Origin of the sequence: Treponema rectale (genome assembly GCF_014202035.1) — a bacterium.
Lineage (GTDB): Bacteria > Spirochaetota > Spirochaetia > Treponematales > Treponemataceae > Treponema_D > Treponema_D rectale.
Map to the genome: position 1 here is coordinate 346,030 of NZ_JACHFR010000001.1, position 57,671 is coordinate 403,700.

60 protein-coding genes (2 of these 60 only partly in view) are annotated in these 57,671 nt (G+C 39.1%); 45 read left to right on the forward strand and 15 right to left on the reverse strand.

Annotated elements, in window-relative coordinates:
- The 12 genes from mutS to HNP77_RS01465 form a co-directional block, all read left to right on the forward strand.
- Positions 1–1,809, forward strand: partial view of a DNA mismatch repair protein MutS gene (mutS, locus tag HNP77_RS01410; protein WP_184651375.1) — the 3' portion only. 795 nt of this gene lie to the left of the window's left edge; only the last 1,809 of its 2,604 coding nucleotides appear in the window; the start codon falls outside the window, past its left edge; the stop codon is at positions 1,807–1,809.
- An 18-nt stretch (positions 1,810–1,827) separates the two neighbouring features.
- Positions 1,828–2,340: a nitroreductase family protein gene (locus HNP77_RS01415; protein ID WP_184651376.1), complete on the forward strand. Its 513-nt coding sequence runs from the start codon at positions 1,828–1,830 to the stop codon at positions 2,338–2,340.
- 73 nt (positions 2,341–2,413) lie between these two features.
- Positions 2,414–3,148 carry a ComFC family protein gene (locus tag HNP77_RS01420; RefSeq protein ID WP_184651377.1) on the forward strand — a complete coding sequence of 245 codons (735 nt, stop codon included), beginning with the start codon at positions 2,414–2,416 and terminating at the stop codon, positions 3,146–3,148.
- Positions 3,149–3,235: 87 nt separating this feature from the next.
- Positions 3,236–3,742 carry a chemotaxis protein CheW gene (locus HNP77_RS01425; RefSeq protein WP_184651378.1) on the forward strand — a complete coding sequence of 169 codons (507 nt, stop codon included), beginning with the start codon at positions 3,236–3,238 and terminating at the stop codon, positions 3,740–3,742.
- Positions 3,743–3,879: 137 nt separating this feature from the next.
- A complete protein-coding gene (locus HNP77_RS01430) occupies positions 3,880–5,010 on the forward strand; it encodes a DegT/DnrJ/EryC1/StrS family aminotransferase (protein ID WP_184651379.1) in 1,131 nt (376 codons plus the stop codon).
- A gap of 13 nt (positions 5,011–5,023) precedes the next feature.
- Positions 5,024–5,878 (forward strand): NAD(+)/NADH kinase, encoded by an 855-nt coding sequence (locus HNP77_RS01435; protein WP_184651380.1) that lies wholly within the window; start codon positions 5,024–5,026, stop codon positions 5,876–5,878.
- Complete coding sequence (recN, locus tag HNP77_RS01440; protein ID WP_184651381.1) at positions 5,871–7,586, forward strand: DNA repair protein RecN; 1,716 nt, start codon at positions 5,871–5,873, stop codon at positions 7,584–7,586. The genes HNP77_RS01435 and recN overlap by 8 nt, the downstream gene beginning before the upstream one ends.
- Entirely contained in the window at positions 7,586–8,389 is an 804-nt protein-coding gene (locus HNP77_RS01445; RefSeq protein WP_184651382.1) for a hypothetical protein, read from the forward strand. Before recN ends, HNP77_RS01445 begins: the two co-directional genes overlap by 1 nt.
- On the forward strand, positions 8,389–9,606 hold the full coding sequence (locus HNP77_RS01450) for an HD domain-containing protein (protein ID WP_184651383.1): 1,218 nt from the start codon (positions 8,389–8,391) through the stop codon (positions 9,604–9,606). The genes HNP77_RS01445 and HNP77_RS01450 overlap by 1 nt, the downstream gene beginning before the upstream one ends.
- A gap of 125 nt (positions 9,607–9,731) precedes the next feature.
- Positions 9,732–9,989: an OadG family protein gene (locus HNP77_RS01455; RefSeq protein ID WP_184651384.1), complete on the forward strand. Its 258-nt coding sequence runs from the start codon at positions 9,732–9,734 to the stop codon at positions 9,987–9,989.
- 30 nt (positions 9,990–10,019) lie between these two features.
- Positions 10,020–12,077: a sodium-extruding oxaloacetate decarboxylase subunit alpha gene (oadA, locus tag HNP77_RS01460; protein ID WP_184651385.1), complete on the forward strand. Its 2,058-nt coding sequence runs from the start codon at positions 10,020–10,022 to the stop codon at positions 12,075–12,077.
- Positions 12,078–12,108: 31 nt separating this feature from the next.
- The gene (locus HNP77_RS01465) at positions 12,109–13,584 is read left to right on the forward strand and encodes a sodium ion-translocating decarboxylase subunit beta (RefSeq protein WP_184651386.1); all 1,476 of its coding nucleotides are present in this window, start codon (positions 12,109–12,111) and stop codon (positions 13,582–13,584) included.
- An 87-nt stretch (positions 13,585–13,671) separates the two neighbouring features.
- Here the strand turns inward: HNP77_RS01465 and HNP77_RS01470 are convergent, their stop codons facing one another.
- Genes HNP77_RS01470 through HNP77_RS01480 form a run of 3 tightly spaced genes read right to left on the reverse strand, consistent with a single transcriptional unit; the run spans position 13,672 to position 14,581 of the window.
- On the reverse strand, positions 13,672–13,878 hold the full coding sequence (locus HNP77_RS01470) for a DUF3791 domain-containing protein (protein ID WP_184651387.1): 207 nt from the start codon (positions 13,876–13,878) through the stop codon (positions 13,672–13,674).
- Positions 13,879–13,880: 2 nt separating this feature from the next.
- Entirely contained in the window at positions 13,881–14,369 is a 489-nt protein-coding gene (locus HNP77_RS01475) for a DUF3990 domain-containing protein (protein WP_184651388.1), read from the reverse strand.
- Positions 14,366–14,581, reverse strand: coding sequence for a DUF3791 domain-containing protein (locus tag HNP77_RS01480; RefSeq protein WP_184651389.1), 216 nt, complete (start codon positions 14,579–14,581; stop codon positions 14,366–14,368). Before HNP77_RS01480 ends, HNP77_RS01475 begins: the two co-directional genes overlap by 4 nt.
- 203 nt (positions 14,582–14,784) lie before the next feature.
- On the opposite strand from HNP77_RS01480, the gene HNP77_RS01485 reads away from it, so the two are divergent.
- Complete coding sequence (locus HNP77_RS01485; RefSeq protein WP_184651390.1) at positions 14,785–15,078, forward strand: primase-like DNA-binding domain-containing protein; 294 nt, start codon at positions 14,785–14,787, stop codon at positions 15,076–15,078.
- A 25-nt stretch (positions 15,079–15,103) separates the two neighbouring features.
- On the forward strand, positions 15,104–15,283 hold the full coding sequence (locus HNP77_RS01490; protein ID WP_184651391.1) for a hypothetical protein: 180 nt from the start codon (positions 15,104–15,106) through the stop codon (positions 15,281–15,283).
- 83 nt (positions 15,284–15,366) lie between these two features.
- Here HNP77_RS01490 and HNP77_RS01495 read toward each other — a convergent pair whose 3' ends face one another.
- Positions 15,367–16,392, reverse strand: coding sequence for a helix-turn-helix transcriptional regulator (locus HNP77_RS01495; RefSeq protein WP_184651392.1), 1,026 nt, complete (start codon positions 16,390–16,392; stop codon positions 15,367–15,369).
- 96 nt (positions 16,393–16,488) lie between these two features.
- Here HNP77_RS01495 and HNP77_RS01500 point away from each other — a divergent pair, with 96 nt between their 5' ends.
- The 7 genes from HNP77_RS01500 to HNP77_RS01530 all read left to right on the forward strand — a co-directional run bounded on the left by HNP77_RS01500 (position 16,489) and on the right by HNP77_RS01530 (position 21,977).
- On the forward strand, positions 16,489–17,787 hold the full coding sequence (locus tag HNP77_RS01500; protein ID WP_184651393.1) for a hypothetical protein: 1,299 nt from the start codon (positions 16,489–16,491) through the stop codon (positions 17,785–17,787).
- A 71-nt stretch (positions 17,788–17,858) separates the two neighbouring features.
- On the forward strand, positions 17,859–18,842 hold the full coding sequence (locus HNP77_RS01505; protein WP_184651394.1) for a hypothetical protein: 984 nt from the start codon (positions 17,859–17,861) through the stop codon (positions 18,840–18,842).
- 27 nt (positions 18,843–18,869) lie between these two features.
- Complete coding sequence (locus tag HNP77_RS01510; RefSeq protein WP_184651978.1) at positions 18,870–19,529, forward strand: ATP-binding protein; 660 nt, start codon at positions 18,870–18,872, stop codon at positions 19,527–19,529.
- A gap of 89 nt (positions 19,530–19,618) precedes the next feature.
- Positions 19,619–20,029: a hypothetical protein gene (locus HNP77_RS01515; protein ID WP_184651395.1), complete on the forward strand. Its 411-nt coding sequence runs from the start codon at positions 19,619–19,621 to the stop codon at positions 20,027–20,029.
- A gap of 61 nt (positions 20,030–20,090) precedes the next feature.
- Positions 20,091–20,765, forward strand: coding sequence for a hypothetical protein (locus HNP77_RS01520; protein ID WP_184651396.1), 675 nt, complete (start codon positions 20,091–20,093; stop codon positions 20,763–20,765).
- Between the two features lie 164 nt (positions 20,766–20,929).
- Positions 20,930–21,328 (forward strand): exonuclease domain-containing protein, encoded by a 399-nt coding sequence (locus HNP77_RS01525; protein ID WP_343042519.1) that lies wholly within the window; start codon positions 20,930–20,932, stop codon positions 21,326–21,328.
- Between the two features lie 76 nt (positions 21,329–21,404).
- Positions 21,405–21,977: a hypothetical protein gene (locus HNP77_RS01530; protein WP_184651397.1), complete on the forward strand. Its 573-nt coding sequence runs from the start codon at positions 21,405–21,407 to the stop codon at positions 21,975–21,977.
- Between the two features lie 8 nt (positions 21,978–21,985).
- On the opposite strand, the gene HNP77_RS12270 is transcribed toward HNP77_RS01530, so the two are convergent.
- Positions 21,986–23,317, reverse strand: a complete 1,332-nt coding sequence (locus HNP77_RS12270) for a hypothetical protein (RefSeq protein WP_221266504.1) — start codon at positions 23,315–23,317, stop codon at positions 21,986–21,988.
- Positions 23,318–23,953: 636 nt separating this feature from the next.
- Here HNP77_RS12270 and HNP77_RS01540 point away from each other — a divergent pair.
- Both HNP77_RS01540 and HNP77_RS01545 read left to right on the forward strand, forming a co-directional pair.
- The gene (locus HNP77_RS01540; RefSeq protein ID WP_184651398.1) at positions 23,954–24,217 is read left to right on the forward strand and encodes a type II toxin-antitoxin system Phd/YefM family antitoxin; all 264 of its coding nucleotides are present in this window, start codon (positions 23,954–23,956) and stop codon (positions 24,215–24,217) included.
- Positions 24,214–24,525: a type II toxin-antitoxin system RelE/ParE family toxin gene (locus tag HNP77_RS01545; protein ID WP_184651399.1), complete on the forward strand. Its 312-nt coding sequence runs from the start codon at positions 24,214–24,216 to the stop codon at positions 24,523–24,525. The genes HNP77_RS01540 and HNP77_RS01545 overlap by 4 nt, the downstream gene beginning before the upstream one ends.
- Before the next feature lie 222 nt (positions 24,526–24,747).
- Here HNP77_RS01545 and HNP77_RS01550 read toward each other — a convergent pair whose 3' ends face one another.
- Positions 24,748–26,439: a SulP family inorganic anion transporter gene (locus HNP77_RS01550; protein ID WP_221266505.1), complete on the reverse strand. Its 1,692-nt coding sequence runs from the start codon at positions 26,437–26,439 to the stop codon at positions 24,748–24,750.
- 96 nt (positions 26,440–26,535) lie between these two features.
- On the opposite strand from HNP77_RS01550, the gene HNP77_RS01555 reads away from it, so the two are divergent.
- The 7 genes from HNP77_RS01555 (at position 26,536) to HNP77_RS01585 (ending at position 37,130) form a co-directional block, all read left to right on the forward strand.
- Positions 26,536–27,912, forward strand: a complete 1,377-nt coding sequence (locus tag HNP77_RS01555; protein WP_184651401.1) for a flagellar motor switch protein FliG — start codon at positions 26,536–26,538, stop codon at positions 27,910–27,912.
- An 18-nt stretch (positions 27,913–27,930) separates the two neighbouring features.
- Positions 27,931–30,930, forward strand: a complete 3,000-nt coding sequence (locus tag HNP77_RS01560) for an insulinase family protein (RefSeq protein ID WP_184651402.1) — start codon at positions 27,931–27,933, stop codon at positions 30,928–30,930.
- Positions 30,931–30,964: 34 nt separating this feature from the next.
- Positions 30,965–31,183, forward strand: coding sequence for a hypothetical protein (locus tag HNP77_RS01565; protein ID WP_184651403.1), 219 nt, complete (start codon positions 30,965–30,967; stop codon positions 31,181–31,183).
- A 72-nt stretch (positions 31,184–31,255) separates the two neighbouring features.
- Positions 31,256–32,434: a hypothetical protein gene (locus HNP77_RS01570; protein ID WP_184651404.1), complete on the forward strand. Its 1,179-nt coding sequence runs from the start codon at positions 31,256–31,258 to the stop codon at positions 32,432–32,434.
- A 77-nt stretch (positions 32,435–32,511) separates the two neighbouring features.
- A complete protein-coding gene (gene clpB, locus HNP77_RS01575) occupies positions 32,512–35,112 on the forward strand; it encodes an ATP-dependent chaperone ClpB (protein ID WP_184651405.1) in 2,601 nt (866 codons plus the stop codon).
- 9 nt (positions 35,113–35,121) lie between these two features.
- Positions 35,122–35,634 carry a hypothetical protein gene (locus HNP77_RS01580; RefSeq protein WP_184651406.1) on the forward strand — a complete coding sequence of 171 codons (513 nt, stop codon included), beginning with the start codon at positions 35,122–35,124 and terminating at the stop codon, positions 35,632–35,634.
- A 218-nt stretch (positions 35,635–35,852) separates the two neighbouring features.
- Entirely contained in the window at positions 35,853–37,130 is a 1,278-nt protein-coding gene (locus HNP77_RS01585) for an HD domain-containing phosphohydrolase (RefSeq protein ID WP_184651407.1), read from the forward strand.
- Here the strand turns inward: HNP77_RS01585 and HNP77_RS01590 are convergent.
- From HNP77_RS01590 to HNP77_RS01625, 8 genes are all read right to left on the reverse strand, one after another.
- Entirely contained in the window at positions 37,125–37,604 is a 480-nt protein-coding gene (locus HNP77_RS01590) for a DUF188 domain-containing protein (protein WP_184651408.1), read from the reverse strand. The two genes, HNP77_RS01585 and HNP77_RS01590, sit on opposite strands and share 6 nt — an antisense overlap.
- Positions 37,597–37,908, reverse strand: a complete 312-nt coding sequence (locus HNP77_RS01595) for a cell division protein ZapA (RefSeq protein WP_184651409.1) — start codon at positions 37,906–37,908, stop codon at positions 37,597–37,599. Before HNP77_RS01595 ends, HNP77_RS01590 begins: the two co-directional genes overlap by 8 nt.
- A gap of 26 nt (positions 37,909–37,934) precedes the next feature.
- Entirely contained in the window at positions 37,935–38,492 is a 558-nt protein-coding gene (locus tag HNP77_RS01600) for a cell division protein ZapB (protein ID WP_184651410.1), read from the reverse strand.
- A 4-nt stretch (positions 38,493–38,496) separates the two neighbouring features.
- On the reverse strand, positions 38,497–38,856 hold the full coding sequence (gene rplT, locus HNP77_RS01605) for a 50S ribosomal protein L20 (RefSeq protein WP_184651411.1): 360 nt from the start codon (positions 38,854–38,856) through the stop codon (positions 38,497–38,499).
- A 17-nt stretch (positions 38,857–38,873) separates the two neighbouring features.
- Complete coding sequence (gene rpmI / locus HNP77_RS01610) at positions 38,874–39,074, reverse strand: 50S ribosomal protein L35 (protein ID WP_184651412.1); 201 nt, start codon at positions 39,072–39,074, stop codon at positions 38,874–38,876.
- An 18-nt stretch (positions 39,075–39,092) separates the two neighbouring features.
- Positions 39,093–39,686, reverse strand: coding sequence for a translation initiation factor IF-3 (gene infC, locus HNP77_RS01615; protein ID WP_246428835.1), 594 nt, complete (start codon positions 39,684–39,686; stop codon positions 39,093–39,095).
- Positions 39,687–39,797: 111 nt separating this feature from the next.
- Complete coding sequence (locus HNP77_RS01620) at positions 39,798–40,454, reverse strand: hypothetical protein (protein WP_184651413.1); 657 nt, start codon at positions 40,452–40,454, stop codon at positions 39,798–39,800.
- 127 nt (positions 40,455–40,581) lie between these two features.
- On the reverse strand, positions 40,582–41,580 hold the full coding sequence (locus HNP77_RS01625) for a class II fructose-bisphosphate aldolase (protein WP_184651414.1): 999 nt from the start codon (positions 41,578–41,580) through the stop codon (positions 40,582–40,584).
- 244 nt (positions 41,581–41,824) lie between these two features.
- On the opposite strand from HNP77_RS01625, the gene HNP77_RS01630 reads away from it, so the two are divergent.
- Positions 41,825–42,553, forward strand: a complete 729-nt coding sequence (locus tag HNP77_RS01630) for a flagellar filament outer layer protein FlaA (RefSeq protein ID WP_184651415.1) — start codon at positions 41,825–41,827, stop codon at positions 42,551–42,553.
- A gap of 19 nt (positions 42,554–42,572) precedes the next feature.
- Positions 42,573–43,310, forward strand: coding sequence for a flagellar filament outer layer protein FlaA (locus HNP77_RS01635; RefSeq protein ID WP_184651416.1), 738 nt, complete (start codon positions 42,573–42,575; stop codon positions 43,308–43,310).
- A gap of 91 nt (positions 43,311–43,401) precedes the next feature.
- Here the strand turns inward: HNP77_RS01635 and HNP77_RS01640 are convergent, their stop codons facing one another.
- Positions 43,402–44,121, reverse strand: a complete 720-nt coding sequence (locus tag HNP77_RS01640; RefSeq protein ID WP_184651417.1) for a DUF8091 domain-containing protein — start codon at positions 44,119–44,121, stop codon at positions 43,402–43,404.
- Between the two features lie 159 nt (positions 44,122–44,280).
- Between HNP77_RS01640 and HNP77_RS01645 the strand changes: the two genes are divergently transcribed.
- From HNP77_RS01645 to HNP77_RS01705, 13 genes are all read left to right on the forward strand, one after another.
- Positions 44,281–44,730, forward strand: a complete 450-nt coding sequence (locus tag HNP77_RS01645) for a division/cell wall cluster transcriptional repressor MraZ (protein WP_184651418.1) — start codon at positions 44,281–44,283, stop codon at positions 44,728–44,730.
- Positions 44,731–44,813: 83 nt separating this feature from the next.
- Complete coding sequence (rsmH, locus tag HNP77_RS01650) at positions 44,814–45,797, forward strand: 16S rRNA (cytosine(1402)-N(4))-methyltransferase RsmH (protein WP_184651419.1); 984 nt, start codon at positions 44,814–44,816, stop codon at positions 45,795–45,797.
- The gene (locus HNP77_RS01655; RefSeq protein WP_184651420.1) at positions 45,794–46,096 is read left to right on the forward strand and encodes a septum formation initiator family protein; all 303 of its coding nucleotides are present in this window, start codon (positions 45,794–45,796) and stop codon (positions 46,094–46,096) included. The genes rsmH and HNP77_RS01655 overlap by 4 nt, the downstream gene beginning before the upstream one ends.
- On the forward strand, positions 46,097–47,539 hold the full coding sequence (locus HNP77_RS01660; protein WP_184651421.1) for a UDP-N-acetylmuramoyl-tripeptide--D-alanyl-D-alanine ligase: 1,443 nt from the start codon (positions 46,097–46,099) through the stop codon (positions 47,537–47,539). It begins immediately after the preceding gene.
- On the forward strand, positions 47,536–48,747 hold the full coding sequence (locus HNP77_RS01665) for an FtsW/RodA/SpoVE family cell cycle protein (RefSeq protein ID WP_184651422.1): 1,212 nt from the start codon (positions 47,536–47,538) through the stop codon (positions 48,745–48,747). The genes HNP77_RS01660 and HNP77_RS01665 overlap by 4 nt, the downstream gene beginning before the upstream one ends.
- On the forward strand, positions 48,740–49,588 hold the full coding sequence (locus HNP77_RS01670) for a cell division protein FtsQ/DivIB (protein ID WP_184651423.1): 849 nt from the start codon (positions 48,740–48,742) through the stop codon (positions 49,586–49,588). Before HNP77_RS01665 ends, HNP77_RS01670 begins: the two co-directional genes overlap by 8 nt.
- Before the next feature lie 9 nt (positions 49,589–49,597).
- On the forward strand, positions 49,598–50,875 hold the full coding sequence (gene ftsA, locus HNP77_RS01675) for a cell division protein FtsA (protein WP_184651424.1): 1,278 nt from the start codon (positions 49,598–49,600) through the stop codon (positions 50,873–50,875).
- Positions 50,876–50,933: 58 nt separating this feature from the next.
- Complete coding sequence (gene ftsZ / locus HNP77_RS01680; protein WP_184651425.1) at positions 50,934–52,298, forward strand: cell division protein FtsZ; 1,365 nt, start codon at positions 50,934–50,936, stop codon at positions 52,296–52,298.
- Positions 52,299–52,316: 18 nt separating this feature from the next.
- A complete protein-coding gene (locus HNP77_RS01685; protein WP_184651426.1) occupies positions 52,317–53,234 on the forward strand; it encodes a tyrosine-type recombinase/integrase in 918 nt (305 codons plus the stop codon).
- Positions 53,221–53,970: a tetratricopeptide repeat protein gene (locus HNP77_RS01690; RefSeq protein WP_184651427.1), complete on the forward strand. Its 750-nt coding sequence runs from the start codon at positions 53,221–53,223 to the stop codon at positions 53,968–53,970. The genes HNP77_RS01685 and HNP77_RS01690 overlap by 14 nt, the downstream gene beginning before the upstream one ends.
- 14 nt (positions 53,971–53,984) lie before the next feature.
- Entirely contained in the window at positions 53,985–54,947 is a 963-nt protein-coding gene (locus HNP77_RS01695) for a DNA-processing protein DprA (protein WP_184651428.1), read from the forward strand.
- A 7-nt stretch (positions 54,948–54,954) separates the two neighbouring features.
- Positions 54,955–57,138 carry a type I DNA topoisomerase gene (gene topA / locus HNP77_RS01700; RefSeq protein WP_184651429.1) on the forward strand — a complete coding sequence of 728 codons (2,184 nt, stop codon included), beginning with the start codon at positions 54,955–54,957 and terminating at the stop codon, positions 57,136–57,138.
- A protein-coding gene (locus HNP77_RS01705) for a tyrosine-type recombinase/integrase (RefSeq protein ID WP_184651430.1) crosses the window boundary here: on the forward strand, positions 57,139–57,671 show its 5' portion. The gene runs 394 nt beyond the window's last position; the window shows 533 of its 927 coding nt (coding positions 1–533); the start codon lies at positions 57,139–57,141; its stop codon lies beyond the right edge, outside the window. It begins immediately after the preceding gene.

Below are 57,671 nucleotides of genomic sequence, written 5' to 3' on the forward strand. Positions count from 1 at the left end.
TATGTAGTGATGGATGATTCTTCCCGCAGAAATCTTGAGATAACAGGCAATCTGAGGGATGGTTCACAGCAGTTTTCACTTCTTGAGTGTGTAAATTATACCCGTACGGCAATGGGCAGCCGAATGATGCGGAAATGGCTTACGTTTGCCCTGACAGATGTAAATGCAATTATTTCAAGACAGAATCATGTTGAACTGTTTGTAAATGACAGGACTCTTCTTCGCCGTATAAGGGATCAGCTGGACGGTATTCTTGATGTAGAACGTCTTGCAGGCCGCATAGCCATGGATAAGGCCCACGGAAAAGATCTTCAGGCGCTGCGTGCAAGTCTTTCCTGCTGGCTTAACATTCAGTCTATTCTTGGGGACAGTAATTTTGCCCTCATAAATCCGGAACCGGCGGCAGAAATAATAGACCTTATTGCAAATTCCATAATGGAAGATCCGGCAACGAGCCTTACTGACGGTGGAATTATAAAGAGCGGATGGTCAGAAGAACTGGATCACTGGCGGCAGGTACATGATAATTTTAATCAGGTTCTTGATGAATATGTGGAAGAAGAAAAGCAGGCAACTGGAATTCAGAATCTGAAAATAAAGAAAAGCGGCAACATGGGCTACTTTATTGAGGTAAGTAAAGGTAAGCTGGATAAGGTGCCGTCTCATTTTATAATGCGAAGGACTCTTGTAAATGCAGACCGCTATACGACGGAAAAACTGCAGGAACTTGAGTCAAATCTGAATGAATCAGATACCAGGATACTCGAACTTGAAAGGGATCTTTTCCTTGAAGTAAGAAACCGGCTCAAGGCTTTTGTGGCATACCTGCAGCAGACTGCACGGGAAATAGCTTATGCTGATGTTACTTCTTCTTTTGCAGAAGCTGCTGTGCGTCATAACTGGGTACGGCCGGTTATTGAAGAAAGTCTGGTTTTTGATGTAAAAGGCGGACGTCATCCGGTTGTTGAACAGCATATTCCCCAGGGAGAATTTGTTCCTAATGATCTTAATCTCTGTTCTGAGGACGGCTGTACGTTTGCACTGATTACCGGACCTAATATGGCAGGTAAAAGTACTTTTTTAAGGCAGAATGCCCTGATTTCCCTCCTTGCACAGACCGGCAGTTATGTTCCTGCTTTGTACGCAAGGCTTGGTATAGTTGACCGGATATTCTGCCGTGTAGGCGCCAGTGATAATCTTGCAAAGGGAGAGTCTACTTTTCTTGTAGAAATGACGGAAACGGCTCATATTCTCAGGAGTGCGACGGAAAAGTCCCTGGTAATAATGGATGAAGTAGGAAGGGGTACAAGTACGGAAGACGGTCTTTCCATTGCCTGGGCTGTAAGTGAATATCTTCTTGAGCGGATAAAATGTAAGACTTTGTTTGCAACTCATTATCATGAGCTTACGAGAATGGAGTCTGATCGTGCAAAAAAACTTTGCATGGCTGTGGATGAAAGCACGAGCGAAGTTGTTTTCTTGAGGAAAGTAATTTCCGGTTCAAGTCAGAATTCTTACGGTATTCATGTTGCCAGACTTGCGGGAGTTCCTGAACCTGTAATAAAAAGAGCCCAGATGATTCTTGAAAAAATACAGGGAGAAGCTGAGGATAAGCCTGTCATCAATGCAGATGAGCATGTATTTGAGGAAGAAAAATCAGCTGCTGCTCCAGTTTCTTTTACAGGGGGGCTTTTCAGTGATGAGGAGCTTATACTTGATGAGATACTGTCACTGGAAGTAGATTCAATAACGCCAATTCAGGCTCTTCAGACCATTGCAAGATGGAAACATTCTCTTTCCGGAAGGTAATAATACGGAGGTATAGATATGGATTTTACTCAGGTTATCAGGAACCGTTATTCCTGTAAAAAGTATTCAGACGGAGTTATTACAGAAGAACAGCTGAATGCGGTTCTTGAAGCAGGAAGACTTGCTCCTACCGCTAAAAATCTTCAGGAACAGCATGTTTATGTAATTCAGTCTGCAGAAGGCCTCGCAAAGGTTGATTCAGTAACCCCGTGTCGTTATGGAGCTACAACGGTACTTATGGTTGCCTTTGACAGTAAGAATGTCTTTACTTATCCGGGCGGAAAACGTGATTCAGGTGTAGAAGATGCTTCCATTGTTGCCACACATATGATGCTTGCTGCAGAAAATGCCGGAGTTCAGTCCTGCTGGCTTAATTTTTTTGATCCGCAGAAAATTAAGGAGGCTTTTAATCTTCCTGAAAACGAAGAAGTTCTGATGCTGCTGGATCTCGGTTTTGCGGCTGAAGGTTCAGGTCCTCTGCCAAATCATACAAACCGCAGGGATCTTGCCGAGACAGTAACTTACTGTTAAAAAAAAATATTTTTTTTCCGTCAGAATTTGGGGATTTTTATCTGTTCTGGACAATATTATATATATGGGAATATTGTTCAGAACATTACTTTTTTTTAAGCGGTGGATTTACACTGTTTTAACCTTCTTTTTTTCTGAAAACCGGTGCATATGCTGCAATTCGCCTGTTTACGGCGGCTTTTTATGTGCTTCCTGTCTTAAAAACTGTGCTTCTGAAATTACTGGAAACTGCAGCCGGTGTTCTGTATGCGGTAAACCTTTACTGAGTGAAACTGATATCTGTTCAGACTGCAGGCAGAAAAGGATTTTATTTAGTGCTGACGGCTGTTTTCCTCTTTTTACATACCGTTTATGGAAAAAAAACATGCTTTTTATGTGGAAAATGCAGAATGAAAGAAGCCTTTCTTTTGTATTTGCGTATTTTGCAGCTTCTGCCATGAGGAAACTCTATCCTGAGGGAAATTATCCTGCCATTTGCGGAGTTCCGCCCCGTCCTGGAAAACTTCGTGAGAGGGGATGGGATCAGATTAAAGAACTTTGTTTTTACCTGAAGGTGCTTTATGGTTTCAGAATCTGCTCTCTGCTTGTAAGGGTCAACAGAAAACAGCAGAAGAAACTTGATCGTGCCGCCCGTATAAAACAGATGGAAGGAAGCTACGTATTGAGGAACAGCTGCAGAATACCTGAAAGGGTAGTGCTGATTGATGATGTCTTTACGACGGGTTCTACGGCAGAAAGCTGCTGTGCCCTGCTGAAGAAAGCCGGAGTACGGAATGTAAAAGTCCTTACGCTGTTTATAGTGGACTGACCTTTGCATATCTTGATGTTTTTATTTCGTTTGTGGTTGTCTGAAAGCGATTTGTGTATTAAAATTAAAGTTATACAGGAGATTTAAATGGCCGAAGAAAACACTCAGTTTCAGCTTGTTACTTTTCAGCTTGGTGATGAATTGTACGGTGTGGACATAATGGACGTTAAGGAGATTGTAAAGGTTCAGCCTGTGCGCCCGATTCCTAATGCGCCGTATTACGTAGAAGGAATCATTAATCTTCGCAGTGAAATTATTCCTATCATGAATCTTCACAAGCGTTTTTATATTACAAAACTTGCAAAAGATACGGACGGAGATGTTACTGATGATGACGGAGGTTTTATTATCCTTGATATTGAAGGAAATAAAATCGGAATCATTATTGACAGAATAGCCCGCGTTGTTCCTGTTAATTCTGCAGAAATCAAGGCTCCGCCTCAGATGCTCAGCGGAATTGGAACCGAATATATTCAGGGTGTCGTTCAGCAGGAAAATTCCTACCTTATCATTATGGATATCCGCAAGCTTTTCAGTGCAAAAGAACTTCAGAAAATGCTTGGTGATGAATCTGACGAAGAAGAAGAAAAATAAAACTTTACGGCATCCGGTTTAAAACCGGTTGCCTTGTATTTAAAAATATTTTACTCTAAAACTGATGGTTTTAGGGGTTCCTGTAATGAATTCTTATTTTATATACGCATTTTTTTCAAAAAGGAATATTTTAAAAAATGATACAGACTTATAGTTCCACAATCAGGCGCAGGGAGATGGAAGCCGTACTTACCTGTATGGTTGACGAAAAAATTGGTCCTGGTGAAATGACTCTCAGACTTGTTCAGACTGCAAAAGAGCTTATGGGATGTGATGGAGCTGTTGCAGTACGCAGTCCTGCTATTGCCCTTGAATATGTCCTTAAAGCAATAAATCTTGATAAAGAAAGTGCCGTAATGATTAGTGCCCTGGCTCCTTACTGGCTTTACGTTACTCTTGAGAAGCTGGGGTATAAAGTCATGATTCTTGACGTGCAGGAAGAAACGGCTTTAGTCAGCGTAGAAACTGTAGAAGAAGCGGTTAAAAACGGCGGAAGGCTTCTGATTCTCAGCGAAACTATGGGAATACTTCCGGATATAAGACAGTATCTTGCTCTTGAAATTCCTGTTATTGAAGAAATATCTCATTCTGCGCTTTCATATTATCCGGCTGAATATGAAGAAGATTCTGATAAACCGGCTGCTTCTGCTGATTCAGGAACTTCTGCAGGTGCCGGACAGGAATCTGCTGAGGCTTCAAAAGAAGAGCCGTCAGGCCGTCGTGCAGGAATGTATGGTTTATACGCAATACTCGGCATGGAAGAACATGATATTGTTACGGCCGGAGGCGGAGCTCTGGTAATTGCTCCAAAACGCCGTGAATGGAGTCCCCTTAAGGCAATTGCCGATCAGGCTCCTTCTACTGATTTTATGCCGGACATGAATGCTGCACTGGCTTTTGTTGAACTCAAGGAATTTGCCCGTAACGAAAAGGTCAGAAAAGAACTTTTTACTCTGTTTTCCCGGGCAGTTATGTCTGGAAGGCACAAGACTTTTGTTCGCGGTCAGGAAAATAATTCTACAATATATTCATTCCCCCTTGTACTTAATTCAGGGTTTAAGGATGTTAAGCTTTACGCCCAGAAAAAGGGAATTGAAGTAAGACAGGCTTTTGAAAACTCAGTAATCGCCTTTAAGCAGGAAGAGCTTTCAACACAGTGTATCTGTGCTAATTCTCTTCTTTTAAGATGTGCATTGTTTCCTCTGTATCCAAGACTGGGACAGAAAGATGCATCCCGCATAGTAAAGGTGCTTTCTTCGTTGCCGTAATGGCGGAAAAGTGATGAAAAAAAGCCTGATTCTGGTAAATACATTTAAAAAAGACGCTGACCGCATAGCCGGTGAAATCAAGGCACATCTTGAATCAAAGGGTGTCAGTGCAAAACTGTTTGCCTATGACGGAAAAGATGCTCATACAAAAAATGTCCCTGTTGATTTTTCAGGAGCAGATTTTGTAGTTACTCTTGGAGGCGACGGTACCGTTTTATTTGCTGCCCGGGAGTGTGCCGTATATTCCATTCCTGTTTTTCCTGTTAATCTCGGGGAATTTGGATTTCTTGCGGGAGTTCAGCCTGACTGCTGGAAAAAGGAACTGGATGATTTTCTGGAAGGGCGTGCCGTTATAAGCCGCAGAAGCCTTATAGACGCAGAGGTTTTACGCAAAGGGCATACGGTTTTTAAAAGCCGAAGCATGAATGACGTTGTTGTTTCAAGTACAACTTCCTCGGGTCTTGTTAATCTTGAGGTTGCCTATAACAGGGCTCTGCTGGGTTCATTTAAATCTACCGGAATAATTATATCTTCCGCAACAGGCTCTACTGCATATTCTGCCGCTGCAGGGGGACCAATTGTGGAACCTTCTCTTGATGCAGTCGTACTTACCCCGATCAGCTCATTCAGTCTGTCTGCCAGACCTTTGGTTTTTGGTCCTGAGGGCGAAATAGCTATTAGGGTACTTCCTTCCAGGGTTGCACTGGCACTTGTTGCTGACGGTCAGGTGGATTTTTCGCTGGAGACAGGAGACGTAATAATAGCCGGAATATCCGGATACAAGGCACAGCTGATAAGTTCTACTCAGGAAAAATTTTACAGTGCCCTGCAAAGCAAACTGAACTGGTCAGGAGGACCCCGTGCTTGAAGAACTTGATATAAAAAATTTTGCACTTATAGATGCTGCTCATGTTGAATTTAAGAAGGGATTTACAGTCTTAAGCGGTGAAACCGGTGCCGGAAAATCCATTCTTATCGGAAGCCTTGCTTTTCTTCTTGGCGGAAAGGCCGGACTTGAGCAGATACGGACAGGCTGTCACGAGGCACAGGTATGCGGTACTTTTTTACTTGAAGAAAAAAAAGGAAGTCTTGAAAGTGCGAGGGACTGGCTTGATTCTCATGGAATAGAGGCTGAGGACGGACGCGTTATTTTAAGAAGAGTTGTCCGTGATACGGGAAAAACTTCTGCATGGATAGGTGGTGTTCCTGTAACAAAGGCAGACCTTGCTGATTTTGCATCATTTCTTGTGGATCTTCACGGGCAGCACGAACAGCAGTCCCTTATGAAAGTTAGTGAGCACAGACGCTATCTTGATATTTATGCCGATATAGTTCCTGAGGTACAGGCATTTACCAGACTTTACACTCAGCTTGTAGAAAAAAGAGCTTTACTGGATTCTCTTAATACAAATGAAACTGAACGTGCAAATAAAATAGACATGCTCAGTTTTGCCATATCAGAAATTGAAGACGCAAAGTTGAAAACTGGTGAGGATGAGCAGCTTGCGGCAGAAGAAAGCCGTCTTGCCTCTTATGAAAAACTTTATTCGGATGTAGAAGAAATAACTTCCCTTCTGGAAGGTGAGGACGGATCCGGAATTCTTGCCATGTACAAGAGATTAAGGGGAAGTGCCTCTCATGCCTCGTCCCTCGATTCAGAGCTGACGGAACTTAACGGAAGAATTGAAAATTCATTTTATGAAGCTGAGGACATAGCAAGAGAATTCCGCAGGTATAAAAATGAACTTGTCTTTGATCCGGAAAGACTTACTGAAGTTCAGGATCGGCTTGAACTTATAAACAGACTTAAGAAGAAATATGCAGGTGGAATTAATTCTACTATTGAAGATATAAATGAATATGCAGAAAAATCCCGTGCAGAGCTGGAACGGCTTACGGGGCAGGGAAATGACAGGTTTTCTTTAGAAAAAGAAATCGCACTTCTTGAAAAATCGGTGTATACTGATGCTAAGGCTATCAGTACAAAGCGGAAAGATGCGGCTCAGAAAATGTCCGGTGCGGTAGAAGAAATTCTGTATAAACTGGGCATGAAGGATACCAGGTTCCGGGTAAGTCTCGTCGAAAAGGAAGGAACCCTTGTGGAACAGAAATGCGGACCTTATGGAATTGATAACATTGAATTCCTTATAAGCGCAAATCCTGGAAGTCCGCTTCTGCCTCTTGCCCGTATTGCATCCGGCGGTGAATTGAGCCGTGTAATGCTTGCCTTAAAGACGATTCTCTCTGCGGCTGATACTGCAGGAACACTTATTTTTGATGAAATAGACACTGGTATCGGTGGTGAGGTTGCCGTTGCTGTCGGTGAACATATGAAAAAACTTGCTCAGGGACTGCAGGTTTTATGTATAACTCATTTGGCCAGTATAGCTGTTTATGCCGATAATCAGATTAAGATAAAGAAGGGTGTTGAAGGAAATTCAACTGCGACTTCTGTATTCCCTGTAGAAAATGAGGAGCGGGTAAGTGAAATAGCCCGCATGCTTTCAGGGGATTCAAGTTCAGAGGAATCTCTCGGACACGCCAGAGCCATGCTGCAGAAATTCGGAGGAATGTAATGGCAAACATCACTCAGGAAAGCAGGGAAGATTTTGCTGAAAAAGCAAAGCCTGTAAAAGAAAAGATTGAAGAATCCCTCAAGAAAGAAAAAGAAATCCTTACTGTCATGAAGCGGGATTCCGGCGGTGTTGAGTATAAAAAACTCCTTCTATGTGAGGAAATGATTTATGTGGCAACCCTTTATATTTCAATAAACAGTCTGTCCGTTACCATTCTTGAGACAAAAAACAATGATTCCCTGAATGATGCCAGAAAAATGATTTATAAAGCCGTTATTTATCTGGAAGAGATTGTTTCAAATGTGGTTGACTGCCCTTACAGCGAAATTGAACCTAAACTGCAGACTATAACGAATACGCCTCTTGAAAAGAGGTTTTATCTTGTAAGAAAACTGGGCCTTGTCATACAGATGCTTGCTGATGCTTTCGGTGATAATTCAAAATGGAAGTGGTCTTTTGTTGAGTTAAGGGGCCGCTTTGCCGTTGTTTCAAAAAACCTTCTTGACATGAAAAAGGCCTCTAAGGATTATTATGATCCTAGAAGTGCAGACTATGAAGATACTGTCCGTTATATAAGGCTTTTAAAGAAAATCCTGGACAGAAGTGCTTCTGAATACCGTGACCGTTATGAACTTTCTACCCGGCGTATTGATGATATGAGGATGGCCATAAACTTTCTTATTGCCCTCAGAAGAATTTCAATGATTCTCGGAGAAAAGGAAGATTCTGAAGAAATAAGGAAAAAGGCTGTTGTCTGGAAAGAAAAAATGGAAAATGACCAGAAGACAGGTGCAAGCCGCTGATGAAAAAAGAATTTGCCTTAAAAATATTTGAAGCTTTCTCGATTGAACGCTGGACAGATCTTGTACGGCCTTTTGAAGTTGTAGAAATGGATAAAGAAGCCGAAAAGATGGTTGTTGCCTATATTATAGCCAAATTTGAAGAGAGCCGTGGCGTAAAAATAGACTGGGAATGGATGATTTACGCTTCATTATTTCATCTTTTAAGAAAAATTCAGCTGTGTGATATAAAGGCACCGGTACAGACCCTTATAAAGCAGAACTTTCCAGAAGAGTATGTAAAGCTTAACCGGTGGGTTCTTGAGCAGTACAGACCTTACATTGATGATGATGATCTCTATGCAAAGTTTTCTACCTATATAGAAAGTCTCGGCGGAAACTGTGTACTTTCAGAGGAACAGAAGGCTGCCCTTCATATTTTTAAGGCTGCCCACCGTTATTCTACCCTCCGCGAACTTGAAATGATAAGTCCCGTAAATGAATCTGACCGTATGGAAAAGATCCGCAGAGAACTTAATGCACAGCTGCAGGGATTTCTTGATCTCAGGGGGCTGCAACTGCTGATGACGAAACAGAAGCCTTATGAGTTTTTGATGCGGATAGAGCAGCTCAGGTTTCAGACCAGATGGAATCAGACTCCCCGTGTTCCGGCAACATCTGTTTTAGGACACTGTTTTTTTGTTGCAGTTCTTACCCTTCTTTTAATGAGGGAATCTCCCGTTAAAATGTGTTCCAGACGTATCTATAATAATTTTTTCAGTGCTTTGTTTCATGACCTTCCGGAAAGCGTTACCAGGGATATTATTTCTCCTGTAAAGCAGGCAACGGACGGACTTCCTGAAATCGTCAAGAAGATTGAAGACCAGATTGTTGCTTCAGAGCTTGTTCCGCTTATGGAAGATTTTTATAAAAATGAGATTCTTTATTTTACCAGCAATGAGTTTGACAACAGGGTAATTTTTGATGAAAAAGGTTTCAGCGTTTCTTTTGAGAAGCTGAACGCAGATTATAACTATGATGAATTTGAGCCGGTTGACGGAAAACTGGTGCGTCTTGCAGATCATTATTCTGCGCTCATCGAAGCAGATGTTTCCATTCACCACGGAATTACAAGCCGGCATCTGGAAGACGGACGTACTAACCTTATAAACAGTTATGGCACCGGAACTTATATTAACGGAATAGATGCGGGAAGCCTGTTTTCTCAGTTTTTACAGTAACTTTCAGTCCTTTATGCCGGAATTCTTTAGTTAAATTTCCTGTTTATACATTCCTGTATTATTGTAATAAATGCCTCTTTCAATTATAATTCCGCAAGCTACATGCTTTTTTTTTTGGAGGAATTATGACAATAGCACAAATGCTTGAGCAAAGCGGAATCCTTACTCTGCTTGGTATGTGTGTCGTATTCAGCTTCCTTGTAATTATGATTGCAGCAATGAATATTTTACGCGTTTTCATTAAAGCACTGCATCTTGATAAGGAACCTGAGAAGAGTGACACATCGTCTTCATCCGGATCGGCACCTGTCGTCGGAACACAGGATAATGGTGCAGTTATTGCAGCAATAGCAGCTGCAGTCCACGAAAAAGAATCTGTATAAAATCTAAACATATAAAAGGGGTTTATTTTTATGGCTAAAGTTGGAATTTCAGAACTTGCAATCCGTGACGCTCATCAGTCACTTCATGCAACTCGTATGACCACGGCAGATATGCTTCCTGCATGTCCTATGCTTGATAAAATCGGTTATAAATTCATTGAAGGATGGGGTGGAGCTACTTATGACTCATGTATCCGCTTCCTTAATGAAGATCCTTGGGAACGCCTCCGCAAACTTCATGCAGCTCTTCCTAATAATAAAATCATGATGCTTCTGCGCGGACAGAACCTTCTCGGTTACCGTCACTATGCAGATGATGTTGTAGATAAATTCGTTGAAACAGCAGCTAAAAATGGTGTTGATGTATTCAGAATTTTTGATGCATGTAATGATCCTCGTAATCTTGAGCGTGCTACAAAGGCTGCAAAGAAAACAGGAAAGCATGTACAGATGGCTATTTCTTATGCCGTAACTCCTTTCCATACAATCGAAAAATATGCAGAACTTGCAAAAACATATGCTGACTTTGGTGCAGATTCTATCTGTATTAAAGACATGTCCGGTCTTCTTAAGCCTTATGATGCTTATGAACTCGTAAAGGCCGTAAAAAAGGCATGCGATCTTCCGGTTGAAATTCACACACACTCAACAACAGGTCTTTCTGTTGCAACAGAACTTAAAGCTGTTGAAGCAGGTGCAGATATCCTTGATACAGCAATTTCTTCAATGTCAATGGGTACTTCACATTCTCCTACAGAAACTGTTGTAGAAATGCTTAAGGGTACTCAGTATGATACTGAACTTGATGTAAAGGCTCTTCTTGAAATTGCAGCTTATTTCCGTGAAGTACGCAAGCATTATGCTTCTCTTGAATCAAAGTTCCTTGGTGCTGATACACGTATTCTTCTTTCTCAGGTTCCTGGCGGAATGCTTTCTAACCTTGAAAGCCAGCTTAAGCAGCAGGGCGCTGCCGACAAGATGGATGATGTTCTTGCAGAACTTCCGAAGGTTCATAAGGATATCGGTTATGTTCCTCTTGTAACTCCGACAAGCCAGATTGTAGGAACACAGGCTGTATTTAATGTTCTTTTCGGCCGCTATGAAAGAATGACCGGTGAATTCCGTGATCTTCTGGTTGGAAAATACGGAAAGCTTCCGGCAGAACCGAATGCTGACCTTGTTAAGAAGGCTCTTGAGCTTAATAAAATGGATGCAGTTGTTACCTGTCGTCCGGCTGATCTTATTGAACCTGAATGGGACAAAATGGTTGCTGAATCAAAACAGAACGGTGGTGACGGTTCTGATGAAGATGCACTTACTTATGCAATGTTCCCTAAGGTAGCTCCAAAGTTCTTTGCAGAACGCAAGAATGGTCCTGTTGATGCAGAAAAGACATTCGGTCTTAAGGAAACTCCAAAGGCTGCTTCTTCAAACGGCGGTTCATATACAATTACAGTTAACGGTGCTTCTTATGCAGTTACTTCTGACGGAAAGGGCAATATTAACGTAAACGGAACTCCTTATGCAGTTGCATTCGGTGCTGCCGGTGCTGCTCCTGCTCAGCCAGCTGCAGCAGCTCCTGCTGTAACAGGTGGTGTTGAAGTTAAGGCTCCTGTTGCAGGTACACTGCTCAAACAGTGCTTTGCAAACGGTTCAAAGGTAAATAAGGGTGATACTGTAATTATCATTGAATCAATGAAGATGGAACTTGAAGTTAAGGCAACTGAATCAGGAACCATTTCTTATTCTGTAGCTACAGGCAGTCAGATTCAGAATGGTCAGGTTCTTGCATCTATCGGTGGTGTCGTTCAGGCAGCTCCGGCTCCGGCAGCAGCTCCTGTACAGGCAGCTCCAGCTCCGGCACCAGTTTCTGCAGGGGGAACAAAGGTAAATGCTCCTGTTGCTGGTGTATATCTTAGAAATGCTGTTAACGAAGGTGCTTCGGTTAAGAAGGGTGATAATATCGTTATCATCGAATCTATGAAGATGGAACTTGAAATTAAAGCTCCTTGCGACGGTAAGGTACATTTCCTTGCTACAGCAGGAACTCAGATTTCTAACGGACAGGCAGTTGCTGAAATTCAGTAATTGATTGATTACACTTTATCAGGAAGTTAAAATGCCTTTTTCTAAGACTGAAAATAATAAAAAAATCGCATTCGTAATGATTGCCATAATGGCAGTTGCAGGAATTATGGGTATTATGAAGACTGCATTTACAAAAAATGCAGTTATTTCAGAAAAACAGATGGTTCTTGCACAGTCAGATGACGTAAAGACTGATGCTGCAGCAACTGAAGAAGCTTCAGGTATGGATCGTGTTATTCCAGGAACTGAAAAATGGAATGGAAAACATGATATTCGCCCTGTATCTTTCTTGAAGAATCTCTGGCAGACAACAGGTATCTATCAGATGATTCATTCAACTGCTTCGGAAACAGAAGCTGAAGAGGCAGAGGAAGAAAAAGTAGACCCGTTTGCAGGAAAGAAAGCTCCCGGCTATCAGTACCTTATAATGATTGCCATCGGTTTCCTTATCGTATATCTTGGAGCTGGACGTGGTTTTGAACCGCTTCTTCTTATTCCGATCGGATTTGGAACTGTTCTTGTAAACATTCCCGGGGCAAATATGGGAGTGGCTCCGGACGGAATGCTCAGCATTATTTATAATGCCGGAGTAGGAAATGAATTCTTCCCTATGCTTATCTTTATGGGTATCGGAGCAATGACAGACTTCGGTCCTCTTATTGCAAATCCTAAGATGGCTCTTCTTGGAGGAGCAGCTCAGTTCGGTGTATTCTTTACACTGTTTGGAGTTTCTCTCCTTAACCTTATTCCTGGAGTATTTGATTATAATATCCTTCAGGCAAGTGCAATCGCTATTATCGGTGGAGCAGACGGTCCTACATCAATTTATGTAAGTGCCAAGCTTGCTCCTGAACTTATGTCTGTAATTGCCGTAGCTGCATATTCTTATATGGCTCTCGTTCCTATGATTCAGCCTCCTATCATGAAGGCTCTTACTACAGAAAAGGAACGCAAGATTCATATGGATCAGCTCCGCTATGTAAGCAAGACAGAAAAGGTTCTTTTCCCTATGATGCTTCTTGTACTTACAATGCTTCTTCTTCCATCAGCAGCTCCTCTTATCGGTATGCTTGCATTCGGAAACTTTGTAAAGCAGTGTGGTGTTGTTGAGCGTCTTTCTAAGACAATGGAAAATGAATTGATGAATATCGTATCAATTCTTCTTTCTCTTGGTGTAGGAAGTCAGATGACTCCGGAAAAGATTATTAACGGTAAGTCTCTTGGAATTATTCTTCTTGGCCTTGTTGCATTCTGTGTTGCCAGTGCAGCCGGAGTTCTTATGGCTAAACTTATGAATGTGTTCCTTCCGAAAGATAAGAAGATTAAACCTCTTATCGGAAGTGCAGGTGTAAGTGCCGTTCCTATGGCTGCCCGCGTTTCTAATAAAGTAGGTCTTGAATATGATCCTTCAAACTTCCTTTTGATGAACGCAATGGGACCTAATGTTTCTGGTGTTATCGGAACTGCAATTGCTGCCGGTGTATTTATCGCAACCTTTGCTAAATAATATTTGATAAAAAATACCGCCGTTTCTATTAACGGCGGTATTTTTTTTAACGCATCGATATTAAAAAAAACTCATTTTTAGATTTTCTCAATGTTTTTGTTCCAGCATTATTTCTTCTACAAGATAGGCATCACTTAAACAATGAAAATCGCTGATACCTTTACTCATAAGCGTATAAGTATTGGATTTGTAAAACATTTCCATGGCTTTTTCTTCGTCTATATTTGCTTTTTTTGCAAGTAGAGAAATAATACGAGCGTATTTCATCTGTAAAAGGGTTGCATCTGCTGTCATACTTATACTTCCTTTGCTTCATAGCTGGATTCAAAATGTAAAATATTATCTATGACTTCCTGGTTAATAAAACAAATCTGATTATTCGGTTTTTCAAATTTAAGACGTTGTAAGGCAGTTGATTTATCTATGAGACCTGTGAAAAAAAGTTCTACTGTGTTAAAGACTTTATCGTTTGCGATGCCGCCTTCAATGATGTCGTAATTCAGATATTCTTTTGAACCACTGCGGCAGGCGAGAACGAAATCAAGCCATTCTTCATTGTATTCTGGAAATTTCTTATAGCGGTATTTTTTCAGAATGTCAGTATCATCAAAATTGTAGATATTAATGATTCCTTTTTTTCCAAGAGAAATAAAACGCTGTATCCATTTTTCTGCCTGGCTCTGCATACTTGTTGTGTAAAAGCCTTTGCCAAAATCAAGGTTTTCACGACCGTAAGAAACAAGCGGTTTATCTACAATAAATGTTGAACCGTGGTAGAGTTTCATGCAACAAGATTCCTTTCTTTAAGGACTGAAATGATTTCGTTTACAATGTATTGTTTACTCTGAGTATGAAGTGCTTCATAAGAAGGAATGATATATGAATGAAGGAGACCTGAAGAATTGAGAATCTGGAATAATTCAGAACCAGATTTACCAAGTTCTTTTGCAACATTTTCAATGCAGAAAACTGAGTATTCTATCTGTTTATCACTCATAGTTTACCTCCTTTCAAAAGCATTTATATAAATAATATATCACTTTTTTTGATTATTTGCGATAACAAAATAAGTATATAGAAAAGAAGAACTTACCTCAGCTAAATCGAAGGAAATTGGACGTAAGCCAAGGGACGCAGCCATTGAAAATAACCATAAGTCGAAAAAGAGGAGTGGATAAAGGAATCTGGAGGCGTATTAAAATGATTCCTTTTGATGTAACGATTCCTCCGGAACAGAGGGATAAAAATCGTACTGAAAAGCTGATTGCAGAAAATGCAGGAATTTTGAACTGGCTTATTCAGGGCTATGCGATGTGGAAAAAAGAAGGTCTTGGAGATGCGGATGCGGTAGGAACTTTTGTAAATGACTGTCTTGAAATTGACGGTTCTTTGAGCTATCGGCTTCATACTAAGATTTTGTATGAGACTTATATCAAGTGGTGCAATAAAAATAATGAGCGGGTTATGTCTCAGAAGTGGCTGGGCTTGCTGTGAAAGTGGAATGAAGAGGTATTGTAAAATGAAAGTAAAAATAAGAAGACTTTATCATGATAAATGGAAAAATGTGACGCTGGCGGAAGCCCGTGAATTTTATAAGGAATTGAAACAACCTTTGACTGACAGGGCTTTCTTTTCGCATTTTAAGAATATTAGTTATTTTGATCTGTTACCTAAAATGAAGAGGAAACTATTTCAATAAATGTGGTGATACATAAATCGCTCCCCGAAGCGAAGGGGGTACCCCTGGCAAATCGGAGAGAGTTTGGAAGCTTTTTTTACTTGCTACGAGAAATCACCTTTAACTCTTTTCATCATTGTTTTTACAGTCATCTTCCAGTTATCAACAAACCAGTCTGGCGAAACAGGAATTGCATGCGAACCTTGTGACAAAATCCATTCCATTACTCTTAATGTCTGTGTGGACGAAAACTCAACACGCGTTTTTTCTTCATCGTCAAAGTCTGTGATTTTTTGATTGTCAGCCAGCATTCGCTCTTTTACAAATTCGCGTGTATCGTTATAACAATCAATTACAAAATCAACAGAATTATCAGACATAAAAGCACCGAATTTACCACCACCACAACGAGAAGAAAAATCGAAATCTTCCGGTAATTCAAAATGTTCAGAAGTAACAACAAGATTCTTAATACGACTTAATGAAAAAATCCTTTCTGCATTTCGCTCAAATGAAAAACCAAAAAGGAAACAAGAACCATCATCAAATAAGAATTGATAAGGAGAAACTTTTCTGTGAGTTGTTTCTGTATTCCAGCGACCATTATAATCAAACTCTACTATCAGATTATTGCGGATTGCATCAAGTAATTTTTTCCAGATTTGATGATCGATATTTACTTTAGGAACAGGTGGGACTGCAATTCGTTTTAAGAGAGAACTTTTTCCTATGCCCTGTGTATCAGTTACAAAATTGATAACCTCGGAAATAGAATCATATATTGGACTTCCTTCAAAACTAGAAAGAAGAGTTTTTGCAGCTGAAAGATAAAAAACATCTTCGGTAGAAATACTATTAAGAGCAAAATCCCAATTATCATCCATGTAGTAATAGCCGCCTTTGTCTCTATCAAACTCTAAAGGGGCGTGGAAATATGTACGGAGCATATCAATATCACGGTAAATTGTTGCTTCGCCAACTTTACTATAACCGGTTTGCTCACAATAAAGCTTTTGCAGTCTAGGAACATCAGGATACATACCTGCTTTAATGGCATTATGAATAATTATAAGACGCTCAAGCATTTTTTTATTAAGAGTACGTTCTGGTGTTTTTTGTTCTTGTTTCATAATTGTATTATAGCATGCATTACTATCATTTTGTGATAGTGAAAAAAAGAGTTAATACTTAAAAATAGTGCTATAATGAATATAAAGAGGTTCGTAATGTCGAAAACAAATTCAAATAGTATTACAAGTATATTAATTTATGAATTAAATAATAATAAAATATTTAGAAAAGAAATGCTTAAAGTATTTAGACAAATATCTAAATCAGATATACCTGAAAACATATTGTTTTATGATGGTACTCACTCTCCACTAAAAATTAAAACTATGGGTGAAAAAGAGGTTGATATTTATGCTCGTGTTCCTGGGAAGTATAAAATTTATTTAATGATAGAAGTTAAAGCTGGTATTAATGAAGATTTACAAGATTCACAAAAAATTGGTGGCGAATATTGGAATACTTCAAAAACTGGAATACCTTTGTTTTTTATTATACCTAAAGCTTATACTCATAAAAATGATAAGAAATATATACATGAAAATAATATTGAATGGGAAGATATTCGCAAGATTGCAGAAAAATGTAAAAATAGTAGATTTGCAGATCAAATAGCTCATTTCGTAGAATTAACTAAAGACACTACAGATTTTGATGATGAAAGTAGTGTTATTAAAAAGATTGCTGAAATAGAAAATTTCATCAAAGAAAAACAAAATTGTAGAGATTTATTAGATGCATGTTTAGAAAAATTCGATGATAAAGAGTTTTCTGAAACTGAATATGAATTTGGTTATTATTGGAACAATAAAACATATTTTTTAGGTTTTAATTATTTCGATATGTATGGGAAGAATTATATTCTTTCTTTAGATATTGCAGAAAGTTTAAACAATACGGAATTAGGAGAAAATGATTTTTATTTTTTGGAAGGCTGGTATTTAATTCCAATAAAGAAATTAAATAAAAAACAAATATTTAATATAGATAAACTCCCCGAAAGGTATAAAAAAATTATAGATTTTTCTCAAGAAGATAAATTAAAACGATTAGATTCTAAATCGCAAAATGTAAAATTAATAATAAATGATTTGGCATTAATAAATTCTTTATTAAAGGATATCTTCGAATCAATTTTTGAGAATAATGAAGAATATAAATTAGGTGATTATCAAAACGACGAATGGGGAATCGGTTATCATTTTGATGAGACAAAAAATAAAAAAAGACATTTCTTTATAGGTTTAAGTCCGCAATTGAAAAATAAATCATATTGTTTTTCAATTGCGGTTCAATTAAAAAAAGGAGAAACGAAGGAAGATTGGTACTTAGATCCTATGGGGGATGACTATGCATATTTCAAAATAAAAAAAGATAGTTTCGTTAACTGCAAAAATAAAGAAGAATTAAAAGAAAATCTTAAAAATGAAATAGAAAGAATAATTAATTTAATATAATATTCTTCCCACTATCACGCTCTGATAGTACCCTGTGTTATATATATACCTGTATAACACAGGAGGCTATCATGGAAAACTTTCAGAAACCAAATTTCGATGTCTTAAAAGCAATCTCAGTTCTGGCTAAAAAGCTTGAAAAATCACATCTTAAAATCAAACGTACTAATGAATTCAATAATGCCGAAGAGAAATTAAAAAAATATTTTGATACTACTTCTAGTGGAACCTGGATGCTCTGTGGAATTTTATCATATTATTTTGAGCATCATGGAAGTACATGCAATTTTAATGATCTATCCGATTTTTTTGATTGCCCTGTTATGAGTGTCATTGCATACAAAAAAGATATAGAAGACCTGCTTGCAAAAAGATACATAGTGAATAATAAATCTCTCATTGAAGATGAAGTTGAGATACATAATGATTTTGATATTTCAAAAAGTCTAATCAGATCTGTAATACATAATGATAAAATAATAATCGAACAAAAGAAAGCTGAAAGATCTATATTAGATCTTATTAGAAAAGTTGGAGACCTTTGTGATTCTTCTGAAGAAATGTTCGAAAAAACATTTCAAACAGAAGCAATCGAATACAAATATTGTGATTTTGATTTTATAAAGAAAGTAAAATTATTATTTCCAGATGATATAAATACAAGATTGTTCTTTTATGGCTGCTGTAATGATTTATTGAAAGGTTATGCATCATCATTACAATCAACTATAGAATGTTCTTACGATGAATCAGATAGATTTCAGATTGCAGAAAGCTTTATGGAAGGCAATCATCCTTTGTTAAAAATGGATTTAGTTGAATTTGTTGATAAATCAAATTTGACTGAGTCAACCATAGAGATAACAGCAAAAGCAAAAGAGATGTTCCTTGGAGAAAATGCGAAACTATTTATGAAAAGTGCAAAAGGAACAGATATTATTCAACCAGATACAATCAAACAAAAAGAATTATTTTACAGCCTAGAAAATGAATCAGAGATAAACAGATTAACTAATGCGTTGAAGGATGAAAATTTGTTTAATATCCAAACCTAATTAGTTGAAAAAGGATACCAAAAAGGAATTGCAGTTTTATTATACGGCGCACCAGGTACAGGTAAGACAGAAACTGTTTATCAAATTGCCAAGAAGACAGGACGAAAAATCCTTCATGTAGATATAAGCAGCACTAAGTCCTGCTGGTTTGGTGAAAGTGAAAAAATAATGAAAAAGATATTCGTTGATTATAAAAATCTTTGCAAATTATGTAGAGATGAAAAGGATGGAAAAATTCCTATTCTACTTTTCAACGAAGCGGATGGTATTCTTTCTAAAAGAAAAGATTCCACTATGGGGTCTGTATCTCAGGTAGAAAATACAATTCAGAATATCATTCTAGAAGAAATGGAGAAACTAGAAGGTATTATGATTGCTACAACAAATCTGGCAGATAATCTTGATGCAGCTTTTGAAAGACGTTTTCTATTTAAGATTAAATTTGAAAATCCAACAGTTAAAGCAAAAGCAAAAATATGGAAATCAAAATTAAATTGGCTTCCTGAAAATGAAATTGAAATGTTCGCAAGAAATTATGATCTAAGTGGCGGACAGATAGATAATATTGTTCGTAAAGTAACAATGGATGAAATACTAACAGGAAAACGACCGGAATATGAAGAACTTCTAAAACTCTGTAAAAAAGAAAAACTGGGAGAAACTGAAAGAAAAATCGGGTTTTTCTAATTTTTTTTTGTACTATCGCGAAATGATAGTGGCATATGTTATATATCAATTATAAATATTAGCTGCTAAAAAGCAGTTTAGGAGGATTTATGAAAAAACTTATTTCTTTGTTGGGGCTGTTGTTTTTAGCAACAGCAGTATTTGCGCAGACTTTTACATTAAAGACTGCAGACAAAAATCCATGTAAAATAACTCTTGATGGTGATTTTATCATTATTGAGGAAACCTTATTAGGTGGTTATATTAATCGTATTACTCTACCTAAGACTAAATTTACAGCAATAAAAACAATGGTTCCTACAGAAGAAGGCTGTAAATCTGTTATAAATAATCCACCTTATATGGAAACCACAGATAATATTTACATTGTCGAAGAGCAAAATAATCCACAAGTTATTGGTTATCTTTCTAGTATGGCTGTTTATCAGCAAAAAATAATTATGGGAATCTGGCTCAATAAAAAAGATATTGAAGCCATCGCTAAAAAGCTAAAATTATAAACAAATTAGATCCAAGGTTATTTAGACCTTGGATTTTTTGATTTTGTTATGAGGTTTAAAGATGAAAAGAAAACCAGAAATTTTGGAAGATTTACTAATAATCATTTTTGTTATACTTTTACTACCTTTTCCAAAAATAATTGAAGAAATCCTGGTAGGGCTTTTATTTTGCATTTGTTTCTTTTTTTGTTTTTGGGGAGATACAATAATTGGGAAACGGATTAATAAAATCTATGATTACAACTTGCCTTATTTAATTCTTGGAACAATGTTGCTGCAGATTCATTCAACACGCTTTTCTTTAGTAGCGAATAATACTCAAGATCAACTTTTATGTGTTCGCGTTTATCAATGGATAATAGAAAAATTGAATTTTACAGATACTGACAATATTGGAATCCTGATGTATTTTTGGTTCTTGATATACTTTTTATTTTTAATGTTTAGTAATGGAGCAAAACAAAGGAACACTCAAGAAGAAAAAACAGAAATCTATGAAGATTATAGTTTTATTCTTGAGAAATTAAGTAAGTATATGATTTCTTGCTTTGTTATATGTTTTTTTCATTTTGTTTGTGAAATAATTAAGGATATGATTGTTCTAAAATCAAATTTCGAAACTGCATTTTTATCAAAAATGGTAATAACAGTTGGGAATTGTATTCCGTTTGTTATTATTTATTTAATGATGGCTTGTTTCGTATATAAAAGGAAAAAATTGATTATATGTCTTTAGATTTTATTACAATAGATTTTGAAACTGCAAACACATATGCTAACAGTACGTGCTCAGTTGGACTTGTAAGATTTATTGGCGGGAAGGAAAACGGGAGTGTTTACTCTCTGATACATCCAGCAAAAATGTATTTTATACCAGAATGAACAGAACAGATTCATCATATTTCTTATGATGACGTTCGCGATAAACCGTATTTTCCTGAAGTTTGGGATACTATTATTACACCATTTATAAATGAAAATCTTGAGTTACCATTTGTTGCTCATAATGCTTGTTTCGATATGAATGTAATTAGAAAGTGTTGTGAATACTATAGAATGGAAAAACCTAATATAAGCTATTTTGATTCCTTACGTATAGCACAAAATACTTGGCCTGATTTTAAAGTTCATAAATTGACTTTCTTGGCTGAGCAATTTGGAATAGTTTATGATGCACATAATGTTCTTGATGATTCTCTTACTTGTGGAAAAATCGTAACGCTTGCAGCTGAAAAACAGGAATCAGATAATATTTCTGAATTATTAAAAAGATGTAATTTACAAATTAGTAAACTGTAAGTTTTTAGAGTGAAAAGTTCAACACAAATAGAAATAGAGTTTTGGAAAAAGAAAATAATGAATTATATCAAAACAAATGAACAAGCTTCGTTTAATAAAAAAAACATTGATACCTGTAAATAAAATTCCTACAGATATAACTGTAAGTAAGAAATTATCTGATAAAGTTACGATTTCAATATCAAATAACCATAAGAATGAAAATGGATTTTTCTGTTTTTCATTTTATTATAACAATAATAAAATATTTGGACGATTTTCGAATTATAAAGATGCAGTTAATTTGTTTAATAGCATTTATGAAAACTTCAAAAAAGACAATTCAGAAATACAAGTAAAAATAAAACCTATAATATTAAAAGAACAAGAATACTTATCTATTCTTACAGAAATTAAAAGTTTTGCGAATAACATGATGAATGGATCTGGTTTTGAATGGAAAATTATTGAATATGAAAACATTACAGTTTTACAAATAAAATTAAACTCCCCAAGAATTATTGAAATTGAAATACAACATAAAGCTTTTGCTAATCATCCGGAACTATTTAATGAGGATAAAATCCTAAACTCTATAAAAAAGATTAATGAGGCTTTGGAAAATGTTTTTTTACCTGTAAATATTTTAAATGATATTTATGGTAAATGAAGAAAAAACTAAATTGATGGAACATGAGTTCCTTTACACCAACCATTTGGATGTTTTGGGCAAGAACCACTTGTTAAACTTGAAATAGAGCTGGCGCTTGATCCACAATATCTACAAAAATATTTTGATTTCTCACTACCTTGATATGGTGAATGATTACCTTTACACCAGCCATTTGGATGTTTTGGACAAGACCCGCTTGTTAAACTTGAAATTGAACTTGCTTTAGAACCACAGTATTCACAATAATAATTTTTCTGCTCGTTACCTTGATAAGGTTCATGGTTTCCTTTACACCAACCATTTGGATGTTTTGGACACGAACCACTTGTTAAACTTGATATTGAAGAAGCTTTTGAACCGCAGTATTTACAGTAATATGAAATTGATGAACTACTGGAACGTGTACTACTACTACTGGTATAAGTAGATCTTGATGAACCTGAAGAACTACTAGAACCTGAGCCCGAAGAAAATATTGCATCTTTAAATACAGAAAGCAAGAAGATTAAACCAAATCCAACGCAAAAACATAAAGTACCACAAAGAACTTTTCCGATTTTACTTATAAACCAGGAATAAGGATTGCTTGTGATAGCTAAGCCCTGAACTTCACGGATTTGTTTCTTTTTACCAATAGTTGCTAATACTGCTATTGTACCTATAACAATAAGAGACATACTAAGACCAAGTAGAACATTAACCTTTGTTTCAGTTGGATTTTCAACAAACGAACCTGAGAAATAAACTAAACAACCTAAAAGTATAATAAACCATGGAAGTTCAACAATCTTAAACCATGTTTTACTACTTATATTATCATAAGACTCTATCTCCGGTTCTTTCTCAACTTTATGAGTTTCTTTTTGTGTTTTATTATTTTCTCTTTCAAGAGGCTCATTATTTGAAGATTCTTCAATTTCATTCTCGAATAGTTTTTTATTAAACATTTTGAAAAGAATGAAGTAACCTTTTATTTCGTCTCTAAGCCATTTTGATAATTTTTTTATTTGGACAGATTCTTCTTTTGATAAAATCTTTTTAAATTTAAATTTATCTTGTATAAGATTTTTACTACTATCTTCGTCTAGTGAAATTTTATCTATATTTTTATTGCGATCTGAATTTAATATTCCAAAAACAATATAATCTAAATATTTTTTATCGGTAGAAAAACCAAAGAAAAAAGGTACTGTTACACCTGATTTAGTTGCAGAGAATTTTATACCACAAGTATTATTAATTGAGGTATAAGATGAAATATTACTTATGGAAATTGTTTTATCTGTTGCTCCAGAAATGGCATTCTGCAGAACATTAAATATTTCTGTATTGTTCATAATTAATTCCTGTGATATTTATTGTGTATTAAAATGGTAACATATCTTTCATTTTTTTCAAGAAATGTCTAAACATGTAATATTATATATTGTTCTACTATCAAATCTTGATAGTATTTTATACACCCTCCGTGCCCCCAAGAGCGGTTCAATAGCATTCCTTAATTTTTGAAAAGGGGGTGTTGGGGGGGGCGCGGCAGGGGGAAAGGGGGAAAACCTTTTGCGTGCCCGCAGTTTTAAGTTGCGACACCCACCCGATGCATTTTTCATTAACGGACCAACTTGTAGAACTCGGATACGTTTGGCGGCTTTTGCAAAAAAAGTGCTTACTGCAACCGCCTCGGTAAATGTATTTTGCAGATTGATTTCTTGCGGTTGAAGATGAACTATTTCTTAAACGATGTTTAACCCGCGTGCGGAAACAGGCAGGACACAAAGCGGAACGCTACTGCGTAACGAAGTGAAGCAGATGCGTGGAGCGACTGGCCTGACTGTGCTTGCCTTGATTCTTACGTGCGTCGCTGCTTTACGTTGCTACCTTTTTTGAATTTTTTTATAAAATAAAGTTCTTGTCTGATATGATAAAATAATGATATAATTATGATAATAAAACTAACTGATAAGTGAGGTTCTTTTATGACACAAATAAGACCTGTATCTGACTTAAGAAATAAATTCTCTGAAATCGAAACTCTGGTTGCAGAATGCCAGGCTCCGGTTTTCCTTACAAAAAATGGTTATGGCTCAATGGTTGTTATGAGTCTTGATTTGTACGACCGTCTTACTGATAACATTGAATCAAAACTTGATGAAGCTGATATGCAGGCTAAAACAGATCCGACTCGTTATACTCACGAGGAAGTATTTTCTTCAATCCGTAATCAGATAAAGGCAAGATGAAGGACTATACTTTACGCTACCTTCCTATCGCGAAGCAGGATTTAGCTGATGCAATTAATTTTATTTTGAATGAATATAAAAACCCGATTGCAGCTGAAAATACTTTGGATAAAATTGAACAGGCAATTATGCAGCGTCTTGAAGATGGTCCTGAATCCTTTGCAATCTGGCAGTCTGCAAAAAAGCGTGAATATCCATACCGAAGAATAAATGTTGGAAATTATACTGTCTGGTATGTTGTGATTGATAACGTAATGGAAATTCGACGAATTCAGCCAGCAAGACGTAACGAAGAACTCTTTCTTTAGCAAATAATGCCTTTTTCTGTTTCTCAGCCCTCAGGGTTGATGACGAGAGTTCGATTCCATTTTGCCGCTCTTCAAAAGCTTATAGCAAAAAAAAAGCTTTCCTCGAAGGTGTACAATAAGATTGTTCAAGTCTATTGCATAACACCAGGGAGGAAAGCTGAATGGCAAATATAAGAGACTCGTTGAGTCATACAAAATGGCTGTGTAAATACCACATTGTGTTTATTTAAGAATTGTTTTTGCCCGTTCAATAGCATCCGTTATGTTTGCACAGATGTTTTCCCTTCCAAGTTTATCAGCCATTCCAGTTTTTTCACAAAGCATGTAAGGCTGTGTATGTATTCCTGAAAGAATTATTGTTATTCCTTTTCTGTCACAGGCTGCTTTTGCCTGTTCAAGAGCTTTGATTCCGCCTGCATCAAGATAAATTGTGTTTCTCATGCGAAGAATCAGAACTTTATAGGCTATTCCGGCATTTTCTACTGCTACTTCAAATTTTCTTACAGTTCCGAAGAATAAAGGACCGTCAATTTCGTAAACAATCGCACCTTCCGGGATATCGAGTTTTTCTTCCGGCATGTCGCGGTTTGAGGTTATTCCTCCTGTAAGGGTTTCCCTGTTATTCTGAACTTCAGAAAGGTCAATCATCTTCTTAATGAAGAAGAATGCTGCAAAGCCAAGACCAACTTCAATTGCTACCGTAAGATCTACAAAGACTGTTATAAGGAATGTAACTGTAAAAACACAGATATCTGATTTCTGTCCTTTAAGAAGAGCATTTATTGCCGGAAATCCTGCCATGTTCCATGCAACGTTTACAAGAACAGCTGCAAGAGCGGCCATAGGAATGAGGGAAGCATATTTTCCTGCAAACAGAAGGATTATAAGAAGAGTAAGCGCATGAATTATACCTGCAACTGGAGTACGGCCGCCGTTCTTTATGTTTGTAGCGGTGCGGGCAATTGCACCTGTTGCCGGAATTCCTCCGAACAGAGGAGAAACAATATTTGCAATTCCCTGACCGATAAGTTCTGTATCAGAGTCATGCTTGTCTCCTGTCATACCGTCTGCAACTGCAGCAGAAAGAAGTGATTCGATAGCTGCAAGAACTGCAATGGAAACTGCTGTCGGAAAAAGTGATGTAATTGTTTTTATTCCGAAATCAGGAAGGCTCGGTTTTGGCAGTGAAGTTGGTATTGCACCAATAGTTGCTGTTTTAAAACCGTGCTTTGCAAGAATTACGCTTAATACTGTAGTAACAATGATTACAATCAGTGAACCAGGGATTTTTTTTATGAAGCGGTTCCATATAAAAAGGAAGGCAAGGCTGGATGCTGCCATTATGAAGGAATACCAGTCAATCGTAGAAAAATATTTTCCGAAGGCAATCATCTTTGGAAGAAAGTCCCCGGGCATTTTTGTATAGGTTTCTCCGAGAATTTTAACAGGGTTTGCTTCACTTATACCGATTGAAAGACCGAAAAAATTACCGATCTGTCCGCCTGCAATAGTTACTGCGATTCCTGCGGTAAATCCTGTTACGATTGTATATGGAATAAACTTTACGAGTCCTCCCATTTTAAATACTCCCAGCAGTATAAGGAGAATACCTGCAAGGACAGTTGCTGTTGCAAGACCGGACATTCCGTATTTTGCAAAAATTCCGTAAACGATTACCGTAAAAGCACCTGTAGGTCCGCCAATCTGAACGGTACTGCCTCCGAATGCAGAAATGCAGAATCCGGCTATGATTGCTGTAAAGATTCCTGCTGCTGCAGTAACTCCGCTTGCTACCCCGAATGCGATGGCTAACGGCAGTGCAACTATTCCGACGATGATTCCTGCTACGAAATCACTTGCAAATTTTGATGCAGAATAGTTTTTCATTGAATTGATGATTTGTGGTTTAAACATATTCCTCTCCAAAAAATCTAACGGAGTCTATAATGATGTTTTTATTGATTTTTTACAATATTGCTGAATGAGTAAGAGTTATGATAAAATCAGAACATGAAGATTGAAGATTATGCACTGGGCGCTTATAAAAAAAACAGTTCTCAGTCAGGAAATATATCATCATACGAAAAATTTGAACCGCAGCATCAGAAAACAGAAAGCATTTCTTCCCAAATCCGGAGGAATGCTGAAGGCGGACACGAACCTTTAATTCACCGTGCGATATTTGAAAAAATAAATACCAGGCTGGATTCTGTATTCTCAAAAAAAAAGGCAGACGAAAAAACTAAAGCTGATTCCAAAATGGCGGCAGAGACAGGCGTGTGGTTTGAAGAAAAAAAATCCGTAGACAGTCTTGATGTAAAGGAAGCTGCCGATGCCCTGATTTCAGGTGGTCTTATAAAGGTTCCTGAAAGGGATGCTTCTGAAAAAACTGTAGAAGGGGACAGCATTTACCGCAGGGTTGCAAAGTTTCTGATTATCATCGGTCTTGATGAAGCTGCAAAAATACTTCCTCATTTAACTGAAGAGCAGACTGAAAAAATAATTCCGGAACTTGCTTCCATTCGTAAAGTTACACCGGAAGAAAGTGAAAAAATTCTTGCTGAGTTTCATTCCCTTCTTGAAAAGTCCAGGGAATCCGGTGGAGTTGATACTGCCAGAAATATTCTTACAAAAGCATACGGAAGTAAAAAAGCAGAGGAAGTTTTAAGCCGCAGCGTAAAGAATGCAGGTGAGAAACCCTTTGATTTTTTAAGTGATGCGGATGGAGAGCGTATCTCCCTTCTGATTCAGGGCGAAAGTGTGGGAGTTCAGGCTCTTGTACTTTCACAGCTTGAGCCTAAAAAAGCTGCAGCCGTCATTAACGGCATGGAAAAGGAACAGAAAGCCCGTATTGTTCTGCGTCTTGCAAAAATGGAAAGTGTTTCTCCTGACGTAATTAATCAGATAGCAAAGAGTCTGCAGCAGAAAATGCTTACGCAGAATACTGAGAATTCCGAGAATCTTGACGGCAGAAGTGTTCTTGCCCAGATTTTAAAACGTATGAGTCCTGACAACGAGTCCAATATTCTTTCAGGAATAAGTGAGACTAATCCGGAACTTGCCATGGATTTAAGGGAACGGCTTTTTACTCAGGAAGATATTGTAAATGCAGATGACAGGTTTATCCAGGGTAAACTTCAGGCAATGAATGAAAGTGAGATAGCTCTTTTAATTCACGGTAAGAATGAAGATTTCCGGGAAAAAATATTAAATAATGTTTCTAAAAACAGAAGGGCAGTCATTCTTTCTGAAGAAAATTTGATGCAGGTATTTTTGAAATCTGATATAGAAAAAATTACGCTTAGATTTTTTTCTGAGTTACGCAGGGCATGGGAAAACGGAGAACTGCGTATAAAGGGAAGGGATGACTGGCAGTATGTTGAATAAAAAATCGGCAGGTGAATAATGAAAAAAGGCGAAGTTTATAAAGGTTTTGAGGTAATTGACATTAAGAAAATTCCGGGATGTGCATCTAAAGGTGTATATCTTATTCATAAGGAATCGGGCCTTGAAGTTTTTCATCTTGTAAATAAAGATCCTGAAAATCTTTTTGCATTTGCATTCAATACCCCTTCAAAAGATTCAACCGGGGCAGCACATGTACTGGAACACAGTGTTCTTTGCGGTTCAAAAAAATATCCGTTAAAGGATCCTTTTCTTCAGCTGGCAAATCAGAGCATCAATACTTATCTTAATGCCTATACTGCCAGTGACAGAACTGTATTCCCGGCAAGTTCACCGGAAAAATCTGATTATTTTAATCTTATGTCTGTATATGCAGATGCCGTTTTTTTTCCTCTACTTAAGGAAGAGATATTCTCTCAGGAATGCTGCCGCGTGGAATATGACGAAAAAAATACGCCTTCCCTTCAGGGAGTTGTCTATAACGAGATGAAAGGCGTTTATTCGTCTTTTGATTCTGTAGTTTCTTCTGAAGATGAGAGTTCTTTAAGCAGGGGAACTATTTATGAATATGATTCAGGCGGAAATCCCTTTGTTATTCCGACCCTTACGCATAAAGCCCTGAAAGCATTTCATAAAAAATATTACTGTACTTCAAACTGCCGCGTTTTCTTGTACGGAAACATACCTACGGAAGAGCAGCTGGATTTTCTTTACGAAAACGTAATTGCCAGATGCAGATCCTACGGAAAACCTGCCGTGATGAAAAGCGTTATCCGCAAAACTCCGGCAGAGCATTTTGTTGAAGCTTACGGACCCTGTGAGGAAAATTCAGACAAAAAAAGTGTTTCGAATATTAACTGGAAAATTTCCGAGGAAGATTTCAGAAAAGATATTTCAAGAATAAGCCTTGAAGTAATGTTTTTAAGTGATCTTTTATGGGGCGACGACTGTGCTCCCGTAACAAAAGCTCTTCTTGAATCAGGTTTGGGAGATGACATTTCTCATCAGAGCGGTGTAGACGTAAACCGTCTTGAGCCTGTTATAACCCTGGGAATGTGCGGGGTTCAAAAAGAAAAAGCTCCTGAAGTCAGAAAACTTATCCTGAAAGTTCTGGAAGATGTCTGCAGGAATGGAATTTCTAAAGGGGATTATGAGCGGGCAGTCATGGGCTTTGAAGTAGCCAACCGGGAAGTCCTCAGATTCAACGGTCCGTATTCTCTTGTACTTATGAGAAGAAGTTTAAGAGGCTGGTGTTATGGAGAAAAACCGTGGACAACCCTTATGTTTGCTGATGAATTTGACCGTCTTAAAAAGAGAGCTGCCGCTGACAAAAACTATATAACGTCATTAATTAAAAAGTATTTCCTTGATAATCCGGACTGGTCTTTTGTGGTTACGACTCCATCTCTGGAATGGAACAGCAATCGTGATTCCATAGAAAAGAAACTTCTTAAAGAAAGAATTGCTCAGTCAACTGTTCCTGAATTGAAGGCCGAACTTAAGAAAATGTATGATTTTCAGAATGCTCCCGTGCCTGAAAAAGCAAGAAACTGCATTCCGCATTTAAAAGTCAGTTCCCTTAAAAAAATAGATGACAGAATTGATACAAAACATACTCTGGTTGATGGAATTCCCCTTTTTACTAATGAGGAGAACACCAACGGCATAACTTATGCAGACATCTGGTTTCCGGCAGATGTACTGAAGAGTTCATATTATCCGTATCTTCCTTTATTCTGTGAATGTATAGTGCAGTGCGGCTGGAAAGATGTTGACTGGAATGATGCTCTTCTGAAAATACAGCGGACAATGGGAAGCCTGTCTTTTACGACAAAAGCTTCTGCTGTGCCTGAGTGTTCAAGCCAGCTTGCCAGAGAGGAGCCTCTTACAGTTGGACGGGAATGGCTTTGCATGAGGTTTAAGTTTCTTTCTGAATATGCTGCACAATCCTTTGAAATTGTAAAAGACTGTATTTGCAGGACAGATTTTTCTGATACGGAACGCATAAAGACGATTATTAATGCGGTGTATGCAAATGCTGCTTCCTCCATTGTTTCAGGTGCCCATGTTTATGCGGCAATGCGTTCATCCTGTACTGACAGCAGGAATGGTGCCGTTAATGAAATCTGGCAGGGAATAACTCAGGTATTTACCTTAAAAAAGATAATGAAGGAAGGTGAGGCAGGCGTTGCAAAAAAATTCAGAAAAATTTTCTCTGCTATAAAAAAAGGCGGCTGCCTCATTCATATAACATCAGATTCTGATGGACTTGAATCTGTAAAAAAACTTCTTCCTTCCTTTATAAAAAGATCTGCGCTCGTACCTTTGAAGAAGAAGCGTAATATAAAGGACGGAAAATTCTATAAGCTTACGGAACTTCCCGGCAAAAACTGTGCAGGTTCTGAAACAGCTCTATATGATGAAGTTGTAATTATTCCTGGTACGGTCGGATATGCCAGTACAAACATAAAGTGTTCACCTTATGATACTAAAGAGGCTATGGAAGACTGTGTCTTGACTCATTATCTTGAAACCACTGATTTGTGGAAGAAAATCCGTACAGAAGGCGGTGCCTATGGAGTTTTCTTTTCTGCAAACTCAATCTCCGGTTATTCCAAGTTCGGAACATACCGCGATCCGAAGCCGTTTCTGTCCATTGATACATTCAGAAAATACCTTGAAGAAATCGGCAGTAAAGAAATAGATGCCGTGGATGTTGAAAAATCCATAACAGGAACTTATTCTGCAGAAATAGAACCGAAGTCTCCTGCCACCCGGGGAATGACGGGAATTTTCAGGGAACTTTACGGCTTTTCCGGTGAACAGAAGCTGCGGCGGCTTGAGTGGCTTTTAAAGATAACCCCTGAAGACTTAAGGAATGCAGCCCTTCGGTTTGAAGCTGCTCCTAGAAAAGGAAAAACCGTGGTATTTACTTCCAAGACTCTGCTGTCGGATAAAATTGAAAAAAAGAGTGGAAAAATTATTACTTTGCCCTTATAATTGAAGTATTATTTATAGGAATCAGGAGAATATCATGGATAAAAGAACCAAAGTTTTAGTCGGATTGCTTAAACAGCTTGTTTCAAATCTTCAGGGTGCTCCTTATCCTGGAGAAGATTTTGAGCCGGAATTATACAGAATCTGGTATGAGCACTGTCAGAAAAGTGCCGTAGACTGTTTTGAGTATCTCGAAGCAAACTTTGAGGATGAAAAGAAAGAGTTTTCAAAGTCTTTGGAGAAAATGTTTAAATAACACAAATAAATCTGCCGAAAATCAAAGTGAAGAGCTACGGCTCGTTTTTTCAATGATTTTGGGTGGATATATATGGATACAAAAAGAATTAGACGCAATAGCCGTTACATGCTGAAAGGGGCATTGCGTAAGTCCGGATTTGACTGCTGGAGGCTTGTTACCTGCGGTATCAGTCGTAAGACGGGCGAAGAAAAAACTTTTTTTATTGAATATTATGTAGTTAATCCTGCTCTTTCTCCTGATGATGTTGTTCTTGGATTTAAAAGCCGCTTTGCAGGTAATGAAGCAGATCTTCAGTATGCTCTTGCGGGAACGGAATCTGCAAAAACCTTTACTACGGAATCTTTAGTTCAGCCATCTTTTGTTATGGTTAAAGCCGGTGTGCTTTCAAAAGGCGGAAGTCAGTTAAACGCTTATTATCCTTCCAGTCAGCTTAAAATTAATGATTCAAATTTTATTCTCAGCGTAGGTCCAGGGGAGCGTCCGGACTGTGTGCTTTCTGATGATTATTCAGTCGGACGTGTTGCCGTTACCAGAGAACAGCTTCTTCACAGTCCTGAGATTCTTGGCAATCCTGGATGGATGGAATGGAACCTTCGTTTTGAACAGCGAATTGAATTTCAGAAAAATTATTCATCAAAAGACGTAAACTGGGCTGCTTTCGGTGCAAAAACAGATTTTAACGGCGAGATAATCTATAACGGAGAAGAATATATAGTTACCGCAAAAAAAAGTTTCGGTTACTTTGACAAGACCTGGGGAAGGGAATTTGTTAATCCTGTATTCCATCTTAATGCCTCAAACTGTCTCAGCGTTATTTCCGGAAAAAATCTTTTTAACTCCTGTTTTGCCGTTCAGGGAGAATTTAGTAAAAAACTGTCTGTTCTTGTTGACGTGGAAGGACTTCGTTGTGAATTTTCTGCTGATAAGAGTAAGAAATTCAGTTTAAGCTATGATTTTACCCAGATGCCTGTTGATGAGGAAGGCGAAAAACTTCACTGGACAGTAAGCGTTCATAATAAAAAGTATATAATTGATATTGACATTTACTGTCTTCAGGAAGATATGTCTTTAAGGGAATACGAGTGTCCTGAAGGCGGACGCAAGCTCATGAAGGTTTTAAGCGGGGCCAGCGGTTATGGTGAACTGAAAATCTTTAAATCTAAAAAGAAGAATATAGAACTTATTGAGCAGGTAAAAGTTTCCAACTGTGTCTGTGAATATGGAAATGTAGAACTTCCTGAATTATAAAAAAAATTTGTCATTTCAGCCTTTTATTAAGTATTTTATAAGTGACAGACAGTTTGAATGCCTGCCGGAGGTTGCTTATGGATTACGAAAAAATGACTCTTAAACTGCAGGATGGTATAAATGATGCAGGGACTCTTGCCCGGCAGAAAGACCATGCAGAAATTACCTGTGCTCATCTGCTTCATGCTTTTTTATCTCAACCAGACGGCATCATTCCTCCTTTGCTGGAACGCATAGGTGTTAATCCCTCCAGCCTGCTTAAAGAAATTGATTCGCTGATAGAAAAGTATCCGGTTGTAAAAGGACAGACTAATCTTTCTCTTTCTTCATCTGCGCAGAAAGCTCTTGCAAAGGCAGAAGGAGAAATGGATTTTTTTAAGGATCAGTTTCTTTCTGTTGAACATGTTTTTTTAGGAATGCTGGACTGTTCTGATGAGACGGCTTCCTTGCTTAAGGAGAAAGGAGTAAACAGAAAAGCTGTTCTTGAGGCTTTGAAAAGTGTCAGGGGAAATCAGTCAATTGATTCTCAGGATCCTGAAAGTAAAATGCGTACTTTGGAAAAATACTGCATAGACCTTACCGCCAGGGCCCGCCTTGATAAAATAGATCCTGTAATCGGTCGTGATGAGGAAATCCGCCGTGTAATGCAGGTTCTCTGCCGCCGTACTAAAAATAATCCTGTTCTTGTTGGTGAACCGGGTGTAGGTAAGACGGCCATAGTTGAAGGACTTGCCCGCCGCATTGCAGCTGCTGATGTTCCTGACAGTCTTAAAGACAAGAGACTTTTGAGTCTTGATATGGGGGCTCTGGTTGCAGGTGCAAAGTTCAGGGGTGAATTCGAAGAGAGATTTAAAGGGGTCATCAATGAAGTTTCTAAGTCTGACGGAAGAATCATTCTCTTTATAGATGAACTTCATACAATAGTAGGGGCTGGTGCTGCAGAAGGCAGCATGGATGCCGGTAATCTTCTGAAACCGGCTCTTGCAAGAGGTGACATGCATGTAATCGGTGCAACTACTTTGAATGAATACCGTAAATACATAGAAAAAGATGCTGCTCTTGAAAGAAGATTTCAGCAGGTATTCTGTGCTGAACCGACTGTGGAAGATACAATTGCCATTTTAAGGGGTCTGAGGGAAAAGTACGAAATTCATCACGGGGTAAAAATAAATGATGAAGCCCTTGTCAGTGCGGCAGTTCTTTCAAACCGTTACATAACGACCAGATTCCTTCCTGATAAGGCCATTGACCTGGTTGATGAAGCTGCCAGCCGTCTTAAGATGGAAATAGAAAGTCAGCCGGTAGAACTTGATATGATAGAACGGAAGATTCTTCAGCTTGCAATTGAAAAGCAGTCTCTTTCCAAAGAGGATGACAGGCAGAGTAAAGAACGCCTTGAAAAACTTGAGAAGGAACTTTCTGAACTGCAGTCAAAACGGGATGCGATGAAGCTTCAGTGGCAGAATGAAAAGTCTATGATTGAGGGAAGCCGCAAACTTAAGGAAGATCTGGAAAAGGCCCGCTTTGAGATGGAGAAATACACCAGAGAAAGTAAGCTGGAAAAAGTTGCAGAACTTAAATATTCAATCATTCCTGAACTGGAAGCAAAATTAAAGGCTTCTCAGGAAGAAAATAAAGCCGGTGACAATGACATCAGTGAAGAACGCAAGAGCCTTCTGAAAAAGGAAGTTACGGAAGAAGATATAGCACGTGTAGTTTCAAGCTGGACAGGTATTCCTCTGTCAAAGATGATGACTGGAGAGAAACAGAAATACATGCAGCTGGAGTCTGAACTGCATAAAAGGGTTATCGGTCAGAATCAGGCAGTACAGGTGGTTTCTGATGCAATCCGCCGTAACCGTTCCGGCCTTAATGATCCTAACCGTCCGCTGGGAAGTTTCCTTTTTGTCGGTTCTACAGGTGTCGGTAAAACTGAGCTTGCAAAAACTCTTGCAGATTTTCTATTCAACGATGAAAAGGCCCTTACCCGTATTGATATGAGTGAGTATATGGAAAAGTTTTCCGTTACACGCCTTATAGGTGCTCCTCCGGGATATGTAGGCTATGATGAGGGAGGCCAGCTTACGGAAGCTGTAAGACGCCGGCCGTACAGTGTCATTCTTTTTGACGAAATAGAAAAAGCTCATCCTGATGTATTCAATGTTTTGCTGCAGGTTCTTGATGACGGAAGACTTACTGACGGACAGGGAAGGCTTGTTGATTTTAAGAATACAATCATAATCATGACAAGTAATCTTGGATCACAGATGATTCTTGAAGAAACCCAGAAAAACTCTCCTCAGGAGAAGATAAATGCACAGCTTGATGTTCTTTTAAAACAGACTTTCAGACCGGAATTCCTTAACCGTATAGATGAAACTGTAATGTTTAATCCTCTTGATAGGGAATCTCTTATTCAGATTGTACGGCTTCAGCTGGCAAGAGTTGCATCCCGTCTGCAGGATAAGCATATTAATCTTGAGTATTCTGATGATGTCTGTGAGTTTATCTGTAATCATGGTTTTGACATGGCTTTTGGTGCCAGACCTGTAAAACGTGCAGTTCAGACTTACGTAGAAAATCCTCTTGCAAAGGAGCTTCTGTCATTTAATTTTGATGAAGGCTGTACTGTCAGAATTACTGTGGATGGGGATAGACTTTCTTTTGCAAGTGTTTAAAATATACGCATGCTTAAGAAAAAGAATATTTTTGCTTATATAACTGCGGCATTGATTTTTTTCAGTGCTGCAGTCCCTTCTGCTGCTGCGGGATACGCTGCAGGACTTTCTGCCGGAGCTTCAGGTGAATGGACAGGACAGTTTTCCGGCTCCCTTACGGCGGGAATTAATTTTAAGAGTGAGACGGTTCCCCTTTGTTTTTATGGAGATGCGGTTCTTGATTTGTCAGAAAAGGAAACTGAGGTTTTAAAATCTGCCGAAGTATCTCTGGATTATTTTATAGCTTCTCCGGTTATTTCCCGCAGTTTTGTTCATTTTTTCTATGGGCCTGAATTTGCCGCAGGCATCTATAAGAATTATTTTACAGATGCAGGTTTTTGCATGGGACTGAGCTGGTTTTCAGATTATGACACGGAACTGTTTTTTAAGGCAGCTTTCCGTGCCGGAGTTACACTTAATGACTGTAATCCTAAACTGAATTTTATGCTGCCGGTAAAGTGCGGAATAAAGTTCTATTTTTAACTTTTTTATTTAAATGCTTTCATTTCCATAAATCCGGTCATGTTTTCAGCCCATGAGTGTCCTGGAAAATTTGACGGCTTTTCCTTCATATAAAGTGGTAAAATTTCCAAAGGTTTTAATTTCCAGATGCTTTTTCTGTTTGTTGAATGGAATTTTACTGTCAGTATTTGCTTGAGAAATTGAAAATCCTGGTTTATAATTAAGGATGGGATTAAAAAATGGTAGAATCAAGCATTCATAAAATAAAAATTGAACAGATTGCAGAAATAGAAAAAGAACTTCGTGAGATTCATGATGTTGACGTACTCCTCGAGAATATCCTTACGTTTGCCCGTAAGATTGTTAATGCTGATGCAGGTTCTATTTATGAGTATGATTCTAAAGAAAATCTTCTGAAGATCCGTTACAGTCAGAATGATACAATTCAGTCCAGGCTTGCTCCTGGAGAAAAACTGCCTTTTTCTTCTTATAGAATGATTCCGACGACACAGTCAATTTCCGGATACTGTGCCCTTTCAAAAAAAATTGTAAATATTGTTGATGTATATAACCTTGATGAATTCATAATTGATGCTTCCGGACAGAAAACCCGAAGGCCTTATGAGTTTAATTCAAATACGGATAATGTAAGTGGCTACCATACGCAGTCAATGCTTACGATTCCTCTTATAATGACTAATGGAAGAATACTTGGTGTTCTTCAGATTATAAATGCACAGGATGAGCAGAATAATGTCATTCCCTTTGATACTGATGCTGAGTATTATATAAGTCAGTTTGCAAACAAGCTTGGTTCAATTTACGAGTATGCTTATCTGACCCGTATGAACATTGACCGTCTTGTAAAGATGGCCGGTTTCCGTGATCCTAGAGAAACTGGGGCTCACGTTGAACGGGTTTCTTCCTTTGCAATAGAAATCTATGACCGTTATGCCGCAAACAAAAAAATTCCTGAAAATGAAGTAAAGAAATTCAGAGATAATTTAAGGATGGCTGCACGCTGTCATGATGTAGGCAAGGTTGCTGTTCCTGATGAAATATTAAAGAAAGAAGGCCGCCTTACAGATGATGAATATGACATTATGAAGGGGCATACCTGTGTAGGCGCTCAGATTTTTACTCCTGTAGAAAATGATGTGGACCGTATGGTTCGTGATGTATGCCTTCATCATCATGACCGCTGGGATGGAGGAAGCAGGGGATATCCGGGTAATTTTAACTATATGGATTATATTCCGGAAACAAAGATGCCTCATGTAATCGAACAGGAACTTTGCGGCACGGATATACCTCTTGCAGCAAGAATTGTTTCCCTTGCAGATGTTTATGATGCTCTCCGTCATAAAAGATGTTACAAAGATGAATGGACTGTAGAGGATACTGTGCAGGAAATAAAGAATCAGTCCGGAAAACAGTTTGATCCTGAACTTGTAGAAGCCTTTATGCAGATAAAAAATCGTCTTGAAGACATTAATCAGTCGATTGACAGTTTATAAGACAGGGGTTTTGTATCCTTTCTGATAAAGAATGTTACAGAATGTTTTAGAGAAGGCTGCCAGTTCTTTTTTTCCGAATACAGACCAGCCGGCTCCTTTTTTTAATCCCAATGCAGCCATTTGCATGCTGAGTTCCCGTTCTTCCATCATATACTGGATTTTTTTCTGATCAAAAACAGTTCCCCTGTCGTTTATGACGGTTATTTTCCTATCGATAAGTCTCTGGGCGAGGGGAATGTCTTTTGTAATTACGATGTCGTCTTCTGTAGCCTGACTTACTATATAGTCATCTGCAGCGCCTGCTGTTTCCGGACATACGTGCATTGTAAAAAGCGGATCTTCAAATGCAAAGGGAATAATTCTGTTGGCAGCGTAAGTAACTTTTAGACCGAAACTTTTTGCTTTGTTCAGGATTACTTCGCGAACTGCCTGTGGACAGTTATCGGCATCAACCCAGATTTTGGTTTCATTCATCCAGAGCCTCGTCCAGTCTGTCTAAAAGAGTAAGTGCAATCTGCTGGGCTTTTAAATCTTCTTCAGTGTTTCCCTGTATTGTTTTTTCACAGGTGGCATTCCGTTTTTTTTCTTTGTAAAGCTCGTCAACAAGGGTAATTCCTGCAATGATGCTTACCTGAAGCGGATCAATGTTCCTTCCTGTAGAACTGATTGTACGGGTAATTTCTTTGTAATAGTCTACAAGTTTCTTAAGGTAATCCTCGTCTTCTTTTGCCTGTATTGTGAATGAACTTCCTAAAAGATTTATCTGAATTTTTCCCATATCAGGTTTGCTGCCTTTTTCTTAAATCAGAATATATCAAGGTTTGGATCTATGTTTCTGTGTGGAAACGGCATTTCTTCAACAGCTATTTCCGGTTCGTTTATCTGATGAGAATTATTTTCTACAGGAATCGTGATTTCGTCCTGCAAAGACTGAGTATCTTCTTCAGTTTCCGGTATGCTTATGGTTTCTTCAAAAGAGTTTTTTTCGTCTGTATCGTGGATATTATGAATATTCTGAAATGAAGCATTATCTGCCGGGGTAGGTTTTATTTTTACATCTGACTGTGCTGAAAGTGAATCAGCAGCAGGTGAATCAGCCTGATCTGAAAGAATGGAATTCTCCACAGAGTCAAGCTGACTCATTGCATTTAAGATACCCTGCTCGATCTGAGTATGCTGCGTTTCAAGTGCTGAAATCTGCTCCGTTTTTTCGGTTAACGCTTTTGTAAGCTCTGCGCATTTGCTACGTAAAGCATCGTTTTCCGAAGTCAGCCGTGTCACATCAGCTCTAAGTGAACTGATTTTTTCAACGGCGGTTTCAACCTTTTCCTGAAGCAAAAGAATCTGATCGAGCGTAAGCATTTACTTAAGCCTTAACTGCGTTCTTTGCAACTTCTACAACTGCTTTGAATGCTGTTGGATCTTCGATAGCCATGTTACTCAAAGCCTTGCGGTTAAGAGTTACACCAGCTTTAAGAAGACCGTTGATGAAGCGGCTGTATGATAAACCTTCTTCACGAACAGCTGCACTGATACGTGCAATCCAAAGCTTGCGGTAATCACGCTTCTTGTTGCGGCGTCCTGAATATGAATGATCAAGAGCCTTTACAACAGCGTCTTTTGCTGCTTTATAATTTGATTTTCTGTCGCCATAGAAGCCCTTAGCAAGCTTCAAAATCTTTGCACGGCGATTCTTACGTTTTGTTCCATCTACTGCTCTAGACATTTTTCAACTCCTGTAAATCAACCGTACGGAAGCATCTGCTTGCGTACTCTCTTTGCTGAATCTTCTGAAAGGATTCCGGCAGCACGAAGGTGCATCTTTCTTTTTGGCGATCTCTTTGTCAAAATATGACGAAGATTCATTTTCTTGTACTTAACTTTTCCAGTACCTGTTAAAGAGTAGCGTTTTGCAGCTGACTTCTTTGTCTTCATCTTAGGCATTTCTTTACCTCAATAGATTTATTCCGGCTGCTTTTCAGAATCTTTTGGTTCTGATTTCGGCTCGGCAGCCTGTGCCGCAGGTTTCTTAGGCTTTGTAACTTTAGAACCCAGTGTCATTGACATAAAACGGCCTTCCATAGCGGCAGGCTTTTCAATGGCATAAGATCCTTCAACAAGGCGCTTTTCAACCTCTTTCAGGACATCAAATCCAAGTTCGGTGTGGGCAAGTTCACGACCGCGGAAACGGATCGTTACTTTTACTTTGTCACCTTCATTAAGAAATTCCTGAACATGCTTTGCTTTGGTATCAAGGTCGCCTGAACCGATTTTTGGCTGCATGCGAATCTCCTTGATTTTCAATACCTTCTGGTTTTTCTTGGAGTCACGAAGCTTTTTCTCCTGTTCGAACCGGTATTTTCCGAAGTCAAGTATCTTACAAACTGGTGGATTTGCGTTTGGCGAAACTTCTACAAGGTCAAGGTCCCGCTCCTTTGCCATTCTGAGGGCTTCTATCGTAGGGACAATTCCCTTCTGTTCACCTTCATCATCAATGAGTCTGATCTCACGTACGCGGATTTGTTCATTCACGCGCATTCCCTTATTGTCTGCCAACACTCCTCCTTTGAGCCTGTAAGCTCGAGTATATAAAATACCCATATAGCATGAGCGATATTTTATCAAAATACTGGTGTATGTGTCTAGTGGAAATTTGTTTTCCTGCTGCTAGAATTCTTCTGATTCCTGATTTTTTTTCAAAAACACTGTTAAAAATATTCCGGCAGCAAAAAGAACTGCTGAAAGTATTGTATAAAGTGCGTCCGGTCTGTTGAAAAACCATAGAGCTTGAATGACTGTAATCATAAGGATCATGGCCATTGCTGAGAGGACCAGAAGACAGGTTTTTGCGATTCCTGCTGCCGTTTTTTCAAAAAGTTCTGCGGCTTTTGAAAGGAGGGCAGCGGCTCCCGGGTAAACTGAGGCTGTAAGTGCCGGAAGACATATTAATAGAAAGAAAGAGTTTTTTTCCTGATTTCCTATTACAAAATAACCTGTACATATTTCCTGGAAAGACAGTGCCAGCGGAACGAAACAGTCGGTTTTATATTCAACGGTGTCTTTTGATATGAGAAAAAATGCAGCACAGATGATTAAGACCGGGATAAGCCCGTATCTGAACGTAATCATGCTGATGTAGTCTGAGTAACTGTCCGTTACGTTTTCATTAAGCGTTACGATGAATTTCAATATTATTGTATATACTGTTGCTGAAAAAATACCGGTGAGGGCCGGAAGAATAAATGTTTGTGCAGGTCTGTTCTTTTTAGAAAATACATACCATACTGCTGCGGCAGGAATTGCCAGAAAAAGAAATGCGTACATGTCATGGAGTGTATCATTATTCCCGGGGTTTTACAATAATTAAAAAAAAAGACTGTCCCGGAAGATATTTAAAACTTCACAAAGGACAGTCCTTTTACTGTATTCAGTGGTTTAAATGCTTATGCAATCAGTCCATTGCATGTCCGGCAGAACCGAGAACGTCAGTACATTTGTGCATGTACATTTTCTTGAGTTCTTCGCGGGCTGGCTTAAGGTATTCGCGTGGATCGAATGCACCTGGATTTTCAGCCATGAACTTGCGGATTGCAGCTGTCATTGCAAGACGTCCGTCAGAGTCGATGTTGATTTTGCAAACTGCGCTCTTTGATGCCTTGCGGAGCTGTTCTTCTGGAATTCCTACAGAATCAGGAATTTTTCCGCCGTACTGTTCGATAATCTTTACATATTCAACAGGAACTGAAGAAGAACCGTGAAGTACGATAGGGAATCCTGGAAGCTGTTTTTCAATTTCTTCAAGAACGTTGAATGCAAGTGGCGGAGGAACAAGAATTCCGTCTGCAGTGCGTGTACACTGTTCCGGAGTGAACTTGCAGCGTCCGTGTGATGTTCCGATAGAGATTGCGAGGGAATCACATCCAGTTTTTGATGTAAAGTCTACAACTTCTTCCGGTTTTGTATATTTAGATTCTTCAGCAGCAACATCGTCTTCTACACCGCCGAGTACGCCGAGTTCAGCTTCAACTGTAACGTCGTATTTGTGTGCGTAGTCAACAACCTGTTTTGTAAGGGCAACGTTTTCGTCGTATGGAAGGGCAGAACCGTCAATCATTACAGAAGAGAAACCGTTGTCGATGCAGTCTTTTGCAACTTCGAAGTTTGGACCGTGATCAAGGTGAAGTACGATAGGAATATCGCATCCGAGTTCGTGAGCGTATTCTACGGCACCGCGAGCCATGTTGCGGAGGATGTACTTGTCAGCGTATGCACGGGCACCCTTTGAAACCTGAAGGATAACCGGTGATTTTGCTTCTACACAAGCCTGAATGATTGCCTGCATCTGTTCCATGTTGTTGAAGTTGAAGGCAGGAATAGCATACTTTCCTTTCATTGCAGCTTCGAACATGTGTTTTGTGTTTACTAAACCGATGTCTTTGTAACTGAACATAAATATCTCCTGATTAGAAATTCATTATGGAGAATGATAGTTTATTTGAAGGTTAAATTCAAGGACTGGAACTGTTTTGTGATGTTGAATGATTCAATTCGTTTGACAAAGAGCCTGTACCTAAATATAATATTTTTAACAGTCTTTATAAAAAACGTGTAAAGATTGAATCCAAATAATACGATTATGTAAATAAGGTGTTTTCTGTATTTTTCGGAGAACAATTCATTTCAAGGAGATATGAATGAAAAAGGGCGTAGTTCTTTTTGGTGGCCTGATTCTTGGATTTGCTTTCTGTGTTCCTGCAGTTGCACAGCCAAGTGCAAGGGCTGTAGAGACAATTGTTATCGATAATTTCGATACTGATCAGGACTGGACATGGGATGTTCAGGCAAGCCGTTTCGTAACAGAAAATTATCCAGTAATAAAGAAGTTTGACGGTATTCCTAATTCTCTCCGTCCTTATCACAAAGATAGTGATCCTGCTGCACAGGTTCTTGGTGTTAAGGTTAAGTATGATCGTAAGGGTGATAACTGGTTTGAAGTTTATCCGAAAGCAAATGATGAAAGTTACGAGATTCCTTTTGTAGGAACTGTTACACAGATTGATTTCTGGGTATGGGGTGCAAACTATAACTATAATCTTGAACTTCTTATCCGTGATGCAGACGGCCGTGTTCATACCCTTAAGGCAGGAACTCTTGCTTTCCAGGGATGGAGAAACGTTGTTGTTAATGTTCCCGGATATATCAAACAGCATTCACGCATCCGTTCAGGAAGAACAGATCTTTCATTTGTAGGATTCAGAATTCGTTCAGATGCAGATGAAGCTGTAGATGATTATGTAATTTATTTTGACCAGCTTAAGTATACAACTAATACATTGTCTAATGTATATGACGGTTATGAACTTAGAAATGCAGATTTCGGAGAATCTTCTGATTCAGGTTCAAGTGCTGGAAGTGCAAAATAATTAAAGGCGGTACAGGTAGATGAAAAAGATTATTATAGCTTTTATGGCATTGTCATTGGTTTCAGGCCTTGCATTTGCACAGTCTGACAGCAGGGGAAGTACAAGCCTCTCTGATCCTGATGCTTCAAATATCGGTAACGACAGCGCTCGCCAGGCATTAAGGGAAGTTAGCGTAGATCGTTTTGAACGTGAAGGTTCATGGAACGTGCATATGTCTCCTGACTACGGTGTTATCAGCGGTCGTCTTTTTGAGGGAAGTCCTCTTGCTAAGGAACCTCTTAATGATGCTGATAATCAGGAAATGGAAGATTCTAAAGTTTTCGGTGTAAAGGTTGAATTCTTTAAGCGTGGAATTAATTCATTCTATATTACTTCTGCACGTCCTATTCCTATTGAAGGTGTAACAAAGACAGTTTCTGTATGGGTTTGTGGCCGTAACATGGGACATCAGCTCTGGCTTTTGGTTCAGGATTATAATGGCAACAGCTTTGAAATCTGGATGGGTTCTCTTGAATTCAGCGGATGGAAGAAACTTACTACTGCAATTCCACCAAGTCCGGATAACGAACACGGAATTATCCAGCAGAGTGTATATCATGGCGATAAACCGGGACTTCGTATCGTAGGTTTCAGAGTTGACTGTAACCCTATGGAAGCAAGAGGTTCTTACTATGTATACTTCGATGATCTTCGTGCTGTAACAGATCTTTATGATCTTGAAAACAAAGATGAAGATGACATGATGGATGCATGGTGATTTTGATATAGCTTTTTGCTTTATTTAATCAGATATTGATTGAAATGCTTCAGGCTTTCCTGTTTTTGTGAATGGGAAAGCCTGTTGTTTTTTAAATTTTCTTTGCTGAATATATTATTTTTTTTCCGTCAGTTCCTGCTCTATGAATGATTCCTGTTTTTTCCAGTACCCAGACAAAGCTTCTTAAGTTTCTTTCTTTAATGCTTATTTTTTCATTTTTAAGAGTTTCTTTCAGATCTGCAAAAGTAAAATCCTTATCTTTTAATGTGCCTAATAAGTTTCTGTAGTCTTGTTTTGTCTTGAGAATGTAAGTTTTTCCTGTAGATTCGAGTTTTTTTCCTGTTTTGGTGTAGTCTTTGAGAAACCGGCGGCTGTTGTTTTTAGTCTGAACTTTTTCTTTTTCTGCAGTCCGTTCTTCAATTACCGTACAGGGAAGAAGGTGTATGGAAAAGTTCGGGTTAAGAATGAAAGATACCAGGGAGGTTAGTTCCCGGAAACATGTATAGTAGTTTTTATGCTGCGGGCTTTTTCGTTTTGAAATTATTTCTCCGGTTTTATTCTTTGTGAGTATTGTTTTCTCCTGTGCAAATGGAAAGACAACCGTAATCCTGTATTTTTTTGACAGGTAAAACTCTATTTTGTGTCTTAAGTGGGAAAAACTCCCGGTCTGTATCTCAAAAATACCGTTTTTCTGGCTGTAAACATCTGCAATATAAGATTCTATTTTATGTTCTGTAACGGCGGAATATTCACAGGCGTATATTTTTTTAATTTTTTCATGAAGATGTGATTCATTTAGTGTGTTGATCATCAGTTATCCACTAGATATATGGTATACAACTTATGTGTAATTTTTCTTATAAAGTTCCCGTTTTTGAATTTATCGGCACTTTTTTTAATTGACATTAGAAAAATAGTGGTTAGAATGGTGGTAAGTGGGAAAAAGTGGGGAAAAGTGGTGAGTGGTGGCATGGAAATGCTTATTGGTGAGTACAGTAACACGCTTGATGAAAAAGGCCGCATATCCTTTCCATCGAAGCTCCGCTCTGTTTTAAATCAGGGGGAACTCGTGGTTACTCAGGGACTCGATCAATGCCTCATGCTTTTTACTGCGGAAGAGTGGGTAAGCCTGACTGATAAGATTATGGGCTCTGCTTCTGTTTTTGATGAACAGAAACTGATTGTAATGAGACATTTCATTGCACCGGCACAGCGTCTTGAATTTGATAAATCAGGCCGTCTTTCCATTCCTCAAAGTCTCAGAGAATATGCTGCGCTGAAATCCGGCTGTGAATGCAAAATTCAGGGAATGATTAAATTTATTGAATTATGGGATTCATCCGAGTATGCGAAGTATAAAACAGATAATGCTGCTTCTCTTAAAGATGCTGCTTCCAGCATGAGAAACATCATTTTCTAGATTAAGAGCGTTTTTTTTTTGCTGTTTATGCAGGAAATTCCTGCTGAACATATACGGAGAAAATGCCGCGGGGAAAGTAAAAAGTGGAAATTGTCCATACACCGGTTTTGTTGAATGAATGTCTCGAATATCTGTCACCAGAAGGGGAACCTTTTGAACGTGACGCTTTTATGATTGATTCAACCCTGGGAGAAGGGGGACATTCCTTTAACTTTTTATCTAAGTATCCTGGCCTGAGCATTATGGGCGTTGATGCCGACAGTACGATTCAGTCTCGTGCGCGGGAACGCCTTTCTCCTTTTTCTTCGAGAATGCAGTTTTATAACGGATGGTTCAATGATTTTTATGCAGATTATCCTCTTGAACGGCATCCGGATATTATTCTTTTTGATCTTGGTATTTCTGTTTTTCATTACGAAAGAAGCGGCCGCGGTTTTTCGTTCAGGCATGATGAGGAACTTGATATGAGGCTTAATCCCTCTGCCGGCGAAAGTGCTGCTGATATTGTAAACAGTTATGAAGAAAAAAAACTGGCTGACATGATATATCTGTATTCTGATGAAAAATATTCAAGAAGAATTGCAGCTGCAATAGTTGAAGCCCGCAGAGGCGGTAAAATACTTTCGACTAAAGCTCTGGCTGATATAATCTATGAAGCAGTTCCTTCAAAATATCGTCATGGAAACATTCATCCGGCTACCAGAACTTTTCAGGCTCTCCGGATTCAGGTAAACAGTGAATTGAAGAGGCTTGTTTCTGCAATTCATAATGCCTTTAATGTATTGAATCCTGGCGGAAAGCTTGGAGTGATAACATTTCATTCTCTTGAAGACAGAATCGTAAAGAATTATTTCCGTAATCTTGGAAAACAGTGTGTTTGTCCTCCTGAAGTTGCGTTGTGCCGCTGTGAAGGACATCCCTGTGCCCAGATTATTACAAGAAAACCTCTTGAGCCTACGGAAGAAGAAGTAAAACAGAATTCTCCTTCAAGAAGTGCGAAACTTAGGGTTGTAAGAAAGATTTGTGATGCCGGCCAGATGAGGCTTGAGGGAGTGGAGGCGTTATGACGAAAAAGAGCTGCTTTCTGCATACTGCAGGCTATGTTTTAATGGCTGTCTCCATACCTTTGCTTCTTGTGGTAAACGGACTTCAGGCTAAGCGGTATAAAGCCCTTGAACGGGAAATGGAAGCCGTAAAGGAAAAGACGGTAGAACTTATTGAAGAAAACAAAAAACTTAATACGGATATAAGTGTTCTTGCTTCTTCTGAGCGCATAGAAGATAAGGCAGTTAATGAATATGGCCTGCATAAGGCTAAAACAGAAGAAACGTACCGTATAAATGTAAAGAATGGAGAGGTCGAATAAATGGCGGGTGAGAACGGAAACAGTCTGCTGGAACTTAATGAACTGCTGGAGGCTACCGGCGGTGTACATGTTTTGGGAAGCGGAAGGTTTTATTTTGATTCAGTACAGACAGACAGTCGTGCTGTAGAAAAAAATACATTGTTTGTTCCTCTTATTGGTGAAAAACAGGATGGTCATGCATACATTCCTCAGGCTGTAGAAAAAGGAGCCGGTGCTGTAATTATCTCGTTTAAGAATTTTGAAAAGGACGGAAGCCTTTTTTCTGAGATAAGCAGGAAAAATCCGGACGTATACTTTATAGCTGTAGAAAATACTCTTACGGCACTGCAGAAGGCTGCCGGACGTTATGTAGAAAAGTTCCCTGATCTTATAAAAATCGGAATAACAGGATCCAGCGGAAAGACAACGACAAAAGAGATTGCAGCTGCACTTTTAAGGCAAAAGTATACTGTGATTACTAATAAAGGTAATCTTAACAGCGAGACGGGACTTCCTCTTTCTGTATTTAACATCAGGAAAGAACACCAGGTGGGAATATTTGAAATGGGAATGAACCGGGAGAATGAAATCGGGGAAATTTCTGCCGTATTAAAACCGAGACTGGGTATAATTACGAATATCGGTACGGCTCATATCGGCTGTCTTGGAAGCCGTGAAAATATTGCCAGGGAAAAAGCAAAGGTTTTTGATCATTTTTATGGAATCGGAACGGGTTTTATTCCTAAAAATGATGATTTTGCAGGATTTCTTGCAGAGCAGGTTGACGGACATGTAGTTTATTACGGTGAAGGTTGTGATGAAAATATAAAGTTCTCCGCAGACCTTGGCCTTGATGGAACTGAATTTTATGTATGCGGGAAAAAAGCAGTTTTAAAGCTTCCCGGACGTTACAACTATAACAATGCACTGGCTGCAGTCGCACTGGCTGAACATCTCGGGCTGTCCGCAGAGCAGATTGTAAAAGGATTTGAATCTCTGGGAGGAATGTTCGGACGCAGCGAAGTTATCAGGGGAAAGTACACTGTTATAAGGGATTGCTATAATGCAAATCCTGATTCAATGGAAAAAGCCCTTGAATTTATAGGTTCAGTATCCGGCAGCTTCGGAAAAATCCTTGTTCTGGGAGACATGCTGGAACTGGGGAAAGATTCATTCCATGAACATGAAAAAACAGGAGAAGAAGCTGTTTTCTGCGGGGCTTCTCTGATTGTTTTTGCCGGAACTGAGATGAAGGCTGCGTATGAAAAGGCTGTAAAAACAGCTGCTGAAAAGAAAATTGACGTAAAACTGGAATATGTTGAGGGCTGCAGTGATGCTGCCATGGAAAGTATTGCCCGGCTTGTAAAGGCTTCGGCCTGTGCGGGGGATATTATTCTTGTTAAAGGCTCCAGGGGAATGGGACTGGAGAGAGCTGTATCGATAATTTTGGGGGAGACTGAATGAATTATACGATTCTTCCTGACAGACCTGTCGGAAACTACAGAAAAACTGATTTTCTCTTTTTTATTTCAGTTGTGCTTCTGTGCGGACTGGGATTTTTTTCTCTGTATATCTGCAGTCCGTTCAAGGGAGAATCTGTATTTCATGATCCTATGTATTTTGTCAAAAGACAGGCCATATGGTTTCTTATTTCTTTTGCAGCCATGTCTTTTTTTGCTTTTGTTCCCATGAAATTCATAAGGAAGATGCTTCCTCTTCTTATCGTAATTACGATTATTATGTGTCTGCTGCCCCATGCTGCAGGTATTGGCCTTAATACGAACGGTGCTTCACGCTGGATTTATATCCCGAAACTGGGAACGTTCCAGCCTTCGGAAATGGCAAAACTTACAGTGGTGCTGTTTCTTGCAAACCTGTTTAACAAATATTCATCCGATGATGATGAGGTTCAGAGAAATTTTCTTTATCCGCTCCTGGGACTTGTGTTTTTCTGTACTCTTATTTTCCTGCAGAGAGATTTTTCTACCGGAATTTTTATTTTTATAATCGGATTTTTTATGTTCATTGCCTGCGGTGCAAAACTCAGGTGGTTTCTGCCTCTGTTTTTACTGGGAATTTTTGCAGTAGTATTCTTTATTACTCTCGAACCGTACCGCATCAGGCGTGTAATAGCATTTATCAACCCGTCAAAATTTCAATTCAGTTACGGCTATCAGCAGATGATGTCTCAGAGGGCTATAATTGAAGGCGGCTTATGGGGGCAGGGCGCCGGTTCCGGACTTGGATGGGTAGGTTCAATCCCGGAAGTACAGACTGACTATATTTTTGCCGGATGGTCTAATGCCATGGGCTTTGTCGGAATAGCTGCTTATTTCTTTATAATCGTATTTTTTCTCTGGAGGGGGCTTGCAATAAGCATTTCCTGTCCTGACAGGTTTGCTGCATATGGAAGTTTCGGATGTACTGCAATGATTTTTATACAGTCCATTTTAAACTGCTGTGTTGTTGCCGGAGCTGCTCCTACAACTGGTATTCCCCTTCCGTTCTTTTCTTCAGGAGGTTCGTCTTTGTTCTTTTCGCTGTGCATGTGCGGATTCATTATGAATGCATCTCATTGTCCGGAACAGAATGAATATGAAAATCAGGAAGTATCATTGCCTGGGGTGAAAAAAATAGAAAGTTTTAATTCTCTGGTGGTAGAAAATGAGTGATGTTGCATTTTTGGATTTTGAAGACTTTGAATATGAACCATATTCTCCTGCTGTTCATGGAGCTTCAGAAACTTCTGATAAAAAAATTTTTATACTGAAGATTTTTTCATTTTCTATTATTGTCGTTCTTTCTCTTTATTTTATTCTTGCAAACCTGATTTTTCCGTGTTTTGAGGTTCCTCAGATTACATTTACGGGAGCTTCTGCCGGTACGGTAGAAAAAATGAAAGGGCTGCTTAATGCACCTTCAGAGTATAACTATTTTAATTTTGATACAGCCCGTGTAGCCAGAGCCCTTAATTCCCTTTCCTGTATTGAATCGGTTGAAGTAATAAAACATTTTCCTCATACTGTTGAAATTCATGTTGCGGAACGTAAACCTCTTGCAAAAACTCTTGTAAGGCTTAATGGAAAAACCATTCCGGTTGCGATTGACAGAAGCGGTGTTCTGTTTATTTCTGATAGCATAAATTCAATAATCTCAGATACGAGTTATCCGCTGTTAAGCGGGCTTCCGGTAGAACAGTTCTATGACGGAATGAAAATTCCTACCGATTACAAGGAACTTATGAGTGATATTGCGACTATGAGTTCCCTGCCGCAGAATTATTTTGTTGGAATTTCAGAAATTCAGGTTATACCTAAAGAATACGGCGGTTATGAACTTGCGGTTTATCCTATTCATACAAAAGCAAGGGTATTAACTGACCGAGCATTGAACGAAGATTCGTTAAAGTATATGATGATAACTCTGGAAGTTATAAAAAGAATTGCTCCTGAAGATGTTTTTGAGATTGATATCCGTTATGGAGAAGTTTCATATAAGAAAAGAGCTGATTGAGGTATTAAGTTGAGTCATATAGTTGTTGGTCTTGATATCGGTACAAGTTTTATAAGGGCTGTTATCGGAAAAGTTGATGATGAAGCCGTTGATGATCGTAAAGACAGAATCGAAGTAATAGGTTTTGCCAAGCGTCCTTCTCAGGGAGTTCGTAACGGAAATATTGTTAATCTTGATGCCGTTGCTTCAGTCATAAAGGAAACTATAGACAGTGCTGAACAGGAAGCAGGAGAGGAGGTCGTTTCAGTATTTACTGCAATCGGCGGTTCCCAGACCGAAAGTATTCTGTCTACAGGCAGCTGCGGTATTGACCGTAAGAATCGTACCGGAAGAAACTTTCTTTCTCAGGTAGATGATGACGCAATGTACAGGGCCCGTGAGCAGGCTACAAAACAGCTTTATCCTTTGGGAAAGGAACTTATTCAGGTTATTACGAGAAAATATTCGGTAGACGGAATAAAAGGTATAGATAATCCGAGGGGAATGCAGGGAGTCAGGCTTGAAGTTGAGACCCTCCTTATAACGGCTTCTGTTACGGCTATTGAAAACATACGTCAGAGTGTTTTACGTGCACAGTACTATCTTGAAAACGAGATGTTCTGTAAAGTTCTTGCAGCTTCCTGTGCAACGCTTGTAAAGGAAGAGAGGGAACTGGGCTCCATAGTCATCGATCTTGGAGGCGGAACTACTGATTTTATGGTCTGGAGTGACGGTGGCCCATTATATTCATCTTCCATAAATATCGGTCAGACTGTCGTTACAAAGGATATCGCCACAGTAAAGGGCGTGCCTTTTGACGTTGCCGAAAAGATAAAGATAGAAAGCGGCTGCTGTTTTCTGGGAATGGATGATTTGAACGATGAAGTTGTCATACCTGGAGTAGGCGGTAAGGCTCCTGAACTGACTGACAGACATGAAATCTGTGCCATTATCGAAGCCCGTATGAGGGAACTTATGGTAATGGTAAAAAAAGATGTAATAAAGAATTCCGGCATAAAATGCCTCAGGGGAAGTATCGTTCTTACCGGTGGCGGAGCCATGATGGAAGGTATTGTTGAACTTACCCAGGATGTATGGAAGACTTTAAGTGTCCGTGTCGGAGGTGTAAAACCTCTTGGATTTACAAAGGATGAAAGTTACCGTGATCCGGATTTTGCTACGGCCTGCGGATTTCTTCTTGGAAACAGGACTGCCCGTACTACAGAACAGGCTAAGTTTAGAAAAACTTCTTCAGATAATTCCAGCTTTGTTGATAAGGCTAAAGGGTTCCTAAAAAAATTTTTTTGATATAGAATCTTTATAAAACCGTATGGGGATGCGGATTGTTTTTCAGGTGGGAGGAAACATGTTGGAAGATTTAAAGGTTGTAGAAGATGATAAGGATTTATTTAAGGCTAATCCTACTGTAATCAGAATTATCGGCTGCGGTGGCGGCGGTTCAAATTCAGTAAAGAGAATGATTCAGTCTGGGGTAACAGGGGTTCAGTTTTATGTTCTTAACACTGATCTTCAGGCTCTTTATAATTCTCCTTCTCCAAATAAGATTTCAATCGGACAGAATATTACCGGCGGTCTTGGTGCAGGGGGCAATCCTGAAGTAGGAAAGGCTGCTGCTGAAGAAGATTCCGAAAAAATAAAGGAAATCGTTACCGGTGCAAATATGGTTATTCTTACTGCCGGAATGGGTGGCGGTACAGGTACCGGTTCAGTTCCTATTGTAGCAAAACTTGCAAAAGAAGCAGGCTGTCTTACAGTAGCTGTTGTAACAACTCCTTTTGCATTTGAACGGGAAGTACGCATGGAAAATGCCCTTGCCGGAATAAAGAAGCTCAGGGAAAACGTAGACAGTCTCATTATAATTCCTAATGAGCAGGTATACCACCTTGATGACAGAAAGCCCCGCAATATGAAAGAGGCATATCTTGTTGCTGATGAAGTAGTCTGCCAGGGTGTAACTGGAATTACAGAACTGATTACAAAAGAAACAGTTCCGAATCTTGACTTTGCTGATGTTACTACAATCATGAAGGATCAGGGAGATGCAATTCTCGGTGTCGGATACGGTGAAGGTGAAAATCGTGCCGTAGATGCTGCCATTGCAGCCATTTCTAATCCGCTTCTTGCAGATTCAAAAATCGACGGTGCAACAAAAATCCTTATCAATATTGAAAGCGGAAGTGATGATTTTTCTATTACTCCTGAAGAACTCAGGGATATTTCCAGAACCATTACTGCGAGTGCTTCAAAACATCTTGAACTTATTTACGGTTCCCTTGAAAATCCGGACATTGCCAGCGACAGGCTGAGGGTTACGGTAATTGCAACAGGATTTAAGAATGTTCTTGATGAAGATGATATTGATTCACCGGTTCAGTCAAAGGATGATGATTCTGACGTGGTAGGATTTTCTGAGTTCTCTCATGTACTTGGCGGTTCTTCTTCAGGTTCATCGGTTTTCGGAAACTTTCAGAAACAGGAAGAAAAACCAGCTGAAAAAGAATACATTCCTGCATCAATAAAAGAAATCTTCGGACGTTCTAAGGAAGAAACGGAAGAAGAGGTTGCTGAGCCTGAGGTTGAAGAAAAAACTGTAAAAAAGACTGTTCAGATTCCTGAAGGTTATAAAATCAGGAAAAATGATCTTAATACTCCTACATACCTTAGAAATCTTACAAGGGAAATTAATCTTGTAGATGACGATGAGGACTGATTCAGGCGGCTTGTTCTGATGGAAGGTATTCTGCAGGAATTTTACAATGATCTTGTTCTTACAGACAGGCGTTCTTTGCTGACTGCGGAAACCTATTGTTTTTGCGTTAAGGAATTCCTCGGATGGATGGAAAATGAATCCCTTACCCTTAAGACAGTTCAGCTGAAGGATTTTATCTATTATTTTTTGTGGCGTAAAACTTCGGGAAATACGGAACTGACGGTAGCTAAAGATTTGTCTGCCTTACGTTCCTTTGGAAATTTTCTTGTAAATAAGTCTGTCTGGTCTGAGAATATCCTCGTGGAACTTGAGCGACCTAAGGTTCACCGTAATATTCCGGCAGTGTTTTCCGTAGAGGAAGTTGATTCGTTTCTGGATTCAATAGATGTTTCCGAGCCTCTTGGAATACGGGACAGGGCTCTGTTTGAGCTTATATACAGTTGCGGGCTTCGTATAAGTGAAGTTTGCGGAATAGAAGAAAGTGATATACACTTTGACAGCAGTTATATAATAGTTGTAGGAAAAGGCCGCAAAGAGAGAATGGTTCCTTTTGGAAGTGCTGCAAAGGAATGGCTGAAAAAATGGCTTGATGTACGTCCCCTGCTGGTAAAAGACAGAAAGGTTACTAAGCTTTTTGTAAATTACCGCGGTGAACCTATAAGCCGGAAGGGAATCTGGAAGAATTTTCAGAAGTTTGAATCCCTGAGCGGCGTACACGGAAAGGTTCATACTCTCCGTCATTCGTTTGCAACCCACCTGCTTGACGGAGGTGCAGACCTTCGCTCCGTGCAGGAACTTCTGGGGCATGCGGACCTTGCTACGACACAGATATATACGCATGTTAATGAAACAGAATTACAGGATTATCATGAAGAGTTTTTTCCTGGACATAAGATTTCTTTTGAGGAATGGGAGAAAAAAAATGAAAAAAATTAGTTTATTCGTATCTGTACTGGTTATTGCACTTTCCGGAGCGTTCATGTCCTCCTGTGATTCAAATTACAAGACTGTAAAGAGAATGCAGAAAATGGAAGAGGGAGTTGATAATCCTACCACAAAAGAAGAGCTGGAAGAGGCTATAAAAAAATATGATAAACGGGCCATTGATCTTGTGACTTCCCAGGCTCAGACCGGTATCTGGTACAAGATTCTGGGAACCCGTTATCTTGATGAGCAGATGTATTATGAAGCCTATGCTGCTTTTGACAAGGCCCGCCTTACATATCCTTCCAATGCGAATATTTATTACTGGATGGGAATTTGTGCCGGATTTATGTCAAATTCCGTGCTTGAATATGATATTGACGGAAGACGGGATGAAAGTTTAAGTCAGAAAAAGCTTAATTATCTCCGCCTGTCAGAGCAGGCTTATAAACGTGCCCTTGAACTTAATCCTAAGTACTATCGTGCAATGTACGGAATTGGAGTTCTTTATGTGTTCCAGCTTGAGGAATATGAAAAGGCAATTCCTTATCTTGAAAACTTTGTAGAAGTGCAGAAGAAAAATACGGACGGTATGTTTGTCCTTGCAAATGCCTACGCCTGTACCGGTGAACTGGACAAGGCTGCCGCTCTTTATGACCGAATCATAAGCATTAATCCAAATAAAGAAAAAACAGCCAGGGCTGCAGCGGGAAAAAAGAAAGTTCTTGACACTAAAGCATCCAGATAGTTAATTTTTTCAGGGTGGATGTTTTAGATATTGCCCTTTCTTCAATTACTTTCCTTTCTCTTAAAGAAAAGCTACTATTAAAGACAAATCTTGACAGTTTAGATAAACTTGCTGTACTGTCTAAGGAAGATATTTGCGCATTTACAGGCCGAAGTCATGTGCGTGGTATATGGCAGCCGGAACGGACAGTTGAAACTGCATTAAAAAGTGAAAGACTTTGCCGTTCTTATGGAATAAAAGCCCTTTGTTTTACTGATGGGGCTTATCCTGAGCTTTTAAAGCATATACCGGATTCTCCGTACATGATTTTTTACAGGGGAAGTGCAGAATGTCTTTATAAAGACTGCGTTTCTGTTGTGGGAACCCGTCGCATAAATGCTGCAGGTGCGGAAACCGCCCTGAAGTTTTCACGGGATGCTGTTTACGGAGGTTTTACCGTCGTAAGCGGTCTTGCAGAAGGTATAGATTCTTTTGCTCATCGGGGCTCTGTCAGTCCCGGAATGAATAAGTCTGCCGCTGCGGTTCTTCCCTGTGGAGTTGATTCTGTCGTTCCTGCTTCAAATAAGGCTCTTGCGGTGGAAATCCTTAAAAACGGAGGATGTATTCTTAGTGAGTATATTCCCGGTACTCCGGCTGAAAAATGGCGCTATGTGCAGAGAAACCGTGTAATTGCAGCCCTGTCCTGTGCTACGGTTGTCGTTCAGGCTCCTCCTGGAAGCGGTGCCCTTATTACGGCAGACTTTGCGCTGGACTACAACAGGGAACTTGTGTTTTGCAGTCAGGGACTTTCTGTTGATGAAAAGTTGTTTTCCGCTTCAAAAGGCAGAAACGGCAGAATTTTGAAAACACCCGGCGACTATCTTCGTGATGGTGCTCCGGTTATAGATAATTTTGCAGATTTTATTCAGGTGATGAATGATCCGCCTGGAAGTCATGTCTGCAGTAAAAAAAGTCAGATGGAATTGTTTGACGTATGAGGTAATTATGGCAGAACAGGAAAAAACTGTTGCAAAAAAGACAAAAAAATCTCAGAAAAAAGAACAGACTCTTGTTATTGTAGAGTCTCCGGCAAAGGCAAAAACCATTGAGCATTATCTTGGAACAGGCTACGTGGTAAAGGCTTCCATGGGACATCTCATTGACCTGCCTAAAAGCCGTATTGCCATCGATGTCGAAAATAATTTTGAACCGGAATACATTACAGTCCGCGGAAGGGCAAAACTTCTTAAGGAACTTCAGAAAGATGCAAAGAATTCAACTCATGTATTTCTTGCATCGGATCCGGACCGTGAAGGAGAGGCAATAGCATGGCATTTAAATCATGTGCTTTCTGAAAAAACAAAGGCAGATATAAAGCGCATTGAATTTAATGAGATTACTCCTCTTGCAATAAAGGAAGCCGTAAAGCATCCTAGGGAAATCGATGAAGCCCGTGTAAACGCACAGAAGGCCCGTCGTGTTCTTGACCGCCTTGTAGGTTATAATTTAAGTCCTCTTCTCTGGAAAAAGGTAAAGAACGGTCTTAGTGCAGGACGCGTTCAGTCGGTAGCCCTCAGGCTTATATGTGAAAGGGAACAGGAAGTTGAGAATTTTATTCCTGAAGAATACTGGACTCTTGATGCTGATTTCATGAAAGGCAGGACAAAGTTTACTGCCCAGCTTACTCAGTACAAGGATACTAAGCCTGAATTAAAAAATGAAAATGCCGTTAAGGAAATAATTTCAGAAATACAGAATTCAACTTGTGTCGTAAAGGATATTAAGGAAACTGAAAAGACAGTTCGTCCTAAGGCTCCTTTTACAACGTCAAAACTGCAGCAGGCAAGTGCAAACCGTCTTGGTTATACTTCAAGAAAAACAATGCAGATTGCACAGCAGCTTTACGAAGGAATTCAGATCGGAAGCACCCGTGTGGGTCTTATTACATACATGCGTACGGACTCTACCCGTATTTCTCAGACAGCAATTGATGATGTACGGGACTGGATTTCAAAAAACTATCCGGAAGATCTTCCTGCAGAAAAAATAGAATATGCCGTAGGAAAAAGTGCACAGGATGCTCATGAAGCAATACGCCCGACTTATGTAAAATATACTCCGGATTCTGTAAAGGAATATCTTACCCGTGATCAGCACAGGCTTTATTCAATTATTTGGGAACGGTTTGTAAGCTGTCAGATGAATAATGCAAAGACAAAGACTACCAGTGTTGATATTCAGGCTGGAGATGCTCTTTTCCGCGTAAGTGCTTCAAAACTCAGCCACAAGGGTTTCTATAATGTAATAAAGACTCTTTCTTCCAAGGAAGACGTTACCGGAAATCTTCCTTCCCTTAAGATTGGAGAAGAAGTAAAGAGCGACAAGTTTTATCCGGAACAGCATTTTACCCAGGGACCTTCCCGCTATACAGATGCAAGTATGGTAAAGACTCTTGAAGAAAAGGGTATCGGACGTCCTTCAACTTATGCTCCTATTATTTCTGTCCTTCTTGACAGATACTATGTTACAAGAAGCAATAAACAGCTTGTTCCTACAATGCTCGGAAAAATAATCTGCAAGATTCTGGTAGAAAGTTTCCCTGAGGTAATTAATGAGGAATTCACTTCAGAGGTTGAAAACGATCTTGATAAAGTAGAGCAGAATCAGCTTGTATGGAATAACATGATCGGAGATTTCTTCGGGCCGTTTAAGAATCGTCTTGATGAAGTTACAGAAAAAGCAGAAAGCCTTAAGGGAACTCTGGACGAGCCTACAGACATGCTTTGTGAAAAGTGCGGAAAGCCGATGGTAAAGAAACTCGGTCGTTTCGGATATTTTCTTGCATGTTCAGGATTCCCGGAGTGTCATAACACCAAGAGCATTCCGCTTGCAAAGTGTCCGCGCAAGGGTTGTAACGGAAGCATCGTAGCCCGTAAGACAAAAGGCAGGGGTAAGGAATTTTACGGATGTACAAATTATCCTGAGTGCGATTTTATTTCACACTTCAAGCCTATAGATGTTTACTGTCCAAAGTGCGGATGGTTCCTTGTAGAAAAGTTTGATAAAAAGAACGGAACATACAAGAGCTGTATTAATCCGGACTGTGATTACCTGCATTCGGCAGAAGATTCTGTTGCTGCGGAGACTGCCGGAGAGATTCCTGCATCAGGAGAAGTTTCTAAGGAATAAATGGAAGGCAGTAGTGAAAAGCGTACTCTTGAAGAGTGCGTTCAGGAATACATGGTTTTTCTTGAAGGGGTAAAAGGTCTTTCCGAAAATTCCATTCTGGCTTATAAGGATGACCTTAATCACCTTATGCTCTGTCTCGGCAGGGATATTGATATAACTTCCGTAACCCAGGAAAGTATCAGGAACTGCATGAGTTCCCTTACACAGAGAAAGTATTCCGTAGCTTCCGTAAACAGATTCCTTTCCGGGGTAAGGGGCCTGTTTAATTACTGCCGCAGCCTCGGGTATATCAGTTTTAATTTTACAAAACTGATTCATCAGCTGAAAAAAGATATAAAGCTGCCGAAATTCATGTCGCCGGAAGAAATTGACGGAATGTGTTATGAAGCTCAGTCCGGCAGGTTTTTGTGGCCGGAGCGGGATTCTGCGATTTTTGAAATGTTTTATTCTTCAGGGTGCCGTGTGGGAGAACTTACTCAGCTGACTTTTAATGATTTTTCCAGTGATTTGAAAAGTGCAGTTATTCTTGGAAA

Excerpts from the sequence above, each read along its gene's own strand:
- HNP77_RS01415 (WP_184651376.1), top strand. The coding sequence starts at position 1,828 with ATGGATTTTACTCAGGTTATCAGGAACCGTTATTCCTGTAAAAAGTAT.
- HNP77_RS01425 (WP_184651378.1), top strand. The coding sequence starts at position 3,236 with ATGGCCGAAGAAAACACTCAGTTTCAGCTTGTTACTTTTCAGCTTGGT.
- HNP77_RS01430 (WP_184651379.1), top strand. The coding sequence starts at position 3,880 with ATGATACAGACTTATAGTTCCACAATCAGGCGCAGGGAGATGGAAGCC.
- HNP77_RS01435 (WP_184651380.1), top strand. The coding sequence starts at position 5,024 with ATGAAAAAAAGCCTGATTCTGGTAAATACATTTAAAAAAGACGCTGAC.
- HNP77_RS01445 (WP_184651382.1), top strand. The coding sequence starts at position 7,586 with ATGGCAAACATCACTCAGGAAAGCAGGGAAGATTTTGCTGAAAAAGCA.
- HNP77_RS01450 (WP_184651383.1), top strand. The coding sequence starts at position 8,389 with ATGAAAAAAGAATTTGCCTTAAAAATATTTGAAGCTTTCTCGATTGAA.
- HNP77_RS01455 (WP_184651384.1), top strand. The coding sequence starts at position 9,732 with ATGACAATAGCACAAATGCTTGAGCAAAGCGGAATCCTTACTCTGCTT.
- oadA (WP_184651385.1), top strand. The coding sequence starts at position 10,020 with ATGGCTAAAGTTGGAATTTCAGAACTTGCAATCCGTGACGCTCATCAG.
- HNP77_RS01465 (WP_184651386.1), top strand. The coding sequence starts at position 12,109 with ATGCCTTTTTCTAAGACTGAAAATAATAAAAAAATCGCATTCGTAATG.
- HNP77_RS01470 (WP_184651387.1), bottom strand. The coding sequence starts at position 13,878 with ATGACAGCAGATGCAACCCTTTTACAGATGAAATACGCTCGTATTATT.
- HNP77_RS01475 (WP_184651388.1), bottom strand. The coding sequence starts at position 14,369 with ATGAAACTCTACCACGGTTCAACATTTATTGTAGATAAACCGCTTGTT.
- HNP77_RS01480 (WP_184651389.1), bottom strand. The coding sequence starts at position 14,581 with ATGAGTGATAAACAGATAGAATACTCAGTTTTCTGCATTGAAAATGTT.
- HNP77_RS01485 (WP_184651390.1), top strand. The coding sequence starts at position 14,785 with ATGATTCCTTTTGATGTAACGATTCCTCCGGAACAGAGGGATAAAAAT.
- HNP77_RS01490 (WP_184651391.1), top strand. The coding sequence starts at position 15,104 with ATGAAAGTAAAAATAAGAAGACTTTATCATGATAAATGGAAAAATGTG.
- HNP77_RS01495 (WP_184651392.1), bottom strand. The coding sequence starts at position 16,392 with ATGAAACAAGAACAAAAAACACCAGAACGTACTCTTAATAAAAAAATG.
- HNP77_RS01500 (WP_184651393.1), top strand. The coding sequence starts at position 16,489 with ATGTCGAAAACAAATTCAAATAGTATTACAAGTATATTAATTTATGAA.
- HNP77_RS01505 (WP_184651394.1), top strand. The coding sequence starts at position 17,859 with ATGGAAAACTTTCAGAAACCAAATTTCGATGTCTTAAAAGCAATCTCA.
- HNP77_RS01515 (WP_184651395.1), top strand. The coding sequence starts at position 19,619 with ATGAAAAAACTTATTTCTTTGTTGGGGCTGTTGTTTTTAGCAACAGCA.
- HNP77_RS01520 (WP_184651396.1), top strand. The coding sequence starts at position 20,091 with ATGAAAAGAAAACCAGAAATTTTGGAAGATTTACTAATAATCATTTTT.
- HNP77_RS01530 (WP_184651397.1), top strand. The coding sequence starts at position 21,405 with ATGAACAAGCTTCGTTTAATAAAAAAAACATTGATACCTGTAAATAAA.
- HNP77_RS12270 (WP_221266504.1), bottom strand. The coding sequence starts at position 23,317 with ATGAACAATACAGAAATATTTAATGTTCTGCAGAATGCCATTTCTGGA.
- HNP77_RS01540 (WP_184651398.1), top strand. The coding sequence starts at position 23,954 with ATGACACAAATAAGACCTGTATCTGACTTAAGAAATAAATTCTCTGAA.
- HNP77_RS01545 (WP_184651399.1), top strand. The coding sequence starts at position 24,214 with ATGAAGGACTATACTTTACGCTACCTTCCTATCGCGAAGCAGGATTTA.
- HNP77_RS01550 (WP_221266505.1), bottom strand. The coding sequence starts at position 26,439 with ATGTTTAAACCACAAATCATCAATTCAATGAAAAACTATTCTGCATCA.
- HNP77_RS01555 (WP_184651401.1), top strand. The coding sequence starts at position 26,536 with ATGAAGATTGAAGATTATGCACTGGGCGCTTATAAAAAAAACAGTTCT.
- HNP77_RS01560 (WP_184651402.1), top strand. The coding sequence starts at position 27,931 with ATGAAAAAAGGCGAAGTTTATAAAGGTTTTGAGGTAATTGACATTAAG.
- HNP77_RS01565 (WP_184651403.1), top strand. The coding sequence starts at position 30,965 with ATGGATAAAAGAACCAAAGTTTTAGTCGGATTGCTTAAACAGCTTGTT.
- HNP77_RS01570 (WP_184651404.1), top strand. The coding sequence starts at position 31,256 with ATGGATACAAAAAGAATTAGACGCAATAGCCGTTACATGCTGAAAGGG.
- clpB (WP_184651405.1), top strand. The coding sequence starts at position 32,512 with ATGGATTACGAAAAAATGACTCTTAAACTGCAGGATGGTATAAATGAT.
- HNP77_RS01580 (WP_184651406.1), top strand. The coding sequence starts at position 35,122 with ATGCTTAAGAAAAAGAATATTTTTGCTTATATAACTGCGGCATTGATT.
- HNP77_RS01585 (WP_184651407.1), top strand. The coding sequence starts at position 35,853 with ATGGTAGAATCAAGCATTCATAAAATAAAAATTGAACAGATTGCAGAA.
- HNP77_RS01590 (WP_184651408.1), bottom strand. The coding sequence starts at position 37,604 with ATGAATGAAACCAAAATCTGGGTTGATGCCGATAACTGTCCACAGGCA.
- HNP77_RS01595 (WP_184651409.1), bottom strand. The coding sequence starts at position 37,908 with ATGGGAAAAATTCAGATAAATCTTTTAGGAAGTTCATTCACAATACAG.
- HNP77_RS01600 (WP_184651410.1), bottom strand. The coding sequence starts at position 38,492 with ATGCTTACGCTCGATCAGATTCTTTTGCTTCAGGAAAAGGTTGAAACC.
- rplT (WP_184651411.1), bottom strand. The coding sequence starts at position 38,856 with ATGTCTAGAGCAGTAGATGGAACAAAACGTAAGAATCGCCGTGCAAAG.
- rpmI (WP_184651412.1), bottom strand. The coding sequence starts at position 39,074 with ATGCCTAAGATGAAGACAAAGAAGTCAGCTGCAAAACGCTACTCTTTA.
- HNP77_RS01620 (WP_184651413.1), bottom strand. The coding sequence starts at position 40,454 with ATGTACGCATTTCTTTTTCTGGCAATTCCTGCCGCAGCAGTATGGTAT.
- HNP77_RS01625 (WP_184651414.1), bottom strand. The coding sequence starts at position 41,580 with ATGTTCAGTTACAAAGACATCGGTTTAGTAAACACAAAACACATGTTC.
- HNP77_RS01630 (WP_184651415.1), top strand. The coding sequence starts at position 41,825 with ATGAAAAAGGGCGTAGTTCTTTTTGGTGGCCTGATTCTTGGATTTGCT.
- HNP77_RS01635 (WP_184651416.1), top strand. The coding sequence starts at position 42,573 with ATGAAAAAGATTATTATAGCTTTTATGGCATTGTCATTGGTTTCAGGC.
- HNP77_RS01640 (WP_184651417.1), bottom strand. The coding sequence starts at position 44,121 with ATGATCAACACACTAAATGAATCACATCTTCATGAAAAAATTAAAAAA.
- HNP77_RS01645 (WP_184651418.1), top strand. The coding sequence starts at position 44,281 with ATGGAAATGCTTATTGGTGAGTACAGTAACACGCTTGATGAAAAAGGC.
- HNP77_RS01655 (WP_184651420.1), top strand. The coding sequence starts at position 45,794 with ATGACGAAAAAGAGCTGCTTTCTGCATACTGCAGGCTATGTTTTAATG.
- HNP77_RS01660 (WP_184651421.1), top strand. The coding sequence starts at position 46,097 with ATGGCGGGTGAGAACGGAAACAGTCTGCTGGAACTTAATGAACTGCTG.
- HNP77_RS01665 (WP_184651422.1), top strand. The coding sequence starts at position 47,536 with ATGAATTATACGATTCTTCCTGACAGACCTGTCGGAAACTACAGAAAA.
- HNP77_RS01670 (WP_184651423.1), top strand. The coding sequence starts at position 48,740 with ATGAGTGATGTTGCATTTTTGGATTTTGAAGACTTTGAATATGAACCA.
- ftsZ (WP_184651425.1), top strand. The coding sequence starts at position 50,934 with ATGTTGGAAGATTTAAAGGTTGTAGAAGATGATAAGGATTTATTTAAG.
- HNP77_RS01685 (WP_184651426.1), top strand. The coding sequence starts at position 52,317 with ATGGAAGGTATTCTGCAGGAATTTTACAATGATCTTGTTCTTACAGAC.
- HNP77_RS01690 (WP_184651427.1), top strand. The coding sequence starts at position 53,221 with ATGAAAAAAATTAGTTTATTCGTATCTGTACTGGTTATTGCACTTTCC.
- topA (WP_184651429.1), top strand. The coding sequence starts at position 54,955 with ATGGCAGAACAGGAAAAAACTGTTGCAAAAAAGACAAAAAAATCTCAG.